Raw genomic sequence first — 57,671 nt, 5'->3', positions numbered from 1 at the left:
ATCCCTTTTGCCTTCTAGCTAACTCTTCATTTATATCATCCGCTACTAAAGGCAGTCCTGCTGGAATACCTTCTATAATCGTTGTAAGTTGTGGACCATGAGATTCACCAGCTGTAATATATCGCATACGTTATTCCTCTTTTCGTATATGTATTTATCTCGCTATATTAAGCAATGATATTATCTTTCATTACTCTAAAAATATGAAAGAAATTATATGATTGATCAGCCATTCGCTTATTCTCCGATAGGCCTTTTACTTTACATATCAATATATCATAACCGCTCTAACTTCGTAACTAATCCAAATAAAAAAAGTGCAAGAAGAATACCCCTATTCTTCTTGCACTTTTTACTATTATCACAGTGATTAAAGCGTTTACAAATTATTTCAAAATAATTAGTAAATCCATTCATTCATTAATTTTGAGTAGTCTACCAATTCTTCTTCTTTAAAGAAAATAGCAATCTCGCGCTCTGCGCTTTCTAAAGAATCAGAACCGTGGATAATGTTTTTCGCAACAGTTACACCGAAATCTCCACGAATTGTTCCAGGAGCCGCTTCATGTGGTCTTGTTTTACCCATCATATTACGAGCTGTATCTACTACACCTTCACCTTGCCATACCATTGCAAATACAGGTCCAGATGTAATAAAGTCTACTAATTCACCAAAGAAAGGTTTTTCCTTATGCTCACCGTAGTGTTGTCCAGCAATTTCCGGAGTGACTTGCATTAATTTTGCACCAACTAATTGAAAGCCCTTTTTCTCAAAACGAGCTACAATTTCCCCAATGAAGGCACGTTGTACACCGTCTGGTTTTACCATTAGAAATGTTTTTTCCATAAAAAATCTCTCCACTTCTGAATTATGTATGTAATTGTATATCCCCACACACATATTAACACCCTTATCACAATTGTGCAATAGTTTTGAAATAGAGAGATTATTTTATTTTTTAGAATAAACACTAAAATTTTCGTTTTCCAATATACTTTGCAACATTTTGTAATGCATACTTTGCTTGCCCACGTGGGAGTGGTTTTATTATTTCCAATGCTTTATGTAAATAACGTTCGCTAAACGCAAATGCTTGATCAATAGCTGTACTATTTTTTACAGCATCAATAATTTCTTTCATTTCACTTGCTGTTGTATTTTCATGTACAGAAGTGATTTTCTTGCGGAGTATTGGATCTTCCATCGCATATAAAGCAGGCAGCGTAATATTTCCTTGTAGTAAGTCACCACCAGCAGGTTTTCCAAGTTTCTCTTCTGTTGAAACGAAATCTAAAATGTCATCAATAATTTGATAAGACATTCCTACGAAATACCCATACCAAAACAAACGATTTACCGTATCACGATTAGCACCAGCAGCAATCGCCCCTAGCTGACAACTCGCAGCAATTAATAATGCTGTTTTTCGCTTTATCCTTCTTAAATACGTTCGTAAATTTTGGTCATAGTTATATTTATCTTTAATTTGTTCAATTTCACCTTTACATACTTCTAAAATTGTATGCGACAGTGCCTGATGCGCCTCTGGAATTTCGATATTTGTTACACATTCAAGAGACTTAGCAAACAGATAGTCTCCTGTATACATTGCAATACGATCTCCCCATTTCGCATTCACAGTCGCACTACCGCGTCGTAAAAACGCTGCATCAATAACGTCATCGTGAACGAGAGAAGCCATATGAATAAGTTCCAACGCAACAGCGACGTGCTTAATTGCGTCTAACTTATAATCCCCGAATTTCCCTGCAAGCAACACGAATACAGGACGAATTCGCTTCCCACCAGCTTCAATGAGTTGTAATGCCGCCTCTTCTACTAATGGCTGTTCAGAAGCAACTGTCTTTTTTAATTCTTTTTCTATTACATTAATATCCGATCGTAAAAAAGAGTACATAAGTTGTAACTTCATATTGTTCACCTTAACCTAAAACTTCTTTTTTCTATTTTGATTCTGGTTTCATACCTAAATGCATCGCTGCTACTCCAAAAGTAAATGGTTTCACTTGTACACGTTCAAGTCCAGCTTCCTCAAACATTTGAGCCAATTCTTTCATCCCTGGGAATGTACTAGCGGATTCTTGAAGCCATGAATATTCTTTATAGCTTTTCGCAAACATCTTTCCAAATAACGGCATGATATATTTAAAGTATAAAATATACCCTTGTCGAAAACCAATCATTGTTGGTTGCGATGTTTCTAGGCAGATTACTTTACCACCTGGTTTTACTACACGTGTCATTTCTTTTAATACGTGTAAATAATCTGGTACGTTACGTAAACCAAATCCAATCGTTACATAATCAAATGTATGATCTTCAAATGGAAGTTCCATTGCATTTCCATGTAGAAGTTCTACTTGTTTTAATTGTAACGCCTCTACCTTTTGTTTACCGACAGATAACATGTTTTCACTGAAGTCTAGGCCAACAACCTTCCCCTGCTCACCTACAGCTCCTGCTAGCGCAATTGTCCAATCCGCTGTCCCGCAGCACACATCAAGCGCTTTACTGCCAGGTTTTACATCCATAATACGCATCGTCTCTTTACGCCATGCTTTATGTCTTTGAAAACTAATTACAGAATTCATCACATCGTATTTATCTGAAATTTTCTCAAATACATCATGTACTCTTTCTTCTTTTGATTGTTGCATGCTCGTACCTTCTTCCAATGTAAAATTGCTTATGTCTTCGATTTATCTCTTAACACAGAATTTATTTCACTTATGTCTGTGTGATCTTCTAAAAATTGATCTTCTTTCTTTCGTAATTCCATCATCCATTCATTAATAACTGTTTCTGCATCAGCTTTATCCCCTAAAGCCTCTTGCACTGCTTGAAAAACAGGTGAATGTTGTTTATCAGCATACAGTTGACATTCTTTTTGGAGACGATTTTTCCCTAATACATACGTTATAAATGGTTTCCAATGTGATAAATGGAAATGATCACATGTTTTTTGAAGGAGCGCAGATTCAATCGTTACTACACTCTCCATTATGTTATCCATCTTGTCATGCGCTTTTTGGTATAGCATAATTTTATGTTCATTAATCTCTTTAATTCCTTCAGCAAGCGCGCGAATTAAAACAATATCACGATTCATAGACAATAAGTAATAATATAGCCCACTATAGTAATCACCTGCAAGTACTGTTAACTGGCGGCGTTTATGCGATTCAATCGCTTCTTCCCCCGCTTTGTTTGATACTCTTTCATGTGTATCAAGCGCAATTTGCACAAGCATAATCGTTACTACATAATGCTCAATTTGTTCTATATGTAAATTTTCACTTTTTAAAGCTCCATATAACAATGCTATTTTCTCTTCATCAATACATGGTTCTTCAATATAGTTTATAAAATAAGGATGGCGTAATTTCTCCATCAATTTCTCTTTTATACCCGCATACCCTCCGTAGATGTCACACACAAAAAATCACCCTTGTTTTCTAATTCATAAAACTTATTATAACACATACATTCTATTTTCTATAACCAAAACTTGGCTACACCTTCCATTGATGTAAGCAATCTTTCTATTCTCACTCTGCCCAACTAACACTATATCATTTATTTACTTGTAAAAAAAAGAAAAGCAGTTTCCCGCTTTTCTTTACTTCGTTTTAATAAAAGATAAAATTTCACTACGCGCTGCAGCATCATTTTCAAGCACACCACGTACTGCCGTCGTTATCGTTTTCGCACCTGGTTTTTTCACACCACGCATCGTCATACACATATGTTCTGCTTCTACTACTACCATTACACCATGCGGCTCTAGTACTTCCATGATAGAATTAGCCACTGTTGATGTAATACGTTCTTGTAGTTGTGGACGACGTGCAATTGTATCTACAGTACGAGCTAATTTACTTAACCCCGTCACCTTTCCGCCTTGCGGAATATATGCAACGTGAGCAACTCCATAGAATGGAACTAGATGATGCTCACACATCGAATAAAATGGTATATCTTTTACTAGTACAAGCTCTTCGTGATCTTCTCCGAATACTTTATGCAAATGCTCTTTTGGATCTTCATGCATCCCCGAGAACACTTCTGCGTACATTTTTGCAACGCGCTTCGGTGTATCAAGTACTCCCTCACGATTTGGGTCATCTCCGATTGCCTCTAAAATAAGGCGTACTGCGTGTTCAATTTGTTCTAAATTAACTTTTGCCATCCGCTAGCCCTCCCGAAAACCTAAAAGTGATACGAACACATTCTAGCATATTTATGTTTTTAAAAGCAAAAAGAAGAGTTCCCAAAAAGGAAACTCTTCTTCCCTGTTAATATGTAAGGATTATTTAACCGCATCTTTTAACGCTTTACCAGGTTTGAATGCAGGTACTTTACTTGCAGCGATTTCAATCTCCTCACCTGTTTGTGGGTTACGACCTTTACGAGCCGCACGCTCACGAACTTCGAAGTTACCGAATCCGATCAATTGTACTTTATCACCTTGTTTTAAAGCTTCTAAGATAGAATCAAAAACAGCGTCTACTGCTTTTGTTGCGTCCTTTTTAGAAAGGGAACTTGCTTCTGCAACAGCATTGATTAAATCTGTCTTGTTCATGCCATTCACCTCCTCCCAAAGATAAGACTGTATAATGATCATAAAATGAGTCTTACTTTCATTTGTAGGCAATTTTTACAAATTCTATACTACAAAGATGTAGATAAATCATTATCAACGCCTATATTATACGATTCTCCTTTATAATTCAATATTTTTAAGGAAATTGTTACTCTTAAAATGTGAAAATCTGATGAAACTTGACAATTTACAACAATGTATTAGATAATGACTGTTTATTTTTCTATTCGATACGTAAAGAATAAAAAAATCCCTCTACAATGAGAGGGATTTTTTCTTATAATATAATCGCAATTAATCCGCCAGATCCTTCATTAATAATTCTTTCTAGTGTTTCTTTTAATTTATATCTAGCATTTTCTGGCATTAAAGATAGTTTTGCTTGAATTCCTTCTCGAACAATAGAGCTAAGCGAACGTCCGAATATATCGGAATTCCAAATTGATAATGGATCATCTTCAAAATCTTGCATTAAATAACGAACTAATTCTTCACTTTGCTTTTCAGTACCAATAATCGGCTCAAACGTCGATTCAACATCTACTTTAATCATATGAATAGATGGAGCTACCGCTTTTAATTTCACACCAAACCTTGAACCGTGACGTATGATTTCCGGCTCATCTAAGCTCATATCAGCTAGTGCAGGTGCTGCTACACCATATCCTGTTTGCTTTACCATACGCAGGGCATCCGCCACTTGATCATATTCTATTTTCGCATGAGATAAGTCGAGCATAAGCTTCAGTAAATGATCTTTCCCTCGAATTTCTACCCCTACTACTTCTTTTAAAATTTGATCGTACAATTCATCTGGCGCATATAAATCAATCTCTGCCACACCTTGCCCCATATCAATGCCAGCTAGACTTGCCCGATCAATAAATTCATATTGACTAAACTGCCAAACGACACGGTCCACATCACGAAGACGTTTTATATCCTTCACAGTCTCTTGAACTGCTTCTTGATAACTTTTGCGTAACCAATGCCCTTCATTTAGCACCATTACCCAACTAGGAAGGTTTACATTCACCTCTAATACTGGGAACTCAAATAACGCTTCTCGAAGTACATTATATACATCTGTTTCTCTTAAACTCTCTACACTCATCGCAATTACTGGTATATCATATTCTTCAGATAAACTTTGGCGTAATTGCTCTGTATCCGGATGATACGGCTGTACAGTATTGATAATCATAATGAAAGGCTTTCCAACTTCTTTTAACTCATTTACAACGCGTTCTTCTGCCTCTATATAATCTCTTCTTGGTATTTCGCCAATCGTTCCATCCGTTGTAATTACAACACCAATTGTTGAATGTTCTTGAATTACTTTGCGCGTGCCGATTTCTGCAGCTTCATGGAATGGAATAGGCTCTTCATACCAAGGAGTATTAATCATACGCGGGCCATTCTCATCTTCATAGCCTTTTGCTCCTGGAACCGTATATCCAACACAATCTACTAATCGAATATTTACTTCAAGTCCTTCATCTACTTCGATAGAAACCGCTTGGTTTGGAACAAACTTCGGTTCCGTCGTCATGATTGTACGACCAGCAGCACTTTGAGGCAGTTCATCCTGCGCTCTTTGGCGATCAGATTCATTCTCAATGTTCGGAATAACAACAAGTTCCATAAATTTTTTAATGAATGTTGATTTCCCTGTTCGAACAGCTCCTACAACTCCAAAATAAATATCACCGCCTGTGCGTTCCGCAATATCTTTAAAAATATCTACCTTTTCCAAGTGATTCCCTCCCTCAAAATTTTTGGGAATAATTCCGCGTATATAGTCAACTAATACCTTCTCTAACGTTGCCTATAATATCTGATATAATATAATGGTATTCTAGAAGTTCGGACAATATATCAAATAATTTTGTCCAATTTCATATGACTATTTAAAAAATACTTTTTGTTTGCATCACAAGTTGTATAACATAAAAAACCTTTCTTCTAGAACTTATTCGCTAAAAGAAAGGTTCATGACTTATGATTTAAAAAAAATTGGTTCTCCGTCCTTCACCGTATACGGTAAAGAATATGCGGGAACAAATGGCGAGTCTTTCAATAGTATATTTCGAATATCTTCTCCTTCCTTAAATTGCCCTTCATTTTTTTTCAACACTTCATATAAGTCGATTCTGTAGTCAACAAATACTTCTCCTTTTTCATTGATTACAAAAGGAAGTCCTTTACCAGAATACGGACTTGTCACTTGCGGTACATCTTTATATCCTAGTTTTTTGTAATCCAATTCATATACCCCGTCTGAAATTACTTTTTTAAACGGTGGATATCTATGTTCATCACGGTACATCCTTAGTTTTAATGATAATTCCTGAATTTGTTCAACCATCCTTATATCAATTAACTTTACGGTCGGATTTGTTTCAACATCTATTAATACGTATTGGTATACCCCTCCACTTTCATACGCATTCCCTGGTGCTTCTTGTATGTAGCGCGGAGCAATTTTTTGAAAATCGATTGGATACTTTTGATAAATAGGTGTACTCATATCACGCGTTTTAATTGGCAATATCCCACCATTTTGTTCCTTATATGTCGTAATAGCTTTTTGAACAACTTGTAACTGATCTTCATAAGGAACAGCATTTTGTTTCATATTTTCTTTCGGATACATACACCCTGTTAAAACGCTGATGCAACAAAATATTAAAATAATATGGATTTTTTTCACTAACAATCACCTTTTCACGCTAGTATAACTTACTCCTTATGTAACATTTTGAGATAGACTCCTCTTACTGCTCCACAGGTCCACTAAATACAACAAGAAAAATAACAATACCCGACACAATCATGAGGGTGTACGCTACTAACGCTGTAATCCCTTTCAGAAATTTATTTTTCATTTTATGCCTACTTAATAAAATAAAAACTACTGCAACAAACATAAATCCCATTGCCCCTAAGGAAAACCACATTTTTATAAGCCCTTCTGACATATATACACCCCTTTACTTTTAATCTATTTTTATACTATTTTAACAAATTAAAATCTTTAAACAAATACAATTCATCATTTTAATGCAAATAAACAAAATTTATGTACAAAAATAAAACCGAAGCGCATTATTTTGCGCTTCGGTTGACCAAATATGCCCTTACCAGCTCTATTCCCATTCTTTCATGGCTATCATAAATCTACAATCTCTTTGTTTCTCATAATTTATTTTTTAAACATTTTGCTTAACGAGCCAAAATCTGCTGGCATATTATTGTTAATAATCGCTTTTACAATTTGATCCTCTTGCTCTTTCGGCACCTCACGTCCTGCCATAAGAGCTACTTGATGAATCAATTGACGAAGCACAGTTTCATCACGTAAATTCGCATTTTGTACAGATGACGCTAATTTAAAAATATCCTCTTTGTTCACTTTCGCTTCCTTCTCAATATTATTAAAAATGTTATTATCCATTCTTTTCACCCTCTCCTCAAGTTACACTTCATCCTATGCAAAAATAAAAAAATGGTGAAAAGACCCAATCAAAAAATAAAAAAGCGACAGGAGTACAAATTGTACTTCTGTCGCTTTTATTTAAAGTAAATCAGGTATAGCTTCCACTTCATGTTTTCGAACGCGTCCCATCAATGAGCCTACTGCATCCTTTACATTATTCCCATTGAACAACACGTCATATAAAGCAGCTGTAATCGGCATTTCAACTTCCATCTTCTCTGCCAATTCATGAGCAGCTTTCGTTGTTCTTACGCCTTCTACAACCATCCCCATACTTTCTAACACTTCTTCTAAAGAGTGCCCTTTTCCGAGCATATTTCCAGCGCGCCAATTTCGGCTATGAACACTTGTACAAGTTACTATCAAGTCTCCCATACCAGTTAGACCAGCGAACGTTAAAGGATTTCCGCCCATTTTTCTTCCTAAACGAGCAATTTCCGTTAAACCACGTGTCATTAATGCCGCTTTCGCATTATCACCTAATCCAAGACCATCCGTTATCCCTGCAGCTAATGCGATAATATTTTTTAACGCACCACCAAGCTCAACTCCAACAATATCAGGATTTGTGTATACACGGAAGTAGCTATTCATAAACAAATCTTGTACTTCCTCAGCCGCTTCCATACGCTTCGCTGCCGATGTAACAGTTGTCGCTTGACGTAAGCCGACTTCTTCAGCATGACTCGGTCCAGACAGTACAACAACATCTTTAATCAAGTTCTCTGGAATTTCTTCCTCAATCACTTCCGAAATACGTTTTGACGTACCTGGTTCGATCCCTTTACTTGCATGAATCCACGTAACTGGTTCTGTAACAATTTCTTTCATCTCTTGTAATACATCTCTGTACGCTTTCGTCGGTACTACTAACAGTACTGTATTTACATCTACTAATGCTTCTTCTAAAGAAGAGTAGGCTACGATTGTGCTTGGCAATGTAATTCCTGGAAGATATCGACTATTCTCATGTTTCGCATTAATCTCATCCATAAGTTCAGAACGATTTCCCCAAATACGTACATCATGTCCATTGTCAGCTAATACCATCGCTAACGCTGTTCCCCAGCTACCTGCTCCTATTACTGTGATTTTTGTCATAAAATCACATCCTCTCCATTAGTCTCTTGCTCTAGCGATAATGTGAATCGGTGTTCCTACAAAACCGAACGCTTCACGTAAACGATTCTTTAAGAAGCGCTCATATGAAAAGTGCATTAATTCTGTATCGTTTACAAACACAACAAATGTCGGTGGTTTTACCGCAACCTGTGTCGCATAGAAGATCTTCAGACGGCTACCATTATGAGTCGGCGTTGGATTCATCGCTACAGCATCCATAATTACATCATTTAATACATTCGTTTGTACACGGATACTATGACTTTCATTTACTTCATTAATAACTGGTAACAATGTTTGTGTACGTTTTTTCGTTTTCGCAGATAAGAATACAATCGGTGCATAGTCCAAGAATTGGAAATGAGCACGAATATTTTCTTCAAATGCTTTCATTGTTTTCTCATCTTTTTTCACTGCATCCCATTTGTTTACAACGATAATAACAGCTCGTCCTGAATCATGAGCATATCCAGCAATTTTTTTATCCTGTTCAATAATTCCTTCTTCTCCGTCTAAAACGACTAAAACAACGTCAGAACGTTCAATCGCTCTAAGCGCACGAAGTACACTATATTTTTCTGTGCTTTCGTATACTTTCCCTTTTTTACGCATACCAGCTGTATCGATAATTACATAATCTTGACCATCTTTGCTATATGGTGTATCAACAGCATCACGTGTCGTTCCTGCTATATTACTTACAATTACACGTTCTTGACCAAGAAGTGCATTTACAAGTGATGATTTCCCTACGTTTGGACGTCCAATTAAAGAGAAACGGATTGTTTCATCGTCATACGCTTCTTCTTCAATCTTCGGAAAATGATTTGCAGCTTCATCTAACAAATCACCAAGTCCTAAACCGTGTGTACCTGAAATCGGGAATGGCTCACCGAATCCTAATGCATAGAAATCATAAATGTCACTACGCATTTCTGGATTATCAACCTTATTTACCGCAAGTACAATAGGTTTTTTAGAACGATATAAAATTTTAGCAACTTCTTCATCTGCTGCAGTTACACCATCGCGACCATTCGTCATAAAAATGATAACATCTGCTTCATCAATCGCTACTTCCGCCTGTTGACGAATTTGTGTCAAGAACGGCTCGTCTCCAATATCAATTCCACCTGTATCAATAATGTTAAACTCATGATTTAACCATTCTCCCGCACTATAAATACGGTCTCGCGTTATACCTGGTATATCTTCTACGATTGAAACTCTTTCTCCAACAATTCTATTGAAAATAGTAGATTTTCCTACGTTCGGGCGGCCTACTATTGCTATTACTGGTTTCGGCATATACTTTCATCCTTTCAACTTGCTTCTGTTTATTATGTAAAAAACCCTTCTTTGTGCAAGAAGGGATTTGCATTCCAGAATATTTCTCAACGTATCAAAACACCTCATATTATAACACACGTTGCTAATGTTTCACAATAATATATACATTCTCTTGTAAGCGATGCGCAATACCATCTAATATCGCCTCTAAATTATTTGCAACAAATTCTAGTTCCTCTTTCGTCTCACAAGTAAATAAGGGAGCTCCGCCTGCAAACTTTTCCGGTGTCGTTGTAATTACTGCGAGAATAACACTTTCTAACATCATCTTTTATCTCCCCTTCCTTTCGGGGCTTCCGATGACATATGAACGGCACTTTCTAGCGTTGGCACATTCCCTATGACACCTATCGCTTTCTCAGCATCTTGGTCTTGCGGCAAGACAAAGATGCCAACTCTTCCATCTTCTAAATCACGCTTTGCTAACGGTACAAGTGCTGGTGTACCTGAATCCCTATATATCCCTAGAGCAACAGAGACATCATGTAAAATAGCTTGCCGTTGTCCTAAATTTGCAATTGTAACCATCGCATCAATTGATTTCGGTTTTAAAATAAAACCCATTCCATATTTCATAATTTCTTCTTGCCTTGCCGGCAATCCAATATTCATAATATAAATATTATCAATATAAAGCCCCGCTCCTTCAAAGCGAAGCGGTACATGCTCGATATCAACAAGATCATGTAACCTTTTGCCTGACATTAATTTTTTCGCAATAAAAAATGCTATTATAGCCATAATTACTCCAGCAATCCATGAATGGAACCCTATATACGCAAACGTCGTTGCAAACGACGTTAACATCGCCAAATAGTTGCGACTTTCAAAAACTAATGCAATTCCTTCAATGTATGTATTTCCACGCGGTACGAGCTCATATCCATCTAATTGTTGAAGCGTATTTCTTTCCATATTACGCACATCACGAAATTGCGTCGCTGCTAACGTAAGAAATGTAATGGCAGAAAAATCTTTTTTCAAAATAGACGGGATTGCAATCGCTCCTAAAGCTGCGGCAATTAACCCCATCGCAATATGAATAATTTTCCCATGAAGCCTCGTTGGATATTGCCGCGTATCCGTGCGAAGCATTAACACTCTCGTTACCGTCCCTGCTATTACGCCACATAAAATGGCTGGTGTATATTCAGTCATGTATTACCCTCGCCTTTCTTTTACGTGTTTTCCGCTTAAACTGTTCCATGTATACTGATACTTTTGCAATCCAAAATAAAATTGTCATAAACAATGTAGAAACGGCGATGATATCAAAAAACGCTAAACTACCGTAATCATAAGGGAAGTTTAGTTTTCGAAAAATAAGTATCACTAACAACTCTCCTTGCAACATCCCTATATATAAAGAACATAATCGCAGGAAACGATCTCCATGCAATAAAACTGATGCATACACAAGGGCACCACTTAACAGAAACAACCTATCCACCACAATCCAAATCGGGTCATATACTTCTAACAAATGAAAACTTGTATATAACATTGCAATAATAAGCGCCGAAAGTAAGGTATATATTTTTTTCCAAATAGAATATAGCGTAATCCCTATAAAAGAAATAATACAAAGTAAAAGAGCATTTATTGATACCGCGAATGAAGCAATCGTTACATGTAACGGAGAGCAAATTATAAAAATCAATATACAAGCACTTAACTTCCATCGAATAGATTCCTTTTTCATAAAGAAAGTTACGATAACCCACCCTATCCAAGCTACAAAATAAAAAGTACTCCCATCCATCATTTCACCTCCTATGTTTTCCATTATGGGAACTTTTTATGAAAGTTAATCCCCCTTTCTTTACGCATAGTTTTTTCATATAACAGCAACACTTTTAATAAGGAGGTGCTATTCACAATGGGTAAAGATCGCCAAGAACGAAAACTAAGAGAATCACGCCGCGTTGAATCGGATCGCGACCAATCACTTCAATATCCTGGTGCAACAAGTCTTGATACACCAGAGCAAGCTCGCAAGCAAAATCAGCACTAAACATACAAAAAGACGGTTTCGATATTGTCCGAAACCGTCTTTTTTCATAATTATTTTAATGATTTTTATTTATATTGAAATAATATTTTATATACTAATCTTCCCATGACTTAATTTCACCTTCACCTATTTCCCATAGGAAATTTAAGCTCTCTCTAATAATTCAGCATCACCTCTTCTATATTTTTTCATTTTTGCAACCTCTTTTTCAATTGCAAATTCCGCCGAATAATATTTTTATATACAATTAATTTTATTAAACGTCTGTTTTTTATAGAATACTAATTCCGTTCCCTACTTTATATTACAAAAAAGAATAAAAAACAAAAAACCAACCGTTCGGTTGGTTTTTTATCTCCTACTATAATGCGTTGTATCAATACCACGCTGCATTAACCAATGATACGTTTCGCCCTTTACAACAAGAGGTACAGATTGCAACTCTTCTATCGTCTTCGCACCAAGAGCTGTCATAATAAATTTTAAATCTGTATGTAAAAGATCAATTTCATCCACTAACTTCTCGATACCATCTTGCATTAAAATACGTAAAAAGTATCCAGCAAATGCGGTTGTATTCGCCCCTAATGCGATTGCCTTCGCCACGTCAAGCGCTGTTTGTATGCCCCCAGATGCAATAAAAGAGAGGTTGTTATTTGTAGAGGTTGCTTCAATAATCGAGGTAGTTGTTTGTATGCCCCAGTTATTAAAATAAGAAAGCATTCGCTGTCTTCTTTCATTTTCAACAGCAGCAAAATTTGTACCACCTTGTCCACCAATATCAATTGCCGTTACACCTATACTCACTAACTGTTGCACTGTTTCCTTACTCATCCCAAATCCAACTTCTTTTACAATGACAGGAATTTTACTCTTTAAAACAATTTGTTCAATCCGCTGAAGTACCCCCGTAAAATCACGATCTCCTTCAGGCATCGTTAACTCTTGTATAACATTTAAATGAATTTGTAGTGCGTTTGCTTCAATCATATCAACGGCACGCTCTGCCTGTTCGACAGTTGCCTCACTACCTAAATTCGCAAAGAAAATCCCATTTGGATTTATCTTTCTAACGACCTTATAAGAAGCCGCCTCACGCTCATCTTTTAACGCTGCCATTTGCGAACCTACAGCCATAGCGAGATTATGATGTTTCGCTACATATGCTAGTTGCTCATTAATATGTAACGTTTGCTCTCCTCCACCACCAGTCATCGCATTGATAAAAATCGGCGAACTTAGTGAAAGTTCGCCGATTTTTGTTTCACATGTTATAGTATCATAACTTGAATTTGGCAAGCTTTGATGCACAAAATCAATATCATGAAAGCCATGCGTACGAGACTGACCAGTAGAAAGAGCATATTCAATATGATCTAATTTACGTTTTGCCCTTACCACTCGTACCCCTCTTTATTTCTTTAATTTTTTCAGTTGTTCACCAATAATATCACTTAATTGGAAAGTAGCAGAATCAGCATTTGGCTCATATTTGCTATAATCTTCTGTTACATTATTTTCTTCAAGTGCTTCTTTTATACTTAAAGAAATACGTTTTTCCGCTACATGTACTTCAAGTACTTTCACTTTTACTTCTTGTCCCATTTCCAATACTTCATTTGGATTTTTCACGTGACGATTTGCAATTTGAGATACGTGCACAAGCCCTTCAACGCCAGGTAAAATTTCAACGAAAGCACCGAATGTAACTAGACGTTTTACTACTCCCTCACGAATATCACCAGCTTTTATTTCACCAGCAACATTTTCCCAAGGTCCCGGCTGAGCTGCTTTAATTGATAAAGAGATACGTTGCGTATCAGCATCAACAGATAGCACCTTTACCTTTACCTTTTGACCTTGCTCTAGCACTTCAGATGGTTGCTCCACACGTTCGTGTGAAATTTGCGAAATGTGAACTAAACCGTCCACACCACCAACGTTAACGAAAGCACCAAAATCCGTTAATCGTTGTACTGTTCCTTCAACAATATCCCCTTCTTTTAACGAAGAGATTGCTTCTTTTTTCTTAGAATCTAGTTCTAATTCTACTACCGCTTTATGCGAAAGGATTACACGATTTTTTTCGCGGTCTAATTCAACAATTTTTACCGCTAATGTTTTTCCTTTATAGTCAGAAAAGTCTTCTACATAATGTACTTCTACAAGTGAAGCTGGGATAAAACCACGAACGCCTAGGTCCACAACTAATCCACCATTCACGATATCTTTTACAGTAACATCAAATACATGACCAGAAGTAAATTTCTCTTGTAATTCTACCCATGCTTTTTCTGCATCAACAGCACGTTTAGATAAAACAAGATCATCTTCTTCTAATTTAATAATTTTCAATTCTAGTGTTTGATCTAATTCTACAACATCGCTTGCTTTTTCAATATGAACGTTAGCTAATTCACTAATTGGAATTACGCCATCTGTTTTGTATCCAACATTTACAAGCACTTGTTTTTCTTCAACCTTCGTTACAGAACCTGTAACAACGTCACCAACTTGTAATTCTTTTGAATCCATAACTTCTTCATTCATTTTCTCTACCATGGAAATACCTCCCTACAGAATTGACAAAGCATTTTTATGTATATACGAAATGAAAACAAATGTTTTCATTTGCATGTTTAAGAATTTATCATCACATACTCTTTTTCAATAGCATTCATAAGAAAATATATTAATCCTATATAAATAGTATACAGCAAAATCATCTTGAAGAAAGTATGTTTTGAAATATAATAGCGAATATATTCTGACAGTTTTGTTCCTCTTTAACTAACTTCTTATAAATCGGCTCATTTGTCAAGGAAAGAGACTCACAATTCACGTATCCTTTACATTTCTATACAAACAAAAAAAGAAAGAGGATAATCCCCTTTCTTTATTTCGCAAATACTCCTGAAACAATACCCATAATTTTTTGGACAACTTCTTCAATTGATAAAGAAGTTGTATCTAATTCCAATGCATCATCAGCCTTTTTTAGAGGAGAAACTTCGCGTTCTGAATCCAATTTATCACGCTGAGCAATTTCTTCTTGTAACTGCTCTAAATTAGAATCGAAACCTTTATTTATATTTTCTAAATGTCTTCTTTCCGCTCTTTCTTCTACAGAAGCAAGCATAAAGATTTTCACTTCAGCATCTGGTAACACATGTGTACCAATATCACGGCCATCCATTACAACGCCGCCTTTTTCCGCTAATTCTTGTTGACGACGAACCATTTCTTCACGAACAAGACGATGCTTTGCCACAATAGATACTCGATTCGTCACATCAGGCGTACGAATAACTTCCGAAACATCTTGTCCATTTAAAAATACAAGTTGTGTATTTTCTCCTTGTTGAAATTCAATATTCACATTTTTTACAACTTCCATTAGCTTTTCTTCATTTTCAATATCCACTTTTTGTTCAAGGGCTGCATATGTAATAGCACGGTACATTGCGCCTGTATCAATATAAACGTAAGAAAGCTTCTTTGCCACAACTTTTGCAACTGTACTTTTCCCAGCAGCTGCTGGACCATCTATAGCAATTGAAATTCGTTTATCCATTGTAACACCTCATTTTTTCACTTATAAAACAAAACGAAAAGCAGGTATTCATCCCTGCTTCTTCTCATTTGCTTCACGTCATTAAATCCTCAATTATTGTAGCATAATCCTCCCTAGAAGAAAATGAAAACTACCTACTCACCTGTAAGATTTTTTCTTTATTTTTCGCGACGACACCTTCATAATAAACAATTTTAGATAGATATTTTATTGATGACTTATGTATAAATAACAATTGCACAACACAAAGACAAATAAATTGAATTATTAATATACGAATGATAATTTTCTCCACCTTCTTCAAGATATCCACTCCTTCCCACCATATACTTACACATTACATTTCATGATTTTATACAACGTACATAGCGCAATTAAATTTATTGTCATATTCCAAGCATGCTTTTATACATTTTCATTGTCGAATTTACTCAAAACATGTTATGTTCTAAATGTATTTTTCAACTTGAAAGGGGTATAAGCATTGAAAAGAATCCTAGTTTTACACACAGGTGGAACAATTGCAATGGAGGAAGATAAAGAAACTGGGGTCGTACAACCAGGAGAAAAAAATCCTCTTTTAAAATTTATTCCTGATTTAGAAGGCGATGTTGATTTAATCGTTGAAGATGTGTTCCATCTACCATCTCCTCATATGACACCAAGCGAGATGTTACAATTACAAGTCATCATTGATGAAAGAGTAAAACAAGACAACATTCATGGCGTAGTCATTACGCATGGTACGGATACATTAGAAGAAACCGCATATTTCCTAGATTTAACAGTCAAAGCAACTATTCCAATCGTAGTAACAGGCGCAATGCGTTCTAGTAATGAATTAGGTGCTGATGGTCTATATAACTTCTTATCAGCTGTAAAAGTAGCTAGCAGTAATGAAGCTGCAGAAAAAGGTGTTCTAGTCGTATTAAACGACGAAATTCATTGTGCTACAAATGTAACGAAAACACATACAAGTAATGTTGCAACATTCCAAAGTCCACAATATGGACCAATTGGAATGGTAACAAAACGTGGTGTTGTCTTCCATCACGCTTTAGTACATCATGAAACGTATACAGTGAATAACATCTCTAAAAACGTAGTTGTTCTAAAAGCATATGCTGGTATGGATGATACATTATTAGCAGCAATTGAAAACCTTCCAGTTGACGGAATTGTCATTGAAGCGCTTGGACAAGGTAATTTGCCTCCACGTACACTCCCTAGTTTAGAACGATTAATAAGCAAAGGAATTCCAGTCGTATTAGTTTCACGTTGCTTCAATGGTATCGTTCAAGACGTATATTCATATGAAGGTGGCGGCAAACAATTAAAAGATATGGGCGTTATATTCACATACGGCTTAAACGCTCAAAAAGCACGTATTAAATTACTAGTCGCATTAGAGAATACAAAATCACATGAAACAATCCAAAATATGTTTATGCACGAATAAAAAAAGCTGTCGAATTTTTCGACAGCTTCTTTTTATTTTTCTCTCGACGCAATGGTTTGCGCAATCGCATCTCCATGAAATCTACCGTTCTCGATAAATATTTCATTTGCATTATTCCCAGCGGCAATTACACCTGCAATGAAAATATTTTCAGTATTTGTTTCCATTCTGTCCTCTGTATAAATCGGACGCCCAGTTTCTTCATCAATTCGAACGCCCATCTCCGTTAAGAAACTATGATCAGGATGGTAACCCGTCATCGCAAATACAAAATCATTTTGGATTGTAAATGCCCCGTCATCAACGGTATACGTTAATGTATGTTCAGTAATTTCTTTCACATGAGCCCCAAAATGCATTTGAATTGTACCGTTTCGTACTAACGCCTCAAATTCCGGTAAAATCCACGGCTTAATGCTCGGCGAGTACTCACTTCCACGATACAGTACCGTTACACGCGCTCCTGCTTTAACAAGTTCCAACGCAGCGTCTATACTTGAGTTTTTTCCACCTATAACTACTACATCTCGATCAAAATAAGGATGTCCTTCTTTAAAATAGTGAGCTACTTTCTTCAGTTCCTCACCTGGAACATTCATATAATTTGGATTGTCATAATATCCAGTGGCTACAACAATATATTTCGCTATATATATTTCTTTATGTCCGTCACGTTTCGTCGTCTCAACCTTAAAAACTTCTCCATCTTTTTGAACTTTCTCTACTCGTTCGAAAGCATTTATGCGTACAGATTTACGCTTTACTACTTCGCGATAATACGCAAGTGCTTGATTTCGAACTGGCTTACGGTTTTCGGTAATAAAAGCTACTTCACCAATTTCTAATTTTTCACTAGAGGAGAAAAATGTTTGATGAGTTGGATAATTATAAATCGCATTTACAATGTTTCCTTTTTCAATTACTAACGGATTAATCCCTACCTTTTGCAACGAAATTGCTGCTGCTAATCCGCACGGACCGCCTCCAATTATGATAGCTGTTTCTTTCTGCATACTCGGTTCACTCCTAGTCTTCTACCTCTGCACTATTTATAAAAACAAGAAAAAACCTACTTACAACAGTAGGCACCTATCTTTATTGTATTCATTTTTCATACGTTTGTCATCTAAACGAAACGTACATCCGATAGACATCTGCTAAAAACTGTTGAAATTTAATACCTTGTTTCCCTAATACATTTTCAGGATCAATCTTTCTAGCTGGATCAAGTGTTTTATGTGATACGATATCTTTTTTCGGATTCAAGCCAAAGTTTTGACATAAATAAGCATGATACCATGTAAAACGCGTATACGCTTCCCAAAAGTTAACATCACCGCCATAACAAAGTTCCACACCAATGGCAGCCTTATTCGCATCATAACCATATAAGTCATTATCCGTCGACACACCATATCGAACATGATACGCAACTTCATTTATAGGAACAATTTCCAATATTGTTTTGTCATCTATAAATGTATGCGCCGAAGCTTTCGGTTGTATTTCATTAAAGTAATCCCGATTTCCTATTGCATTGCTACCAGGATTCCCTGTATCATGACTTACAATAAACCTTACTTTAGAAAGAGGAATTCCCGGTCGTGAACTTCCATATCCAATATAGTTACGCTCTATAGGAAACATCGCCATTACTACCAACTCCCGCTTTAGAAAATTACCTTACTTCCTTATATATGTATTCGGTAGCAATGTCCTTATCGCATATTTCTTACACGAAGAGAAAATCGAAAATATTTGATGTGAACACCATAAATAACAAAATACTTACAGCGACTCCATAAAAACCGTAAAACCAAACACAATCTTCTTTCGTATCTAAGCCGAAAAATTCATTTACTGATTGTAATAATGTGCCACGCTTACTTTGTTTGTTTCGTAATACTTCCACTCGTTCTACAACATCTGCTGGCATCATAAATCTTTGGTCTACTGTCATTTTCATCATTTATCTCTCCTTAAAATCATTTCCGTTTTGTTTATCTAAGGAGAGTATAGCACGTTTGTTCGTATAGAACAAGCGTTCTTTTATTTTTTTATTTTATTTTTCAACAAGCCAAGTAATAATCGTCAATATAACAGCGATAATCGGCCCTACTACAACCACACCAAATATTAAAAACAATAAGCCTTCTCCGAACATCCGAACGACACTTGTTTTTCGGGCTTTCATCGTTCTTGAGAGTTCTCCCTCTAACCTCTTAACCTTTTCTTCTAATTGTTCTACTCGTTCCATCATTTCATTTTCCATATACAACACCTCACACTAATACTCCAACAAAAAAAACGTGATTCCCTCGAAAGGAATCACGTTTTTTCACGATATAATATTATACCCAACCTCTGAAGCGACTTGCTTCAGCCATTTTACGAACACCAACCATATAAGCTGCTAAGCGCATGTTCACTTTACGAACTTGTGCTGTTTCATAAATAGAATCAAATGATCTTACCATTACTTTTTCTAAGCGTTGTTCTACTTCTTCTTCTGTCCAGTAGTAACCTTGGTTATTTTGTACCCACTCAAAGTAAGATACTGTAACTCCACCAGCACTTGCTAATACGTCTGGAACAAGTAAAATTCCGCGATCTGTTAAAATTTTAGTTGCTTCTAAAGTTGTTGGACCATTTGCAGCTTCAACAACAATTTTTGCTTTAATATTATTAGCATTTTCTTCTGTAATTTGGTTCTCAATTGCAGCTGGAACTAAAATATCGCAATCAAGTTCTAACAATTCTTTGTTTGAAATTGTATTATTAAATAGTTTTGTTACTGTACCGAAGCTATCACGACGGTCTAATAAATAATCAATATCTAATCCATTTGGATCATGTAATGCACCGTAAGCATCTGAAATTGCAATTACTTTCGCACCTGCATCATGCATAAATTTAGCTAAGAAGCTACCCGCATTACCGAACCCTTGAACAACAACACGCGCACCTTTAATATCAATGTCGCGTTTTTTTGCAGCTTCGCGAATACAAATTGTTACACCTTTCGCTGTTGCTGTTTCACGTCCGTGTGATCCACCTAATACAAGTGGCTTACCTGTAATAAATCCTGGTGAATTAAATTCATCAATACGGCTATACTCATCCATCATCCATGCCATAATTTGAGAGTTTGTAAATACGTCTGGAGCCGGAATATCTTTTGTAGGACCAACGATTTGGCTAATTGCTCGTACATAACCGCGGCTTAGTCTTTCTAATTCACGGAATGACATTTCACGTGGGTCACAGATAATTCCACCTTTACCTCCACCATACGGTAAATCAACAATACCACATTTTAAACTCATCCAGATCGAAAGTGCTTTCACTTCATTTTCTGTTACATTCGGATGGAAGCGAATTCCACCTTTCGTTGGACCAACAGCATCATTATGTTGCGCACGATATCCTGTAAATATTTTAACAGTCCCGTCATCCATACGAACTGGTATTTTCACTGTCATCATACGAATTGGTTCTTTTAATAATTCATATACTTCGTTTGGATAACCCAATTTTTCTAATGCTTCACTAATAACAATTTGTGTCGAATTCAATAGTTCAAAATGTTGTTCCCTTTGTTGTTGTGTTTTTGTTTGAGTTCCCTTTTCGGCTACCATAGTAAGTAAACCCCCTGTAATTTCACTTGTTTAGTAAACCTTCATTGCCTAGTATACACCGTTAAATTTGGAATGCAATAGAAAACGCTAACAAATATATACAACTTATTTCGTATTGCAAGCGTTTTCACTATTATTATAGTCCTTTTATTGCTTTTAGAAAAGTAAAATACTTAAATATTTAAATATTTTTTATCTCACTCGAATACAGCGTCGCGAAACGGTATATTTAATTAAGAAAACGTTTGTTTAAATATTTATAATTGACCCTAGCCTTACTCCTCTTATCCAAATAAAATACAAAACCCCAGCTATGTTATATTAGCTGAGGTTTTGCTTTTTCACAAAGTAATTGTATACTTGTTCAATTGCTTGAGAAGCCATTAATTCTTTACCATACTCCATTACACGGTAAATGGTTGCCGTAGACGGATTACCGTATTCTGCTAAAATAGCTATAAAATCCGCCTTCAATAATTGTATTTGCTCTTCTTCTTCCATCCAAAGATAGAAACGACCATCCCACGTATATAACTTTCCGCCAGTTACACCAAGGTTATATAAGCGATTCGACAGGTTAATTACGTCGTCTAGTGTAGCAAACTCATAAAGTATGTGCTCGCTCTCATCTAGAGTCACTTGCATTTCAATAAACTCGTCACGGAACTCATCATCTGTATCCACTTCTTGATTTTCCTTCGTTACTATTACAACCATGCCTTGTGCTTGTAGAGAAAATACTTCAACTGCAATCGGACCATCTGCTTCAAATCCTAATTCTTTATTTGCTTCTTGCATCATATCACGAAATAGTTGCTGTACTTTCGGTGCATTTCTCCATAAATCCTCTTTCGTTAATCCTCGTTCAGATAAATCATCAAATGTTAGGAAAATTTTTATCTTATTATAATTTAATCGTTCCAGCCTCATCTCATACCCTCCCTACGTAACCATTGAATCTAATTTTTATTATATGAAATAGAAAATAGATGGTTCTTTCCGAACAACTATTCTAACATTTTTAACCATTCATCCCATTCTTCTTTCGTATCGCCGATTAGGATTGTTTGAATGTTCAACTGATCTCGAGCGCTTATTTCCCCTATAACCCCAACAGAAAGGTTCTCATTTTTTTCTTGCAATAAATCCCCAACATTCATCGCCCTTTTCAGTTCTAGGCCATTTTCAAAAGAGACAAATAAATATTTTGGCTGTATTTGCTCAACCGCTAATAACATGCCATCTCCCTCTAAACTTGTCCTAATATGTATCGCCTCATATCCTTTTAAACGTAAATACATTGAGAAAATAAATCCTTTCAATGTATTATTTTCTAACACAATTACTTTGTGTATGGAAGAAAACGTTGAAGCATTATGATACACCATTCCTAGACGAGTTTGTAAAAATGATACGGCATATTGGAATTGCGTCATTGCAATCTCATTGTTATTTTTTAGTGTCAACAATTTGTTTGTCACTTGAAGAATAATACCGGTGATAACTTTTTCTGTTGAATAAATACTAAAAGCCTCATTTATTAATGCAGAAGTTGTAATTTCATCAAATTCTAACAAAGCTTGTAGTAAATCGTCCACTAAAACAACTTCTTTATCGTAATGTATTTCTTTTTGGGCATTACTCTGCAAACGATTCCCTTCTAATAACTGCACTGCTTGTCCAATCATCATACCGGAAGAAACCTTCTCCATTAACCATTTCAAAATTCGAATATGCTCTTCTGTATATAATCGATGCCCAGCTTGATTCCGCTTTGGGGCAATAATCTGATATCGCCTTTCCCATGCACGAAGCGTACTCGGTTGAACTCCAATAATATTCGAAACAGCTTTTATATTATATTTTCCATTTAGAGTTGGCATCATTTCCCTCCACATAACGTAATAATATGTGTTTGAGCAGGTGCTCGAAAACGAAGTGGAATCAATGTTGTTCCGTATCCATTACTAACAAAGAGAGTCGTATTTGAATGATTATATACGCCACCTTTTAAATATTTTTCAGATGGGAATAATCGAATCTGTCCTCCATGTGTATGTCCACTTAACACAAGTGAAATTTGTTCTTTTCCAGACATTTTTTTTATTATATCAGGGTTGTGACTAATTAAAATACGAAATCCCTCTTCTTTACAATCAGCCAATGCTAAGTCTAAACGATCACGTTCCAATCCAACATCATCTACACCGAGTAAGCAAATTTTCTCTCCTAACTCAGATTCAAATACAACTCTTGTATTATCTAAAACTTTCACATTATTTTCTAATAGCAACGCATCTAATTCATGGTATTCAATCTCATAGTCATTATTTCCCCATACAAAATATACAGGAGCTATCGCTCTTAACTTTTGAATGTTTGCAGAGATTTTTGATAAAGGTACGCCCTTTTCCGCTAAATCACCACCAATAATAACGAGATCTACTTTTCCCTTTATTCGCTCAATTAACGAATCTGAAACGACTCTTCTATGAATATCAGAAATAAAAAACATATTCATCTGTTGAAAACTTTGCGGAAATTCTTTAAATTCTAAAGTATGTTCCAATACCGTATTACGCATCGCTTCTTTATACATTACAAGAAGAAATATTATACCTATACATATGAGAGTACTTAATATTGTAATCCATATCATATTTTTACTCCCCTACTCATAAAGATAATCCTCAGTTTTTATAACAAGCTACGAATTGCTTAATTTACTAGCTCTCTTGTTTTACGGACTTATCTTTTATCGGAATTTTTAATTCTTGACCTGCACTCACTTCATCTTCTTCTAAGTTATTATACTTTTTAATAACTTCAATCCCACTTTCATCTGAAAAATATTGCTTCGCTATACTTTCTAAAGTTTCTCCCTTTTTCACAGTATGCGTTACCACCTTCTCAGATTGTTTCTGAGTTTCAGATTTGGCTGAATCAAAAAAAATTACTTCAAACGCACTTTTACCAGCATTACTACTATCACTTTTCACCTGAATATATTTATCCGTATACCATAAAATACTAATTGGTAGTAATATGAATAGACACGTTAATACTCGGACAAAAATGTGATTCATTTTAAACTTTTGCTTTTTCTCTTTATTTCTATGAAGTTCACTTCGCGGCGGTAAACTTTCATCTTCTTCCACTTGCTCAACTTCTAATTCCTCTTCAAAATCAGGAATTCGTTTCCTCATGTTGTTCACCACCACCTTCCATTTATTTTCTTAGTTGGAGTCCCATTATAAAATCAACAAGAAAGTGTGCAAAGATTGTTATAAATAAATTCCCTGTCCATTCAAATACATAACCAAAGACAAAACTAATAAAACAGACGAAACAAAACAAAAATGGCTTTGTTATATACCGAATATGTAACACTGCAAATACTAAACTTGCTATTATAATTCCGAAGTGAGTCTGCATTACACCTCTAAATAAAAATTCTTCTGCAAAGCCAATAACGAACGTAATAACGAGTAAATGCATAACTGACATTCCTTGAAACATCTTATCGTTAATACCACCATCATCAAACCAAGACTCTGGAAATACTCGCATTGCAACATAATCTAATAACACAATACCAATCGCTAATAAACTACCTACTATAAGTATTCGTACAGGTTCCCACTTCCAAAGACTAAAAACTTCTTTTGTATCTCGAAATAATATATATGCTAGCAAACAACCAATACCAATAATAATTAGCTGTGTTATATACAGATTCAGCCTTATTTCTTTCGGACTCATATCTTCAACATTATGCCTTTGAATGTTCATCATTCCTCCATCTTTTCTAGGCCGAAAAGCTTTTGTAACTCTGTTTCCCAATTATAGTCGAAATCGGATTGTTGCGCTCGTCTTTTTTTATACTCCGTTTTTGTAATACCACAATAATCGCAGCAATTTTTCAACTCTGTCTCTTTTCTATAACCGAACTGTTGAAGTACATATTCACGCCTACATCCTTTAACTTGTATCCATGACTTCATGTTTTCTAGCTCACTATATTTATTACGCAATCTTATTTCTACTTCAGCTATTAATCTGTTCATGATTTCATCTGACAAGCTCTTTAATATTAGTTTTCGCCGTTGTATGATCCCAAGCCGTTCGAGATGATAGCGGATGAAACGCCAATATTGTTCATTAAATCTTGCTGCATTATAACAAATTTCTTCTACATCTTCTATTGGTAATTCTTTCGTTTGAAACATTCTTTCTTGTAGTAAAGAAAATAAAAATTGTATTTGCGACTTACTTGGCAATTCATCTTCAATAATTGAAATTGGCAAATCGTGATCCAACGGACTACATAATAAAAAGGCTATACTCGGTTCGCCATCTCTTCCAGCTCTTCCGATTTCTTGTAAGTAGGAAGCTATATTAGTCGGATAATGGAAATGAATAATATATCTCGTATTCGACTTATTTACTCCCATACCAAAAGCACTTGTGCATATTACAATTTGCAATTGGTCATTCATAAATTGCTGCTGAATTAACATACGCTCTTCATGTTCCATACCACCATGATAAAAAGCCACACCAGTACAGCCTTTTCCTCTTAAATATTCCGTTAAACGTTCTGTCCATGCTCTACTTGAACAATATACAATCCCTGGCCCCTGTAAATACATCACATGTTCCAAAAGTGCTTCTTTCTTCTCTTCTATCGTCTCTACAAATTGCACTTCCATTGCAATATTTGGACGATCAATAGAGTATGCATGCTGCGAGACATTCTTTAAACTTAAACTCTCTGCTATATCTTGCAGTACATCCTTTGTCGCTGTCGCTGTTAATGCTAGTACCGTAGGAGATCCAATGTTCTCGATTACTACGTTTAATTTTTTATAATCCGGTCTAAAATCATACCCCCACTGCGAAATACAATGGGCCTCATCCACAACAAACATTGAAATATGAATTTTCTTCAATTCTCTTATTAATAAATCCGATTGCAACATTTCTGGAGACACAAAAATAAATTTATAAAAAGCCAATTTTTTCATCGCTTCTCTTTTTTCACTTAATGTCCGAAAACTATTAAATGCAATCACTCGATTTTTCACAACATACTTTAATTGTGTAACTTGATCTTCCATTAAAGATAATAGTGGTGATACAACAAGCACTGTTCCTTCTTGCATTAGCCCTGGGAGTTGATAGCACATAGATTTCCCTCTTCCAGTCGGAAGCATCGCTATAACATCTTTTCCTTCTAATAAGTCTGTAATAACTTCTTTTTGTCCTTGACGAAATTCAGAATATCCAAACCACTTATATAAATATTCCTCAAGTTTCATTTATACCCTCCATCCGTGCCAATACAAGACGGACTTCAAAATAAGATATCTCTTCCCCAACCGCTTGTTTCAAGACACGTAACTTACGTGTTTGTAATGTCTCAATTACTTCTTTTACTTTATCTATTTTGTCTTTCTCCATAAACATCTCAATTGAAAATTCTTTTTCTCGTAAAGCGATTTCTACAAAATGATCTTCTATCGTTGCAACCTTCAAATTCCGAATTGTTGCTATTTCTTCCAGAAAGCGTCCTTGTCTCCAAAGATTATATGTTTTTTTCGTAGATATGCTAAATAAATCAGCCTTCTCATTTGGATAAGATATAATTTCAGCTAATAACGGAAACTCACTTTCTTTATTACGAACTTCTTGAATAATGAAATGAATTGTACCCCAAAATAAAAAATACACTCGAAATACATCTTGTTTCGTAATTTCCGCTAATTGTTGCAACGTACAACCGATGCGTTTATAGCCCGTTAAGCGATATGTTACGATTGTCGCCTCTAATGGTTTATTTTTTTGTAAAAGAGTATATATCTCCTTCCACAACCTTTTAGCCAATTCACTTCTCATATATGGTATTCCAGTGAGAAAACGTTTCACCCACATCATTATTTCTGTATCTTGCTGAATTGGAATAAATTTCGTATTCACCTGTTGTAAATTCGAAATGGTTTGAACGATTAATGATAATCTCTTCCAAAACGTTTCACCTATTTCACCATAGTGTAAACCATGTAAACACGTCGGAAAAGCAAAGTCATCTTTCCATTTGTTTAATTGCATGTTACCAGCAGTCGTTACTACGTATGTATTTTCATGTATAGATTGAACTAAATCCGTTTGTACCAACTTTGCAACTTCTTGATCATAATCAGCTCTATTCAATGATTTATAAATCCCAAACAAAAAAGAAATTTGAAACATATTCCCATCTTGTAATGTTTGCGATGACCTCTTTCCTTTTAATAAATAATAAATAGAAGAAACGGTCCTTTCGCCATTCAATTGTTTTAAACAATACAATAAAGTATATTGTAGTTGCATTACCGCTTCCCCTTTCCAATTTAACTTAATTCTTTTTCAATATGATTACAACGTCTACTGTTACTCATTAACCTTATCATATCGGTACCATATGCTTGTACATACTCTATTGTACCAAACGAAATAACATTTACGTATTTTGAAAATCTTATGACATAATTCAAAAATAAGTTGACACTCTAATTGATAAGCATTATCATTATAATTTTATGTTGAAAAGTTTTACAAACCGTTTTACAATAAGGTTATAATTTTTATGGCGAGCTTTTCACATACATATTATCAGGAGGGAAAAAAGATGGCAAAATATACAATCGTTGATAAAGATACTTGTATCGCATGTGGTGCTTGCGGCGCTGCTGCACCAGACATTTATGACTATGATGATGAAGGTATTGCATTTGTAACATTAGATGATAACCAAGGTATCGTTGAAATTCCAGATGTATTAATTGAAGATATGATGGACGCATTCGAAGGTTGTCCAACTGACTCAATTAAAGTTGCTGACGAATCATTTGACGGCGACGCTTTAAAATTCGAATAGTCTTTTATTAACTTCAAAAAATGCCCCTCATATTGATGAGGGGCATTTTTTGTTCCCTATTTTCATTCTACTTAACAAAAAACCATTAGTAGTTTCACACTACTAATGGTTTTATTTTATATGTTATGCATTTTTCATTTTTGCAAACACCCATACTTTCAGGCGTGAGAATAATGCTACAAATACAATTGTTACTACAATTCCTTTAATTAAATTAAACGGTAAGATCGCTGTTACAACAGTCGTTCTTATAGCCTCACTAGACATAGCAGGTGCATTTAAAAACCAAGTGTAAGCTGGGAATATGATGATATAGTTTAATACACTCATAATTAGCGCCATTGTAATTGTCCCTAACATTAGTCCTGTCGTTAAGCTCTTTACAGTACGATACTTTCTAAATAAGAAAGCTGCTGGTCCAATAAATAAACATCCTGCAATAAAGTTTGCAATTTCTCCAACTGGCACTCCTATTAAACTTCCTTGAATCCCGTAATGTAAAATATTCTTTATTCCCTCTACAATTATCCCCGCAATTGGTCCAAAAATAATTGCAGCAATTAGAGCTGGCACATCACTAAAATCAATTTTTAAAAATGGCGGAAGCCCTGGGAACGGGAAATCCAACATCATTAGTAAATATGCAATACTACTTAGCATTGCTACACTCACCATCTTTACTACACTGTTTTTTTGTTTCATCGTTCTCTCTCCTTTTCCATCGATCATCTCATGGAAAGTGGAAAGGTTCTGCTATGCCTATTTTTTCATAGAATGAAAAAACCCTTTGTGTTTTACACAAAGGGAGAATTTAAGGCACATCAAACAGACGTTCAAATTCCTATCTTTTTTGAACGCTTGAACCTCCATCTTCTCCCATCCAGACTATACTGTCGGCTTTGGAATCACACCAAATCCTGCCTTAACGGCTCGCGGGCTTAGAACGAAATCATAAATAGTTCATCACCGCCGGTCGGGATTTTCACCCTGCCCCGAAGATAGACCGATATTCTATTTTCCCCTTCATTATACAACAACCTAATAACATTGTGAACTAAAAAATTGTAACTTATTTAAAATTAGTTGTTTATTTTTTATAACCTATTAATAATTGCAAAATATTTTACAATACACCCCATATTTTTTATTATTAGGCATTTCTCTTTTGAATTCCCTAGTCATATATAATGAAAAGTGATAAGATGTTGAATTGTTAAGATAAGAACATTTTCTGAGTTATGGAGGAAATGTCATGAAGAAAGATAAAAGACACTCTATTCGAGAAGCAATGAAAAAAAACTTAAGAAAAGAATACTTTTACTTAAAAAAAGAATTACTTTTCTACTGTCCAATTGATTTAGGCACATTCTCAAGCGAGACATACTATGCTGCTTTCGATGAAGATGGCATCAGTATTTATCAGTATGATAAAAAAACAGAAAGTAAATTAAAATTGTGCGAGCGTCATCCATGGAAGAGTTGGAATAAAGTGAAGGTTGATCACTATTTGACAACTTCTCAATTTATTTTTCAAGGTGAGCGTAACTGGATATTATCCCTTTTCCAAAAAGGAAAAGAAGCTCAAAAAATTATCGAAGAGCATACATCTTTACAAACAGAAGTTGTTTCTCGCTCTTTCTTAAAAAAACTTCCTGGTTTTCGTTCTAATACACCGTTGAATAAATACATCGGCAGCATTTGTTACACTGCACTTATTGCATTTTTATTAAAATGGATGATTCCATTTCAAGCACCACAAATCGCCCTGTACTCTCTTTCGATTGGTTGTATGCTTCTTGGCTTACTTTGTTTGACAATCGGTTTAATTGAACCGACTATTGTACTGTTTCGAACAAAAGAAAAAACAAGAACAAAAGTTTTTTACTTATATAGCTACTTAGCTATTTCTGGATTTATATGTGTCTTTATTTTTTGGTAAAAGAAGAGCTAGTTAAACTAGCTCTTCTTTACTTTACGTATAATTGTTGATTTGGATAAATTTGCTCTTGCTGCAATCCATTTTTTGCTTTTATTTCCTTAAGTGTCATACTAAATTTCCGTGCAATATTAACTAAAGTATCCCCTTTTTGTACGACATATAATGAGGAAGAAACAACTTCATTTCTTTGTTCATTTAAAACAAGTAATGGATTCATCGCATTCTTTTTCGCCATCGTCCATCTTCCTTGATGAAGTTCTAAATGTAAATGTGCACCTCGTGATTCTCCTGTGTTTCCTACTTCTCCAATTATTTCTCCTTTTGAAATATAATCCCCTTGAACTACGTTTCTCTTATTTAAATGTGCATACACAGCCTCATATTCTCCATGTTTAATAAATACAACGTTCCCATAACTATTTGAATAATAAGACTTTGTCACCTTACCATCTTGAATAGCTGCCACAGGTGCTCCGATCGGTGCAGCTATATCAATACCGTAGTGTTTTCCATGCCTTGTCCCAAAATAATCACTTATCTGTCCTTCCACAGGCCATGTCCATCGATTTTCTTCTGCGTAAACATGTAATTGAGATAAAAACAGTACAGTCAATAACATGACGCTACATTTTAACACTTTCATATACATCCTCCGTTTTCTAATTACCACCATACCTTCTCTATTTTGGTATATTACAGAAAAAAGTATACAAAAAAAGAAAGTGAATTACTCCACTTCCTTCTCTTTCTTATCACGAAAAACTAATGCGCTACGGTTATACTCCACATCTTTTACTTGTAATCGAGTATTTATTACTCTAGCTACTGCAAACAAATAATCAGATAATCTATTTACATACTTTAGAACAACTTCATTTGTTTCCACTTCTTTTTTCAACGATACGATAGAGCGCTCTGCTCTTCTCACAACAGTACGTGCAATATGAATGGTAGCTGATGCCTCGCTACCACCTGGTAAAATAAAGCGTTCTAATGGTGGCGCTTCTTCTATATACAAATCAATCCTTCTTTCTAAGCTTTCGACCATTTCGATCGTTACTTTATAAGGGATTTTCTCCTCCACTATCGCCAAATCTCCCCCGCAATCAAATAGTTCATGTTGAATATTTTCAAGTTCATTGTAAATATCTCCAAATGCCCCGCCTTGTAGCTTAGTCATCGCATATCCAATATGAGAATTCGCCTCATCTATCGTGCCATATGCTTCTACACGAATATTATCTTTATCCACCCTGCCACCTATTACACTTGTTTTCCCTTTATCTCCTGTTTTCGTATATAATTTCATTTCTTCACAGCACCTCTCTCGTTATTCTTAATTCGACTAAGATAGAAAAAAGTTCTACTATAATTTATTTAATTGATTTTACAAAAAAATAAAAAACAGTAGAACTTTATTTATTATTAACTTTAAAAACATATATCTAAATTATACGATTCGGCAAATATACAGAGAATATAGTTCCTTCTCCAACAACACTTGAGACAGAAATTTTCCCATCATGGCCTTGAACAATATTTTTAGCAATCGCAAGCCCGAGTCCTGTTCCACCCTTTTTCCCGCGTGTTCTTGCTTTATCAGCTTTGTAAAAACGATCAAACAAGAATGGAATATCTTCTTCTGGAATACCAACACCTGAATCTTGCACTTCGAAAGTAAGACCATTATTTTCCGTATGAATTACAAGTGCAACATGTCCACCTGCATTCGTATGACGAATTGCATTATCAATTAAATTCGTCAACACCTGTTCCATACGGTCTGCATCAAACGGATATTGTTCAATTGGACTTTGGAAATCTACTGTTAGTTCAACTTCTTTATCCTTTGCAATCCCTTGGAATTTACGGCCAATCTTTTCGACAAATGGATGAATATCTACTTCACCAATATGTAACTCTACGTGGCCACTTTCCATACGAGCTAAATCTAATAATTCATTTACAAGTTTACCTAAACGAACGGATTCATCATAAATGATTTGAACAAACTCATTAATTTCCTCTTTCGTTTGCACAATATCATCTAAAATCGCTTCACTATACCCTTGAAGCATGACCATTGGTGTACGAAGTTCATGTGATACATTGGCAATAAAGTCTTGACGCATCTTCTCAAGACGGCGTTCTTCCGTCATATCACGCAACACTGCTACAGCCCCACGAATTTTCGTTTGATTGTAAAGCGGCGTCATAAGAACTACGTAGTTACCTTTTTGCAAATTAATTTCAACAACTTGTTGTTGCTCACTTTCTACAACGCGATGGAATAGTTCCACAAGTTCAGAAGGTAGTTTTTTACTTAGCTCTATCTCTTTTTCTTCTTGCCAAACTTGTAAGAAATTTTCAGCCGGTGGATTAATAACTACGACTTCACCTTCTTGATTTAACGTAATAACTCCATCTGCCATACTACTCAAAATACTAGCTAACTGTTCTTTTTCTTGCTGCAAAGCATTCATATTAAACTTCAACTGTTTACCCATTTGATTTAAGGCCGTTGCAAGCTCACCAATTTCATCCTGAGATACCATAGGAGCCTTTGCATCAAACTTCCCACGTGCCACCTCAAAAGCAACCTCACGCATTTTACGAAGCGGTGCGGTAATTCGAGTAGATAAGAAGAACGCAAAGAAGGTTGTTAATATAATCGCAATCCCAGCCGATAAGAAAATAAAATCAGTCGTTCTCTCCATACCTTGTATTGGTACTTGTAAAGATTCATATACGAACACTGCACTTTGATTTTTTGATTGCACCGGTTTTCCGACAATCATAATATCATTTTCAGTATTTTTATTCTTCCTACTATTAGAAGCTTTTCTTATGTTGTTTTTAATTTCTTTTTTATCTTTAAAAACAGCAGCTAATTCTTTATCTTCTTTTAAATCATCTATTGTTAGCGTAACTAATCCTTCTTGTTTCGGAGAAGATGAAATCTCCTTACCATCTTCTACAATAATGATTCTTGAAAGTGGGTCAGAGAATTTATACGCGATATTCTCAATCGTTTTTACATCCGCACCTTCTTCAATTAACTCTGAAACACTTGTTGCAACTTTCTGAAGCCTAGCTTCACTCATATCAACATAATACGTTCTAAAAAACTGTGAAAGTAAAATCGCAACAAATCCAAGAACAAACGAAACGAGAAGTAATATGGTCATCCATAACTTCCCTACTACACTTCTCCAAAGCATCAGTCGTTCACAACCTCAAACTTGTAACCTACGCCCCAAACGGTAACAATCATCTTCGCAGCATCTGGTGATTTTTTACTTAATTTCTCACGTAAACGCTTTACATGCGTATCCACTGTACGTAAATCTCCGAAGAATTCATATTGCCATACTTCTTTCAACAATTGCTCTCGATCGAATACCTTATCAGGAGCTTTCGCTAAGAATAATAGTAATTCATATTCTTTCGGCGTTAAGTTCACTTCATTACCATCTGCAGTAACACGATGTGCATCGTTATCAATTGTTAAGTGCGGGAACACAGTAACATCTTTCGTCGTTGTATCTTGTGTAAAGAATGTTGTTGGTACAGCACGACGTAACACCGCTTTCACACGAAGCACTACTTCACGTGGGCTAAATGGTTTTACAATATAATCATCCGTTCCAACTTCAAATCCTTGTACCCGATTTACTTCTTCACCTTTTGCCGTCAACATAATAATTGGTGTCGCTTTTTTCTCACGAACCCCTTTGCACACTTCGATACCATCTTTACCAGGCATCATAAGATCTAATAAGATTAAATCATAATCATTTTGCAACGCCATTTCTAAAGCTGTATCACCATTATCTGCTTCCTCAATAGTGTATTGCTCTCTTTCTAAGTACATTTTCAACAAACGACGAATGCGATCCTCATCGTCTACAATTAAAATTCTAAATTCATTTTCCATTTCTACCCGCTGCATATTTTCACATCAGCGGTTCACACCTACCCTTCTACACTATTATGTTGCGCTATTCTCGGTTATTTAAGCACTCCTCTAAATGTTTCACTTCCCACTATTATGCTTCACAAGAATAATAAAGTTTGTTCAATTTTTTTCCAAAACTATGTATTTTATTTGAACAGTATATTATGTCCTCGACATCATTTTACAAAATCAACCGCTACTTTGTCATGTTTTTCTCAAAAAAGAAGAAAATTTGACAAAAATAAAATAGGAAAGTGACATACACTCTCCTATTTTATTTCTCTATGCGTATGAATGTAAACCCGCAATGATTAAGTTCACTACAATAAAGTTAAACATAATGATCGCAAAACCAATTACTGCAAGCCACGCTGATTTTTCCCCATGCCACCCTTTAGATAATCGTAAATGTAATACTGCCGCATAAAAGAGCCACGTTATAAGTGCCCAAACCTCTTTCGGATCCCACCCCCAAAAACGCGTCCATGCTATTTGAGCCCAAATCATCGCAAAAATTAGCGCACCTAATGTGAAAACTGGGAATCCAATTGCAATAGATCGATATCCAATTTCATCTAATAAATCACTATTCGTATTCTTTACTAGTGGCTGAAGTGCCGCTGATACTCGTTTACGTAAAACAAGTCTTAATACAACATAAAGTAGTGTTCCAACTATTACTGACCAAATAACAGTATTTAATTTTTTCGCATTTACAATCGCTGGAACTTCGACTGTCGGTTCTAATTTATTTTCTGTCAGTAACTTCCCTTCATGTGGTCCAACTAAAGCTGGGAGATTATACTTCATCTCGACTTGTTGTTCATTTTTATCAATCCATTGAAACTTAGCTTCATATTTCATACTGGAGAATACTGTCGTTACCGCAATAAATCCAACTGTACAAACAAGTGTGAACACTACCGTTTCTAACCAAAATGTACGTTTACTTCTCGTTGATTGATCTACATTTTTCAATAAATACATAACGCCCGTAATAAAACTAATTGCTAAAATTGCTTGTCCTGCTGCTGCAGTCGTCACGTGAATGTGTAACCAGTTACTTTTTAAAGATGGGATAAGCGGGGATATTTCCCTCGGGAACATACTTGCATAGGCAATTAATAAAAGAGCAACTGGTAATGCAAATAGTCCAATTATACTTACGCGGTACATAAAATACATTACAATAAATGCTCCGACAAGCATCATACCGAAAAACGTACCGAATTCGAAAAAGTTACTAACTGGCGCATGACCTGATGCAATCCACCTTGTAACAAAATATACTGTTTGTGCTATAAATCCTAAAATTGTAATCGTTATTCCTACATTTGCCCATTTATGACCCTTTTCTTTAATTGCTCCCCCAAAAAATAGAGTTGCTATTAAATATAAAATAAATGCGGTAAAGAGAAAGTTACTACTTATTTGCACCATATCGTTTCCCCACCTTAACTAATTTTTTTATCAATTACTTTATCATTTGGCTGTGGAATTGCTGTACCTTCTAGTATTCTTTCAATATCTTTCTTTAAACCGAACCAATTTTTATTCGTATGTCCTGCAATCCACCATTCATCATTAACACGTTGTATCCAAATACGGCGATGATTCCAATACATACCTTGAATGACACCAACCATAAATATAAATCCTCCAATACCAAGAATCCAAAGCGTTAAATCTTTCCTAACCGTTAGAGCTGTCGCATTTTGCATTTCAACACCTGCAAATGACATTTTATATTTGTTGTTTCCATCTGCTTCTATATTTTGCTGAATACCAACGAAACTCACTTCACCATCTGGCGTCTCAGGCGTAAACATTTTAAATACGAATGCAGGGTTGTTTGGTAATTTTGTTTTTGTATTCGGTTTTCCATTCTCATCAAAATAAAAATCTGGAAAATAGCTTAATAGTTCTAAAGAATAACCATTTCCTAAATCGTATTTTTCTGTAGGATTCGCTAAATCTACTTTAATTGGTCCCCACTTTTGATTATTTTCTTTGTTTTGCAAGTGGAAGGACATACTTTTAAATTCACTTTCTTTATAATCCACTTGATACACTGCAAATTGATCAAATTTCAATGGCTCATTCACGCGAATTTCCGCTTCTTTTACTTTTTCTAATTTCGGTTTTTGCCCTGCTATATTTTCGCCTACCGCTTTATATAATACTGCATTCGTTTGGAAGTTTTTCGCAATCATTTTATCCCCAACACGGTCTATCGCTTCATCAAAAACTTCCTTATCCTTACTTTTATCATAAACTTCTTTTATAAACTTCTCATTTTTTAAATAGTATTGACCATCCGTCCCTGGTACTTCTTTCGTTTCACCATCACGTAACCAAAGAGCTTCGTCTACGTACATACTCGGTAAAAAACGAAGCATCGCACCGAATAAAAAGATAATAAGACCGATATGATTTACATATGGACCCCAACGTGAGAAACGTCCCTTTTCCGCTAAAACGTTTCCGTCTTCCACTTTCACGTTATAGTTTCTTTTCTTTAAATTCTTTTGCACTCTTTCCAAGTCACCATCTTGCGGAGTACCAGTCCCGTATAATCTTTGTCTCTTTAAAAAGCTAGGATGTCTTTTTACCCCTTGTTTTTTTAAAGCTTTATAAAGGGGAATAACACGGTCTAAACTACATATCACAAGTGAAGTACCGATAGAAGCAATTAAAATCATGTACCACCATGAACCGTATAAATTATTAAATCCTAATTGATAGTATAATTGCCCTAAAAATCCGTATTCCTGTTTATAATATTCAGCTGGTGCAATTCCTGGCGTTATGTACATTTCTTGCGGAAAAATTGTTCCTATCGCTGATGCAGCTAAAGTTATTACGATTAGCCATACACCTACTTTTACAGAAGAGAAAAAGCTCCAAATTTTATCGACTATCGTTTTTGTTTGCGTGAGAGATCTCCGCGCACTCCCCTCATAGCGCATATCCAATAGTTTTACATTTTCATTGCTTTCAAATGGTTTCCCACAAGCTTCACAAAAAATGGTTCCTATCGGATTAACATGTCCACACTCACATTTAATTTCTTTCAACACTCTCACCGCCCCTGTATCTATATGTACTATTGTATATTCTAACCTCAAGTTACCGCAATACTCAGAATTTTTAAATCAGAGGCGCTATAGACATGCACCTCTTATGTAAAGGCTTTCTTTATTACGGAGTAATTTTCTTTAAATAGCCTTCTAACTGTTCTTTCGTTTGTTCACCTATAATTTGCTCCACTACTTTTCCATCTTTATCAATCAAAAAGCTTGTCGGTAATGGACCTACTCCATATGTGCCTATGATTTTTGTTCCTTTATCAATGGCAACTGGGAATTTCAAATCATATTGTTTCACAAAGTTCTTAACTGCAATATCTGTTTCATCTGCATCTAACGCAATAATTTCAACGCCTTTTTCTTTATACTTTGGATATAATTCATTCATATAAGGCATTTCTTTTTCACAAGGTTTACACCAAGTTCCCCAAAAGTTTAAAAATACACCTTTACCCTTTAAGTCCTTTAATTCAATTTTCTTTCCTTCCAAATCCGTCACAACAAAATTAGGTGCTTCTTTCCCAATTTGCATTTTCTCTTTATCAGTGAAAAACCCTTGATAAAGGGTAAATCCTACAGCACCGCTTAAAATGAGCAGGATGATAACACGAAATAATAAGCGATTTTTCTTCATCTTGTCTCCCCTCTCCTCGGTAAATGGTATGTATTCTTTTCTGTAAATGTTATATTGAATAAATCACCAGCAGAGTACTCCACTGGTGAAATTTTAACTCTATAGCTTATCTTGGCTTTGTAGAAGCAAGCGCGCGTAATTGTTTTACCTCATGTGGTGTCAATTCTCTTGCATCACCAGGTCGCAAACTACCCACTTCTAAAAAGGCATAACGTTCACGTTTTAATTTCACTACTTTACAGTCTAACGCTTCAAACATACGACGTACTTGACGGTTACGGCCTTCGTGAATTGTTAATTGTACAATCGCCATCTCTTTACGCTTGTCCCAAGAAATAATTTTCACATTTGCTGGTGCTGTCTTCCCGTCTTCTAATGTAACACCTCGTTCTAACATGCGAATTTTCTCACCTGTTAATGGCCCTTTTATTTTTGCAACATATGTTTTTTCAACTTTATATCTCGGGTGCATTAATACATTAGCGAAGTCCCCATCGTTTGTCATTAATAATACGCCAGACGTATCATAATCTAAGCGTCCGATTGGGAATAAACGTTGTGTAATTTCAGGGAAAAAGTCTGTTACAACATTTCTTCCTTTATCATCTGATACACTTGAAATTACGCCAGTTGGTTTATATAGTAAAAAATAAACAGGTTCTTCTTTTTCAAGAGGGATGTTATTTACTTCTACTTTATCTTGAGGAGTTACTTTTGTTCCTAACTCCTTCACTATTTTTCCATTAACTTTCACTTTTCCTTGCTGAATTAATTCCTCAGCCTTTCTTCTCGATGCAATACCTGCTTGTGCAATCACTTTTTGTAATCGTTCCATTTCTTTTTTTCACCTCGAATTTATCTTACCTTACATTAGAAAGACTTGGCAACCGCATACGCTTTACGACTGTTCGCCTCGTCTCACTTAAACAACATAGCGATGATATTAAACATATAAAGGGCAAATCATGTTTTTATCCTTTATTATTGTCCATATTTTTCATATTTCTCACAATAAAAGTTCATCATTTTGTCAAAAATACTGCATAAAAAAACCACTATTAAGCTACACCTTAATAGTGGTCGTATACGTATTATAAGCGAAATAGCCTAAAAAATGAATAGTATTACTGAAACAATAAAGAAACAAACACAATTGAGCAAATAATCCCGATTAAATCTGCAAAAAGTCCTACTTTTAATGCATCCCCCATTTTTCTAATCCCAACAGCTCCGAAGTATACTGTTAAAATATAAAAAGTCGTATCTGTACTCCCTTGCATCGTAGAAGCTAATCTCCCAATAAACGAATCTGGTCCATATGTTGCAATTAAATCAGTCGTAATACTTAAACCAGCAGAACCCGAAATTGGACGTATAAGCGCAAGTGGAACGATTTCTGCTGGGACATGAATTAAATCTAACATCGGCTTCATTACAGATATCATCGCATCTAAAGCACCTGATGCCCGAAAAATAGAAATGGATACAAGCATTCCAACCATAAACGGTAAAATGGAAACTGCAATTTGAATCCCTTCTTTTCCTCCCTCAACGAACGATTCATACGTTGGGACTTTCTTTATCGTGCCATATAAAAGGATAAAACCAATTACACAAGGGATTACCCATAATGAAATTGTATTTACAATACTCATTTTTTCCGCCCCTTTCTACTCCTTCTTCGGTAAAAATAGCGGTCAATCCAAATTGCCCCAATCATAGAGAGCACTTGTGCAATGAATGTTACCCCAACAATTTCAGTAGGATTTGCTGATTCATAAGTCATTCGAATCGAAATGACGGTAGTAGGAATTAAAGTAATAGCTGATGTATTTAATGCTAGAAACGTCACCATAGAGCGACTGGCCGAATCCTTCCCTCCATTTAATTCTTTCAGTTGTTCCATCGCTTTAATACCAAGAGGGGTTGCTGCATTACCTAGTCCAAAAAAGTTCGCCATCATATTCGATAGAATAAATCCCATTGACGGATGATCCTTCGGTATTTCTGGAAACAACCTTTTTACTATCGGCATAAAAAGTGTAACTAACTTTTTTAACAACCCTGCTTCCTCTGCAATTTTCATTAAGCCAAGCCAAAATACTAAAACGCTAATAAGTCCTATGCAAATCGTTACCGCATCTTTTGACCCGTCAAATACAGCTTTCGTTACTTCTTCCATCGTTCCGTTTATCATGGCATACACAATCCCTATGACCGCCATCGCTGCCCAGACGAGATTAACCATCGTTCCCAACACCTATCATGTAAGAAAAAATTTCTTTCACATTGTTCCAGTACATACCCGTTGCAGCTACTAACTTCCGTTTACTATAAAATAAATTCCGTTCTCCGACTTTTTCATTACCAACATAAATGTCTGTCTTCCCAACCTTTACTCCATCCGTAAGTTTTGCACTTTTATCGAGTTCAACTTTTAATACTACGTTCTTTTTTTCTTCTTCAGTTAACGGTACCGAAAAACTATTTTTCGTATAAACATGATTGGCATATTTCTTTTCATGTATTTCAGCAAGCGCTCCTTGTCCTAAAACTTTTGTTTGCTTAAAACGTTCAAACCCTTTGTCAAATAGATTCATATGATCATCCCAATCACTAGAAGCACTCAAAGTTACGACAATTAAATCTAGTCCATCTTTTGATGCCGTTGTAACAAGCGTTCGTCCTGCTTTTTTCGTAAAACCTGTTTTCCCACCTGTTGCAAATTCATAATAGGATGTCACAAGCTTATGTTTATTTTTCCACGGATAATCCCATGAATTTGATTTATACGTTTTTGTGCCAAAAATTTTCTTAAAGGTCTCGTTCCCCATTGCATATTTCGTTAACAGTGCCATATCATAAGCCGAAGAATAATGAGAGCCATCTCCATCCAAACCATGAGGATTTGAGAAGTGAGTATCTTTCATTCCAATTTGTTTCGCCTTTTCATTCATTAAATATACGAACCCCTCTATACTCCCTCCTACATTTTCAGCAATTACTTGCGCTGCGTCATTACCTGATCTAAGCATAAGTCCGTATACTAAATCCTCTAGCTTCACTTTCTGTCCAGGTTTTAAATAAATCGCCGATCCTTCCACCCTGACTGCTTCATTACTAACTGATACCATTTCTTTCATTTTTCCTGATTCAGCAGCTAACAAGGCTGTCATAATTTTTGTTATACTAGCAATTTTTTGTGGCTCATGTTCTGCTTTTCCGTATAATACACGACCAGAACTTTGCTCCATTAATACAGCATTTCGAGCGCTAACATTACTGTTCATCTTTGCATATGTAGGAATCGGCATAACGCTTGCGTACATAATAAGAAGCGTAATGATTACACAAATTCGTCTCATATTTCCCCCCACGTCCTTTTGGCACTTTTTGTACAAGTGTATGCTTGGCCTTTTAAAATATGAACGAAATCTTCCTTCTGCTCCCATTAAAAAAGACGCAAGGAATTTGCGTCTAATATGGTGTCCATTCAATTTGTTTCGCAGTTTCAAATCTTTTTTCTACATCAGGCCAATTCACAACATTCCACCAGTTTTTAATATATTCATCTTTTCGATTTTGGTATTGTAAATAATACGCATGTTCCCATACATCTAGTACAAGGAGAGGTATCGTATCCCATTGTGTAAACAATTGATGAAGTGTACTCTGCAAAATTTCTAACCTTCCAGATCGGGGGACCCAAACGAGAATCGCCCAGCCTGAACCTTCTACTTTAGAGGCTGCTTCCGTAAAATGTTTTTGAAAACGTAAAAAGCTCCCAAAATCTTGTTCAATTTGTTGTGAAAAAGCCCCTCTTGGACTTCCACCACCATCTTTTTTCATGTTATTCCAAAATATCGTGTGTAAATAATGTCCTGATCCATGAAAAGCCGCTTCTCGTTCCCAATGCTTAATTAAATCAAATTGATTGGTTTTTCTCGCTTCCTCCATCATCTTCTCTGCTTTATTTAACCCTTCTACATAACTACGATGATGTTTATCATGGTGTAACATCATAATTTCTCTAGAAATATACGGCTCTAACGCGTTATATGGATAAGGTAATGGCGGGAGTGTATGCCCTCCAATTGGAACAGCTCGTTCACTATCCCCTCTTTCATATAGTTCATATTCCTCTTCTTGCATAAATACTTCCTGCAGATGATGTTGAATATGTTCTACATCATCGCTTATTTCATACATAAACTCCGCATCCGTTTCGTACTCATGCTCTTTCATACGCTCTAATAATGTCTGAATTTTATAAGCAAGCATATGGACATCATACACTTCCATTGCGCGGCTATCTAATACGTGAAGAACACTTTCACACCAACTTTCTACTTCATGAAAGTAATCTGTAAATACACCTTGCTGACTCATGTTACACCTCCTTATTGCTATCCACTTAAATATATTCAATGAAAATCCCTTATATAACTGTACAAAAGGAAAAGAAGCTAAGTCTCCTTAGCTTCTTTTCCTTAATTAGTATTTGTGTAACATCTTCGTTTGGTAATCTGTCTCATAATATTCTAGTTCTTCACGCATCAATTGAAATTTACCTTCTAAATTCTTCATCACTTGCTCTATAGATGAAGGTGGTGTTTGTTGAAAAACGATAGAATTTTTTCCTGTATATGCAGATCGACTATTTTCATACCAATGATCACTCTTCGGGGAAAAAAACTCTGCAATTACTTGATGATATATCTTATATAAAATTTTTTCAGCTGCTGTTTTTCGAAATGGCTGGCTATTCAGCAAAACAAAACATGCATCATGTCCTTCTTCGCAAAAAACGAGAAGACGTCTCATTGATGCTAATAACCCTTTATAATATTGCTCGTTCCCAGCTGGTGTCTCTTCTAATAAAAAAGGCAACGTATGATAATTTACATAATTGGTTATCAAAGTAATCGCATCTTCTAAAAATATAGAAACTTGTTCTGTTTGATTTTCAACCATCAAATTAGACATTTCTTCCCTCTCCCTTTCCATTTCACGCTATTTCTATTCTTTTATTTTTATGTAATTCAGCCAATATTTCTTGTACTTTCAACACTGTTCTCTCATCAAAATATTGTTGAAATTCTTCTATATTATTTAAATATAAACGTTTTTGCGCACGGAGCTCCTTATCTTTCACTAAACAACATATCGCTACAATATCCCGTAAATATATGTCTTGTTCTTCTACTTTACACACTGGATTTCCTTCAAAAGGAGTAATTTCTTGTATAACTTCTTCAAAATAGCGAACGTATAAAACTGAAAAAGTTTTCTCTTTATCATTTAATATATATGTCACTTCAGATCTGTTAAAAAAATCTTCTGATGTATTAGGTTTTGCTTTCTCTAACTCATGCCCTGCATAACCTATTATAATCATATACTTCCCCTCTCTTCCTTCTTTCACTCCATTTTAACTTAACTTTCTGATAAACGAAATATTCTTTTAAATATACCTATATAAAAAATAGCTTACCTATACAGGAATTTACCTTTTTATTTTTCTTGAAGTTTGTCATAATAATATTATTGTCTCAGTTTTCTTATACAAGGAGAGTTGTATTTATGTCGTTTTCATGGAAACGTTTCTTACAAATCGGGAAAATTATCTTCCCATTTGTTGTATTAACAGTTGTATTCTTTCAAGCAAAAAAAGAATTAGCGGGCATTTCTTTTTTAGAAGCGATTGATACAATTAAAAACATTCCAACTGGAGGAGTCTTTTTAGCAATTACACTTGGTGCATTCGCTGTATCAACGATGTTCTTTTATGATTATGTTATGCTTCGTTACTTAAAAGCTGATATACCTGTCCAAAAGATTTTCCGTATCTCATGGATTGCGAATACTTTAAATGGTTTTATTGGATTTGGTGGCCTCGTTGGAGCTGGTGTACGAACAATGCTTTATCGTCCATACATAAAAGAAAATGGCAAGCTTATTAAAAGTATTGCCTGGATGACGACTGCCTTTATTAACGGATTAGCCATACTTTCATTCCTCGGTCTTATCGGAATATTAGACACAAGATTTATTTTGCATGAAAAACCGTGGTTATGGCCTGTCCTTATCTTCTTTGCCCTTTTCGTCCCTATATACATCGGCTTTTCTAAACTTAAAAATAGAAAAACAACGCAAACCGAAGGACAAGAAGAGGAAGAGAAAAATCCAACTGTTTTATACTCATTAGTTTCATTAGTCGAATGGGTATCTGCTGGTATCGTTATGTACGTCATTTTAATACTGTTTGGAATTGAAGTTGACTTTCAAAAGTTTTTAGGTGTATATGTAATTGCTGCCTTAGCTGGCGTCGTTAGTCTTGTCCCTGGTGGGCTTGGTTCATTTGACCTTGTCTTCTTAACTGGACTAGGACAATACGGCATTGATACAGGTGTTTTACTGCCTGCTATGTTACTATATCGTCTCGTCTATTACATTTTACCATTCTGCCTTGGTCTCATTTTTGCGGCTTTCGAAATGACAGGAGTGGCCATTAAAAAGTTTGAAGATAAACCTTTTATTGCGCCTGCATTAGAAACCACTGGCGTTATATGGACTTTGCAGCGTGACTTTCTAGGGAAATTAGGTTCATGGGCATCTGCTGCTTTAACAGTATTTGCTGGCTTAATGGTTATTTTATCGACTATTTTACCAACAAGTATAAACCGGGCACACGCCTTACATATTTTAGCTCCAAAGCATCTGATTCAGTTTTCTTTTAGCTTATCGCTAACATTCGGTATTCTCCTTCTAATCCTTTCAAGGGGAATATATTACGGAACAAAACGTTCTTATTATATGACAATTATTTCTTTAATTGGAGCCGCTATCTTTAATACGCTAAAAGGAATTGATATTGAAGAAACATTTATTTTATTAATCGTACTCGCTGTATTATATATGCTTCGTAAAAGATTCGTACGCGAGAAAATGGAGGTCTCACTTTCTGATATCGTAAAAGTTTTTATATTCTTACTTGTAACGTTATATTTATATAAAAACTTAGGTATTTTATTTGCAGGTGCAAAAGAAGCTTTTAAACCTGATTTCGTCGTTCGTAATATTACCCAAGTGAAACGAAGTGCATTAGCAGCTGCCTTTTTCGTTCCTACTTTTTTACTAATTGGCTCACTCATTGCCAATCGTTATCGAAATGAATTTCCCGGGCAACCAGCAAATGATAAAAGGTTACAAAACTTCTTAGATGAACACGGTGGAAATGTACTTAGTCATTTAGGTTATTTAGGAGATAAACAATTCTTCTTTAGCAGTGATGGGAAAGCGCTCCTTCTCTTCTCCATAACTGGAAAACGTCTTGTTGTATTAGGTGATCCAATTGGTGACCCTTCCTCCTATCGTAATGTGTTGCAAGAGTTTTTAGCTGAAGCTGATCGATTCGGATACATTTGTGTATTTTATCAAATCGAAAGTAAATGGATGAGTTTATATCATGATTTTGGTTATAACTTCTTTAAACTTGGTGAAGAAGCTGTCGTTGATTTAAATACATTTACAATAACAGGAAAGAAACGCGCTGGTATGCGAGCGACTTTCAATCGTTTTGAAAGAGAAGGCTATACATTCTCTATTCATCAGCCGCCATTCTCAGACGAATTATTCGAAGAGTTACGGAAAGTTTCTGATGCATGGCTCGGTGGAAAAAAAGAGAAAGGTTTTTCACTCGGATACTTCGATCGTGAATATATTAGCCGTGCTCCTATCGCTACATTATCTGATGCGGATGGAAAGATTATCGCATTCACAACCTTTATGCCCGTATATCAAAACGGATCATTGTCTGTTGATTTAATGCGCTATTATCCAGATGCACCTAGTGGAATTATGGACGCAATTTTCATCCACTTATTCCAATGGGCAAAAGAAAATGAATATCACTCCTTTAATATTGGTATGGCGCCACTTTCCAATGTTGGGTTATCAACACAATCATTTTGGTCTGAAAGAGTTGCTGCTGCAATCTTTAATAACGTTCGTTATACGTATAGTTTCAGCGGATTACGACATTTTAAAGAGAAATACAAACCAGCATGGAGCGGTAAATATTTAGCATTTAGGAAGAATCATTCTTTACCAATTACGATGCTCTCTGTAACAAAACTAATAGGAAAAAGAAAAAACAGCTAAAAATTTAGCTGTTTTTTCTTTTTTGAACTTGTACGATAAAATCCTTCTCATATTTCTTACCATTTATATAAAAAGTTCCCCACAGTTTATACGTGCCTTGGGCAGGAAATGTAATACGATACTGTAATTGCTCATCCGTATCAACAGGCATAGCGTATAAAAAGTTTTCCCTCGTTTCATCTACGATATAAAGAGTTTCCTCTTCTCCTCTCTCTGAATGTAATTTCAATTTTTCACCCTTTTTTGCTTGAAACTGAAATGTTAACGTCACCGGCTCATTCGGATGTAATGCACCGAATAAAAGAGAAACTTCATGCTCTCCAATTTTTTTTGTAAGTACACTATCGACTGGCAGGTTCACCTTCTTCTTATTTTTTTCTTCTTTTTCTCTCCCAAAATCTGTCTTCGCGAATGATTCTACTGACTTATTTTTGTCTTCATATAAAAATATTGTATACGCTTCATCTTTCGCTATTTTGGAAGATAACTTATATGATCCATTCCCTGCAAATGTAGGTTTAATCTGTTGTATATGTTTTAACTGTTCATCTACAATAACTGCCCGAATTTGATCATTTACACCACGAACCTCATTATTCTTTTTATTTAGTAATTGAAACAAAATATCTACTTTATCATTTCCTTTTCCATTTGATACATCCCATTTTACTTCTTGAACATCTCCTACCGTCTCTACGGTTTCCTGATATTTTTTTATGTAAAATCCTCCCGCCACAATAAGTACCAAAGCTACAAGTCCAATGACAAGATTTTTCAAAAAATCACCTACCATTTTTATTGTCTCTGTTTATACAAAACTTCTTTCATATATATTCTAGATTATGATTTATGAAATCCTCCTCTTTTGCACATATTACAAATAATTAAAAAGATTTTAATTGAATGGATTCGTAGTGTATAATGCAAATGATATTGATTTCTATCAATACATTATAAGGAGGACTTTTCATGAGTGTACATATTGAAGCAAAACAAGGCGAAATCGCTGAATCTATTCTATTACCTGGTGATCCATTACGCGCAAAATATATCGCTGAAACATTTCTAGAGGACGTTACTTGCTATAATAACGTGCGTGGTATGTTAGGTTTCACTGGAACTTATAAAGGAAAACGTGTATCTGTTCAAGGTACAGGTATGGGTGTTCCTTCTATTTCTATTTATGTAAACGAACTAATCCAAAGCTACGGAGTTAAAAATTTAATTCGTGTTGGGACTTGCGGTGCAATTCAAAAGGACGTAAAAGTACGTGACGTTATTATTGCAATGACAGCTTGTACTGATTCGAATATGAACCGTTTAACATTCCCAGGTTTTGATTTTGCACCAGCTGCAAACTTTGACCTTTTAAAGAAAGCTTACGATGCAGGAACTGAAAAAGGATTACACGTTCGTGTTGGTAACGTTTTAACAGCAGATGTTTTTTATCGTGAAAGCATGGACATGGTTAAAAAACTTGCAGATTACGGTGTATTAGCAGTAGAGATGGAAACAACTGCTCTTTACACATTAGCAGCGAAATATGGTGTAAATGCATTATCTGTATTAACAGTAAGCGATCACATCTTCACTGGTGAAGAAACAACATCTGAAGAACGTCAAACTACATTTAACGAGATGATTGAAATCGCTTTAGATGCAGCAATTCAACAATAATACATTAAAGAACTCGTCATACGTCTGTCGAGTTCTTTTTATGTGACTTTTTATAAAAAACTACTTTAGAAAGAGACAGATTTCTCCCTCTACTTTCTTGTCACGTTTGTTATAATAAAGTGAAATCATTTACAGTATTTCTCATAAGAGGTGAAGCAGTGAAAAACAGAAGTATCGTCTTTAAACTATTTTTATTAACATCAACATTATTTACAATCATATTCCTCCTCTTTTTCCTAGGACAGTCTCTATTTTTAGAGAAATTTTATATTAATAAAAAAGTAAAAACCGTTCAAACTGCCTTTGAAAAATTCGTAGATAATTACGAAAAAAGCGGCAAAAGTTATGAGGAAATTAGAAAACTAAAACAAGAATTTCATGATAAAACAAATGCTGAAATGCAATTTTTAGATTCTAATGGCATTATTAAAAGTGACACCAATTACTACATTGATGTAATTGGTCCTAACGATACAACGTATTCCATTCCACTCAACAATATTTTAACACCTGAAGAATATAATAAATTTGAAAATTTAGGTTTAAAAAAAGATGGAATAATATCCGTCTTTGGGTTCTTACACGGTAATATAATTACACCAATTTCATTAAAAACAAATTATAATCAGTGGAGCAATGGAAATATTACTTCCGATATGCAATTAATTGGTGAAAATCCATCTAAAAACAGACTTACAAACCGATATAAACAACAAGGATTTACTACGGTGGACTTTGAGGGTGTAATATCTAAATTACAGCTTCCTTCCAAGGCTGAGGTCCGTCTTGCAAATGATTTTGAAACATTACAAGCTGTTCAATCCTTTGCAAACACTATTAGACAAGGGATTTTCAATTCAAATCAACTAATCATATATCCCATAGATGCTGGCGAAAACTTAAAAAATCGTATCTTTGTAAAACCTATTATTGAAAACGGAAAAATTACAGAGTACGCCTTTGCGATAGTATCTTTGCAACCTGTTAATGAAGCGATGCTCGTTTTAAAAGATTATTATGTCTATGCCTTAATCATTGTGTTTCTCGTGATTATTTTATTATCCTTCTACTATTCAAAAATTATTGTGAAACCATTAATTAAGATTAATCGCGTTACAAAGAAAATGGCTAATTTTGATTTTAGCGAGAAACTACCTGTTACAGCAGACGATGAAATTGGCGGACTTTCCGGCAGTATCAATACATTATCTGTAAACTTAAAAGACAGAATTGATCGATTAAATGTTGCCAATACAAAATTACAACAAGATATTGAACGTGAACGTCAATTAGAGAAGACGAGGAAAGAATTCATTTCTGGTGTATCCCACGAATTAAAAACACCACTTAGTGTAATTAGAAGTTTCGCAGAAGGGATTCAAGATGGTGTTAGTAAAGATACAACGTATTATACAGATGTTATTTTAGAAGAAACAGAAAATATGAACAGACTTATTGTTGAAATGTTAGAATTAGCAAAACTAGAATCGGGTACGTACAAACTAGAAATGACAACATTCTCAATCGGTGAATTAATTCAGCAAATCCATACAAAGTTATTATTTAGTATGGAGGAAAAGCAGTTACAAGTGGACGTCGATGCAGACACTTCTATATTTGTTAAAGCGAATCGTAGTCGTATTGAGCAAGTAGTTGTGAACTTACTTAGCAATGCAATTCGCTATACGCCCGATGGAGAAAGAATAAAAGTCTCTGTTATAGAAACCGAAGATACAGTAAAAGTCGAAATCGAGAATACAGGAAATCCTATCCCAGAAGAAAGTCTTGAAAAAATTTGGGATCGCTTCTATCGTTTAGATGCATCACGTAGTCGTCATACTGGTGGTACCGGTCTCGGGTTATCTATTGTAAAAAACATTTTAGATCTCCATCATGCCAAGTACGGTGTATATAATACGAATAATAGCGTTGTATTCTATTTTAATTTACCAAATGTAAAAGAAGTCAAATAATTTGTCTTAATTTCACTAGGAGTTCACATGAAATTCACACTCTCCCTTTATAGTAAGAAACAAGTTAATCCTTTCCTTTACACATATAAAAGAGGAGAGTGCGTGAAATGAAACAAGCAGGACAACCTATTCAAAGTGAAAAACAATTAGAAACTATCAAAAATATACTTTTACAATCTTCGAAACGTGATGGCTTATTATTCGTATTAGCCGTAAATTCTGGCTTAAAAGTAAGCGAAATCTTACAATTAAAAGTTAGCGATGTCATCGATGAAAACGAAAATGTTCGCCATTCCATTTTATTTTACAATGAAAAAGTAAAGAAACATAAATGGTTTGCTGTAAATGAAGACTTACAGCACGCAATCGAAGACTACATGAAAGAACGTAAAACTTGGAAACGCAATGAGCCATTATTAAAGTCTCAAAAAGGAACAAAATCTATTACGAGACAACATGCATGGTACATTTTAAACAAAGCTGCAAAAGAAGTTGGATTAGAAGGGATTAGCTCACATACACTTCGAAAAACTTGGGGCTATTGTGCATACAAATCAGGTGTTGACATTGCATTTTTACAACACTTCTTTGATCATAGTACTCCATCAAAAACTTTAAAGTATATCGGTATCGCTTAATACCTCTTATACATAAAAAAGGTTACCATTTAAAAAATGGTAACCTTTTTTATGTTTCATATTCTCTTTTCTTTTCTTGTCTCTCTTATATTGTAGTGGTACTCTAATAATAAGGGGGAGAAATTATGAACACACTTACAATTGAATTACCGCAAGAAACGGCTGAAAAACTCGATTTATTAAAACAAGCTTATGAAAAGAAAACAGGTGCTAGCATTTCTGAGAGCACTCTCGTTCAAACACTTATCTCAAAAGAATTTATCCAAGCGATAACTCCTTTTGATTTACAACAATTTATTAACGGAAAAGAACAGCATTAATGCTGTTCTTTTTTTATTGCTATTTAAAATACAAAAAAATTTTACTTATTTTCCGAAAAACCATTGACAATGATAATGATAACCATTATCATTTATTACGAAGCCAACAATTGATGAATCAACCAAACGCTCAGTAACATTGTTACCCCTCTTTTTCATATAGAAAGGCACTGTACATTCCCCCTGTTTGTACAGTGCCTTTCTTGTTTTATCATCGTTCAAATAAATTTAATTGCTCAGGCTTTGGCTCACCATATGTAATGTTCATCATTTTCATAAGTTGTTTCGCATTATCCGCTGCATCCCCGCCCGAATTATTATTAAATAATACGTATATGTCCTTTGTCTTCTTTTTTAGTTGCTCTAGTCGTTCTACCCATTCTTCCAATTCTTTATTGTTGTAGCGATATAAACAGCGAACCGCCCTCCAATTTTCCCCTTTATCCAGCCAGCCATGAACGTTTCGACCATGAAAGCGGATTAATGTTATATCCGAATCCGTCGCCTCTAATACGAGTGGAACCGAACCAATTCCCGCTTGCGGTTCATCACAAATTGTATGAATCCATTTTTCTTTCTCTAAAAATTGTAGCGTTTTATCTCTCATTTCTGGATAAAACCATGTTTGATTTCGAAACTCTATCGCACACGGTAAACCTTCCATTTTCTCTTTCGTATATCGAAGGAAATCTACATTTTTCTTTTTGCAATCAAACCATGGTGGATATTGAAATAAAATTATTTTTAATTTATTCGCTTCTATTAAAGGAAGAATCGATTGTTTATACACATCAAACATCTCATCAAACGTAGAAAAAGGAGTTTCTCCTTTCATATGCCCTGTCATTCCTTGATACGCTTTTACGACAAAAGAAAAGTCTGTCGGTGTTTCCATCGCCCATTTCGTATAATTTCGTGCCGGTTGCATCGCATAAAATGAACTATCCACTTCGACAATAGGAAAATGTTCACTGTATGTTCGTAATTTATTTTTATTTTCATAGGGATCTATATATAAAGAATCATGATCTCCCCACCCTGTCACTCCAATGAAAAACAATCATATTCCTCCCTTTCAGTTTTCATCTTATATTCATTCTACTGATTTCCCAATCATCTTGGACAATCAAATTCATTAAGTAACTCTTTCTTTAAGAGTATCCGTATAAAAATATGATATACTAAATGGAAGAATTTTTAAATTGAGGGGTTATTTATTTATGCTTCCAACCGATGATATTTTATCTCATGAAAAACGAATAGAAGAACTAGAAAATAAAGTACGTTTTTATGAAGAACTTGTGAATCAATTGCCGCATCATTTCACATATAAAAATCCACATATTGGTTTGCAAATAAAGAAAACAAGAACAAATCATTCCATTCAAAACATACGAAAAGAGAATAAAGAAGCTGATTTTCAACTTACTTGCGATTCATTATTTTTATTTGAACAACTTGAAAAACACTTTGTTCATATTTTTGATGCTTTTTCACATCATGTAACCTTTATTGATAATAAAGGGAATATTACATTATGTAATCAAGCTGCTGCAGATGATTTTGGTGTAATACGAAACGAAATAATTGGAAAGCCAATTCAACAATTACTTAACTTACCTGAAGAAAAAATTAAAGCTATTGAAACCTTAAAAACAGGAACCGAAATATATAATGAAGAGGTTTTAGACAAAAACTATGGCATTATTAATAATCGAATTATTCGCGATTATAATGGAGAGATTTTTAGAGTTATTAGCGTTTTTCATTATTTAAACACAGAACGTGATGCAGAGAAATTTTCATTAGCAGGACGAATTGCCGCCGGGATTGCACATGAAGTACGCAACCCACTTACAACAGTACGGGGATACTTACAGTTTTTACAAGAGAGTGTATCTCCATCCAATAAAGAATTATTTAAACACTTACTTATTCCTGAATTAGATCGTGCAAATAGTATTATTACACAATTTTTATCTATATCGAAAACACGCGAATTTAAAAGAGAACCGTTTCCCATTAATACATTTTTACGTGAATATATTCAACAGCTACTAGCAAGTGAGGTCTTTTTGCATAACATTTCAATTGATTATAATTTTTCTAATGAATTAGATGATATTTTAGTCCATATTGATCGCCATGAACTTGTTCAAGTGTTTTTAAACCTATTTCAAAACGCCGTTGATGCTCAAGGTGAAAAACCTCTTTCTATTCAAATCACTAGTTATCGCCTAGATAACTTCGTTCGGATTACTTTCACAGATAATGGAACTGGTATTCCTCCAGCTATTCAAGAATATATCTTTGATCCATTCTTCTCAACAAAAGATTCAGGAACAGGACTGGGCCTATCAGTAACAAAGAAAATTATTCAAAATCATAACGGTACATTAAAAATGACTAGTAATCAAGCCGGTACAACTTTCACTATTTCAATTCCAATTTTACCCAAAACAACCCTTGAAAGGTTGAATGAATACAAATGAGGTATTCCTCCACAAACCGCATGCCAATTGTTAGATACTCTCAACAATTGACATGCTTTTTTATGTTGAACTAATCTTCTTTAATTTCTATAAATCTTTCTCCATAACTTAATTGTTTTTGCTCGGTAGGCAAACTTCTTATTTTTTTAGAAATAGTAGTTTGTCCATCACGAATTTAGTATAAATCTCATCTTAATATATAGTAACGACTATTGATTCTATGAAAGAAAGGAATGAAAATATAAACAATATAAATAAAGGAAAAGTATTTTATGGTAATGATTGTTGCGAAGTCAGAGCCTGTAGTCATATTAACATCTCTAAGTCCGAACTTACAGAATTCGTTAGACTTCTTTAAGCACTTGGTCAAGCTATTCAAGCTGTCTTTCAAACCCCTTCTCAAAATAATATAGATAATCTAATCGATGCCCTAAATAATCTACAAAAGTTCCTCAATTGCTTAGATTTATCTCCGGCACAAAAACAAATCGGAAATTCTATTATCGCTAATCTATTAACTATTTTAAGAACAACACCTTTCTCATGCGGAGCATTGTACGTTGAGCTACAAAGCTTGCTAAGTTATTTAAAGTAGATTGTTGTACGATCGACAAATTAGTTAAACTCATAACAGAGATCCAAACTATTCCTAGTTCAATACGGATCAGATTGCCTTGGAGGAGGTGCTAGTAGGACTCAATGGGCTTACTGGTGCCCAAGGACCGGCGGGCTCTCAAGGGCCAGCAGGCTCTCAAGGTGCTACTGGTGCGACAGGTCCAGCGGGTACTCCAATTCCTGTACCTATCGCGTCCACCGGAAACTCCAACGATACTGCAGATACTTTAACAGTTTTAGAAACAGGCGTATATGATATTAATTTCTCAGCGTCTACAACTTTCCCAGGCTCTTCACCGTTTGGATTCGGTATTTCCTTCAATGGTCAACCACCTACTCGTAATTTTTCAACTAACGTTATCGGTAGTGCTGTTTCTTTCTCTACAATCGTTACTTTACAAGCTGGTACAACAATCGCTGTACAACCTACAGCAAATACTATTTCTATTCCTAACACAGGTGATACAACAGCAACACTATCTGTTTTCCGAATTTACTAATTTTCACTAAAGAAGCGTATTTATAATAATATGCATCATTTGACTGTAAATTAAATTTCTCTTTTTATATAGAAAGGAGCACTTATTTGGGAGGATAAGTGCTCCTTCTTTACGTTTCTTTACCTCAAATTTACTCTATCTTAATCCTCATTTTGTATGATAAATAGTGAAGTCAAAGATATGAAAGAGGGATGAAAATGAGAGTTATGTCACTGATACGCATCTGGGTTACTCTTATGGTATGCATTATTTTATGTGTAGGATTTTTTTTAACTCTAAAATATTCCACTATATCAAAAGCAGAGAGAAAAACAGTTCCATACAAGCTTTTGTATACAAAACAAAGTAACATCCCTTATTCCAATGCAGCAAATAATGAAAAAAAGGTTATAAAAGGAATGCTTATTACGAAAGCTTCTAGTTACGAAACGCTACTTCAAATTGCTGAAACGATTAAAGATCAGTATATAAATAAAGAAATTGATGAAATCACGCTTTCTATCCATAATGAAAATAATGGTAGTTATGAAGAAGAATTACCTTACGAACCTATTAGTAAAGGCAAAATCATTATTACATATGATTCTCAATCCTCTGGCAGTACGAACATTATACTAAACGAGTAATATCATTTCCCAATTGGTATGGGCTAATCATTAGCGGTGAATAAACATCCCTTAATGATTGAAGTTTCACTTTATTTTTCATACGAAAAAGAGGCGGATTTCGTTATTCGCCTCTTTCTTCTTTTACCAAAGTGATGGAATCCACTCTTTCACTTTATCAAACCACTCTTGCTGCTCTTGTTTTCTTTGTTGTTCCTGTTCTTTCCTTCTCTTCTCTTCTTCTTTTCTTCGTTTTTCCTCTTCGATTGTTTGCAATTGTTTTTTGTAGTCAGCCTCTGGTATTAGCGATAACTGGAATGCTTTTTGAGCTGGATTTGCATTTGCTTTTTTCATGATATCCCGGAACATCGTCGTCGTAATTTGACTCCCTCCTGGAACATAATGCTCGCTATCTGTTTTATCATATCCTACCCAAATTGCACCTACTAAATCTGGCGTATATCCAACAAACCATGAATCCTTTGCACCATTGCTTGGACCATTTACAATTTGAGTAGTACCTGTCTTACCCGCTGTATCAACATTATTAACTTTCGCTTTTTCACCTGTTCCCTTTTCGACAACACCTTTTAATAAATATGTCATCTTTTGAGCAATTTTTTCACTCGTCACCCGCGTCTCTTTCTTATACCATTTCCCAATCGTTTCACCTTCAGCGTTTTGAATTTCTCTAATTGCATGAGCCTCCACTTGAACACCATCATTGGCAAATGTACTATATGCTTGGGCCATTACAAATGGAGATGTACCTACATGCATTCCGCCTAAAGCAATCGGATACGTACGATCTTCTGGCACTATTGGAATACCAAATCTCTCTAAAGATTTCAATCCTTTATCTAATCCTATTTGTTCTAACAGCCAAACTGCTGAAACATTATACGACTTTGCCACCGCTTCATACATTGTCACATTACCATGGAAGGTAAGATCACTATTTTTCGGTTCGTATTCTTTAATGCTAAATGGTTCATCTTTTAATATATCGTATACTTCATACCCTTGTTCTAACGCTGGTACATATACAGCAAGAGGCTTTAACGTTGAACCTGGTTGCCTTTTTAATTGAGTAGCATGGTTAAATTGTAAAAACTGATACGGCCCTCTGCCTCCAACTAAAGCTGGAACACCACCAGTTTTTGGATTCACAAGGACCACTCCTGTTTGCATGAGCTGATCTGAACCACTATCTTTAAAATAGTTATCATTATTCACAACATCTTCTACAGCCTGTTGTTTTTTCGAATCAAGCTCTGTATAAATACGATAACCACCTGCTAAAATCTCATTTTGTGTTAATTCGTACTTGTCCATTGCTTCTCTAACAATATAGTCTACATATTGAGAATATTTACCTTTGTATTTATCATCAACACCACGTTTTAATACAAGACCGGACTCTTTTTCTTTATTGTACTGTTCTTCAGAAATATACCCTTGCTCTTTCATTAAACTTAATACGACATTACGTCGTTCAATTGATTTATTAAAGTTTTTATAAGGCGAATACGCAGACGGCGCTTTAATCAAGCCCGCAATCGTTGCAGCTTCTGAAATTGATAAATCTTTTACATCTTTATCAAAATAAGATTTAGCTGCTCTTTTTATACCCCAAGCCCCTTCACCAAAATAAATTTGATTCATATACATTTCAATAATTTCATCTTTTGTATAAGTACGTTCTATTTTTTTAGTTAGAAAATATTCTTTTATTTTACGTGAGAACGTGCGGTCTTGTGTCAAAAATACATTTTTCGCAAGTTGTTGTGTAATTGTACTTCCCCCTGCTACAACTTCTCCTGCTGTAATATTTTTAAAAACCGCACTTATAATTCCACTATAGTAAATACCATGATGGTTAAAAAACTCCTTATCTTCTACTGCAACAATTGCCTGAACCATAATGTTAGGAATATCTTTCCTTTTTACGCCTTCTGTTTTGGAAGAAGCCAATTTAGTCGCAACTTCATTGTTTGCATCGTAAATTAAAGTCGGTTGCGGAACAGCTTGTTTTAATTCAGATATGTCTTGAATGGAAATTATTATATTTATAGCAATAAATAGAGTGACGAGTAAACTGCCCAATACAATTAATGAATTGCGTAGTTTCTTCCTCTTATTGAACCACTCAAGCGTTTTTTTAAAGTGAGTGTTCTTCAATTTCATTCGTTCACTTCCTTCGTTTGTTTACACTCTTCTTTTCAAAAGGAAGAATATACCTCCTTTTAAATTTATTATAATAACGTAGTCCTTCCTATAGTGTAAAGCTTTTCTTTCACATTCATACTTTTTGCAAGAAAAGGACATTCTACAAGTAAGATATTCAATATCGATTATTAATATTATTAATACAACAATGAGAGTTATGTTAAGTTTTTGTAAACTTTTCGATAAAATGTTTTAAAAAACGACAGTTTTTTGTTAGAATTGACTAGCCAATATATTTTACATATATTACTTTTGTGGGGGTAACTAATAATGGTCTTTAAATCAAAAAAAGATAAATTTTCTGAAATGTTAATGAATGTTTCTGAAAATTTAAAAGAAGGCGCGCAATTTTTCGTGGAGTATAAAATTAAAAATGCTAGCGATTTAAAAGAGTTTTCTATGCGCATGAAAGAATATGAGTCAAAAGGTGACTCATTTATTCACGAAATCATTATGGAGCTAAACAAAGCGTTTATTACTCCTATTGAACGTGAGGACATCCTACAACTTGCAATGAGTATGGATGATGTATTAGACGGATTAGATCACAGTGCTGGTCTGTTCGAAATGTATTCTATTACAGAAGCTGATGAATACATGATTAAATTCGTAGAAGCAATTAATCAATGTGCAATTGAA

The 57,671-nt window shown here is 35.0% G+C and carries 63 protein-coding genes, 1 pseudogene and 1 riboswitch (2 of these 65 cut by a window edge); of the genes and pseudogenes, 13 read left to right on the top strand and 51 right to left on the bottom strand.

The genetic code is table 11. The features are described 5' to 3' along the window. From aroC to ACS2MN_RS11535, 16 genes are all read right to left on the bottom strand, one after another. Positions 1–127: the 5' portion of a chorismate synthase gene (aroC, locus tag ACS2MN_RS11610; protein ID WP_001269352.1), read on the bottom strand. It extends 1,046 nt beyond the left edge of the window; only the first 127 of its 1,173 coding nucleotides appear in the window; its start codon is at positions 125–127; its stop codon lies beyond the left edge, outside the window. A 273-nt stretch (positions 128–400) separates the two neighbouring features. Continuing rightward, positions 401–847 carry a nucleoside-diphosphate kinase gene (ndk, locus tag ACS2MN_RS11605; RefSeq protein WP_000415890.1) on the bottom strand — a complete coding sequence of 149 codons (447 nt, stop codon included), beginning with the start codon at positions 845–847 and terminating at the stop codon, positions 401–403. Positions 848–971: 124 nt separating this feature from the next. Beyond that, positions 972–1,934 carry a heptaprenyl diphosphate synthase component II gene (hepT, locus tag ACS2MN_RS11600; protein WP_000776090.1) on the bottom strand — a complete coding sequence of 321 codons (963 nt, stop codon included), beginning with the start codon at positions 1,932–1,934 and terminating at the stop codon, positions 972–974. A gap of 31 nt (positions 1,935–1,965) precedes the next feature. Continuing rightward, entirely contained in the window at positions 1,966–2,679 is a 714-nt protein-coding gene (menG, locus tag ACS2MN_RS11595; protein WP_001187664.1) for a 2-heptaprenyl-1,4-naphthoquinone methyltransferase, read from the bottom strand. A 29-nt stretch (positions 2,680–2,708) separates the two neighbouring features. Then, positions 2,709–3,458, bottom strand: coding sequence for a heptaprenyl diphosphate synthase component 1 (locus ACS2MN_RS11590; protein WP_000332836.1), 750 nt, complete (start codon positions 3,456–3,458; stop codon positions 2,709–2,711). Between the two features lie 183 nt (positions 3,459–3,641). Next, entirely contained in the window at positions 3,642–4,211 is a 570-nt protein-coding gene (gene folE, locus ACS2MN_RS11585) for a GTP cyclohydrolase I FolE (RefSeq protein ID WP_001151479.1), read from the bottom strand. A 120-nt stretch (positions 4,212–4,331) separates the two neighbouring features. After that, on the bottom strand, positions 4,332–4,604 hold the full coding sequence (locus ACS2MN_RS11580; protein WP_001043860.1) for an HU family DNA-binding protein: 273 nt from the start codon (positions 4,602–4,604) through the stop codon (positions 4,332–4,334). A 298-nt stretch (positions 4,605–4,902) separates the two neighbouring features. Next, entirely contained in the window at positions 4,903–6,381 is a 1,479-nt protein-coding gene (spoIVA, locus tag ACS2MN_RS11575; protein WP_000416518.1) for a stage IV sporulation protein A, read from the bottom strand. 243 nt (positions 6,382–6,624) lie between these two features. Further along, the gene (locus tag ACS2MN_RS11570) at positions 6,625–7,338 is read right to left on the bottom strand and encodes a hypothetical protein (RefSeq protein WP_198129861.1); all 714 of its coding nucleotides are present in this window, start codon (positions 7,336–7,338) and stop codon (positions 6,625–6,627) included. A gap of 64 nt (positions 7,339–7,402) precedes the next feature. Continuing rightward, positions 7,403–7,606, bottom strand: a complete 204-nt coding sequence (locus tag ACS2MN_RS11565) for a DUF2768 domain-containing protein (RefSeq protein ID WP_001289001.1) — start codon at positions 7,604–7,606, stop codon at positions 7,403–7,405. Between the two features lie 224 nt (positions 7,607–7,830). Continuing rightward, positions 7,831–8,082, bottom strand: a complete 252-nt coding sequence (locus ACS2MN_RS11560; RefSeq protein ID WP_000369753.1) for a stage VI sporulation protein F — start codon at positions 8,080–8,082, stop codon at positions 7,831–7,833. Positions 8,083–8,202: 120 nt separating this feature from the next. Next, positions 8,203–9,225 carry an NAD(P)H-dependent glycerol-3-phosphate dehydrogenase gene (locus tag ACS2MN_RS11555; RefSeq protein ID WP_000161759.1) on the bottom strand — a complete coding sequence of 341 codons (1,023 nt, stop codon included), beginning with the start codon at positions 9,223–9,225 and terminating at the stop codon, positions 8,203–8,205. Between the two features lie 18 nt (positions 9,226–9,243). Beyond that, positions 9,244–10,554 (bottom strand): ribosome biogenesis GTPase Der, encoded by a 1,311-nt coding sequence (der, locus tag ACS2MN_RS11550; protein ID WP_001125887.1) that lies wholly within the window; start codon positions 10,552–10,554, stop codon positions 9,244–9,246. Positions 10,555–10,678: 124 nt separating this feature from the next. Then, entirely contained in the window at positions 10,679–10,864 is a 186-nt protein-coding gene (locus tag ACS2MN_RS11545; RefSeq protein WP_000979055.1) for a capping complex subunit for YIEGIA, read from the bottom strand. Further along, the gene (locus ACS2MN_RS11540; RefSeq protein WP_000141591.1) at positions 10,861–11,754 is read right to left on the bottom strand and encodes a YIEGIA family protein; all 894 of its coding nucleotides are present in this window, start codon (positions 11,752–11,754) and stop codon (positions 10,861–10,863) included. The genes ACS2MN_RS11545 and ACS2MN_RS11540 overlap by 4 nt, the downstream gene beginning before the upstream one ends. Further along, positions 11,747–12,358 (bottom strand): YphA family membrane protein, encoded by a 612-nt coding sequence (locus ACS2MN_RS11535; RefSeq protein ID WP_088055417.1) that lies wholly within the window; start codon positions 12,356–12,358, stop codon positions 11,747–11,749. Before ACS2MN_RS11535 ends, ACS2MN_RS11540 begins: the two co-directional genes overlap by 8 nt. Positions 12,359–12,475: 117 nt before the next feature. Here ACS2MN_RS11535 and ACS2MN_RS11530 point away from each other — a divergent pair, with 117 nt between their 5' ends. Further along, entirely contained in the window at positions 12,476–12,610 is a 135-nt protein-coding gene (locus ACS2MN_RS11530) for a YpzI family protein (RefSeq protein ID WP_000513901.1), read from the top strand. A gap of 351 nt (positions 12,611–12,961) precedes the next feature. On the opposite strand, the gene ACS2MN_RS11525 is transcribed toward ACS2MN_RS11530, so the two are convergent. The 4 genes from ACS2MN_RS11525 to ACS2MN_RS11510 all read right to left on the bottom strand — a co-directional run bounded on the left by ACS2MN_RS11525 (position 12,962) and on the right by ACS2MN_RS11510 (position 16,488). Next, positions 12,962–14,011, bottom strand: a complete 1,050-nt coding sequence (locus ACS2MN_RS11525) for a type 2 isopentenyl-diphosphate Delta-isomerase (protein ID WP_000251049.1) — start codon at positions 14,009–14,011, stop codon at positions 12,962–12,964. A gap of 12 nt (positions 14,012–14,023) precedes the next feature. Beyond that, complete coding sequence (rpsA, locus tag ACS2MN_RS11520) at positions 14,024–15,172, bottom strand: 30S ribosomal protein S1 (RefSeq protein WP_000229553.1); 1,149 nt, start codon at positions 15,170–15,172, stop codon at positions 14,024–14,026. 334 nt (positions 15,173–15,506) lie between these two features. Further along, on the bottom strand, positions 15,507–16,184 hold the full coding sequence (cmk, locus tag ACS2MN_RS11515) for a (d)CMP kinase (RefSeq protein WP_000361259.1): 678 nt from the start codon (positions 16,182–16,184) through the stop codon (positions 15,507–15,509). A gap of 130 nt (positions 16,185–16,314) precedes the next feature. Then, a complete protein-coding gene (locus tag ACS2MN_RS11510) occupies positions 16,315–16,488 on the bottom strand; it encodes a DUF5359 family protein (protein WP_000754952.1) in 174 nt (57 codons plus the stop codon). Positions 16,489–16,668: 180 nt separating this feature from the next. On the opposite strand from ACS2MN_RS11510, the gene ansA reads away from it, so the two are divergent. Beyond that, complete coding sequence (ansA, locus tag ACS2MN_RS11505) at positions 16,669–17,643, top strand: asparaginase (RefSeq protein WP_000822002.1); 975 nt, start codon at positions 16,669–16,671, stop codon at positions 17,641–17,643. Positions 17,644–17,675: 32 nt separating this feature from the next. On the opposite strand, the gene ACS2MN_RS11500 is transcribed toward ansA, so the two are convergent. From ACS2MN_RS11500 to ACS2MN_RS11445, 12 genes are all read right to left on the bottom strand, one after another. Continuing rightward, positions 17,676–18,656 (bottom strand): YpdA family putative bacillithiol disulfide reductase, encoded by a 981-nt coding sequence (locus tag ACS2MN_RS11500; RefSeq protein WP_001168501.1) that lies wholly within the window; start codon positions 18,654–18,656, stop codon positions 17,676–17,678. Positions 18,657–18,765: 109 nt separating this feature from the next. Then, entirely contained in the window at positions 18,766–19,296 is a 531-nt protein-coding gene (locus ACS2MN_RS11495; RefSeq protein WP_001240651.1) for a peptidoglycan recognition protein family protein, read from the bottom strand. 79 nt (positions 19,297–19,375) lie between these two features. Further along, positions 19,376–19,612: a DUF3961 domain-containing protein gene (locus ACS2MN_RS11490; RefSeq protein WP_015000291.1), complete on the bottom strand. Its 237-nt coding sequence runs from the start codon at positions 19,610–19,612 to the stop codon at positions 19,376–19,378. A gap of 93 nt (positions 19,613–19,705) precedes the next feature. Next, a complete protein-coding gene (locus ACS2MN_RS11485) occupies positions 19,706–19,915 on the bottom strand; it encodes a hypothetical protein (RefSeq protein WP_088055418.1) in 210 nt (69 codons plus the stop codon). A 79-nt stretch (positions 19,916–19,994) separates the two neighbouring features. Then, a complete protein-coding gene (gene gudB, locus ACS2MN_RS11480) occupies positions 19,995–21,281 on the bottom strand; it encodes an NAD-specific glutamate dehydrogenase (RefSeq protein WP_000225171.1) in 1,287 nt (428 codons plus the stop codon). Between the two features lie 321 nt (positions 21,282–21,602). Further along, complete coding sequence (locus ACS2MN_RS11475) at positions 21,603–22,211, bottom strand: genetic competence negative regulator (protein ID WP_001235404.1); 609 nt, start codon at positions 22,209–22,211, stop codon at positions 21,603–21,605. 77 nt (positions 22,212–22,288) lie between these two features. Next, on the bottom strand, positions 22,289–23,164 hold the full coding sequence (locus tag ACS2MN_RS11470; RefSeq protein WP_001142656.1) for a MerR family transcriptional regulator: 876 nt from the start codon (positions 23,162–23,164) through the stop codon (positions 22,289–22,291). After that, positions 23,164–23,940 carry a metallophosphoesterase gene (locus tag ACS2MN_RS11465; RefSeq protein ID WP_000637912.1) on the bottom strand — a complete coding sequence of 259 codons (777 nt, stop codon included), beginning with the start codon at positions 23,938–23,940 and terminating at the stop codon, positions 23,164–23,166. Before ACS2MN_RS11465 ends, ACS2MN_RS11470 begins: the two co-directional genes overlap by 1 nt. Before the next feature lie 67 nt (positions 23,941–24,007). Then, positions 24,008–24,487 carry a LysM peptidoglycan-binding domain-containing protein gene (locus tag ACS2MN_RS11460; RefSeq protein ID WP_001231536.1) on the bottom strand — a complete coding sequence of 160 codons (480 nt, stop codon included), beginning with the start codon at positions 24,485–24,487 and terminating at the stop codon, positions 24,008–24,010. Between the two features lie 22 nt (positions 24,488–24,509). After that, positions 24,510–25,073, bottom strand: a complete 564-nt coding sequence (locus ACS2MN_RS11455; protein ID WP_001025774.1) for a CPBP family intramembrane glutamic endopeptidase — start codon at positions 25,071–25,073, stop codon at positions 24,510–24,512. After that, positions 25,073–26,602, bottom strand: a complete 1,530-nt coding sequence (locus tag ACS2MN_RS11450) for a RecQ family ATP-dependent DNA helicase (RefSeq protein ID WP_346994117.1) — start codon at positions 26,600–26,602, stop codon at positions 25,073–25,075. The genes ACS2MN_RS11455 and ACS2MN_RS11450 overlap by 1 nt, the downstream gene beginning before the upstream one ends. Continuing rightward, complete coding sequence (locus ACS2MN_RS11445) at positions 26,592–27,653, bottom strand: helix-turn-helix domain-containing protein (RefSeq protein WP_088055419.1); 1,062 nt, start codon at positions 27,651–27,653, stop codon at positions 26,592–26,594. The genes ACS2MN_RS11450 and ACS2MN_RS11445 overlap by 11 nt, the downstream gene beginning before the upstream one ends. Positions 27,654–27,951: 298 nt before the next feature. Between ACS2MN_RS11445 and ACS2MN_RS11440 the strand changes: the two genes are divergently transcribed. Next, positions 27,952–28,200, top strand: coding sequence for a ferredoxin (locus tag ACS2MN_RS11440; RefSeq protein WP_001151993.1), 249 nt, complete (start codon positions 27,952–27,954; stop codon positions 28,198–28,200). A gap of 123 nt (positions 28,201–28,323) precedes the next feature. Here the strand turns inward: ACS2MN_RS11440 and ACS2MN_RS11435 are convergent, their stop codons facing one another. Then, positions 28,324–28,902, bottom strand: a complete 579-nt coding sequence (locus ACS2MN_RS11435; protein WP_000810842.1) for an ECF transporter S component — start codon at positions 28,900–28,902, stop codon at positions 28,324–28,326. Between the two features lie 162 nt (positions 28,903–29,064). After that, positions 29,065–29,204, bottom strand: a riboswitch (FMN riboswitch). A gap of 248 nt (positions 29,205–29,452) precedes the next feature. Here ACS2MN_RS11435 and ACS2MN_RS11430 point away from each other — a divergent pair. After that, positions 29,453–30,139 (top strand): hypothetical protein, encoded by a 687-nt coding sequence (locus ACS2MN_RS11430; RefSeq protein ID WP_000710843.1) that lies wholly within the window; start codon positions 29,453–29,455, stop codon positions 30,137–30,139. A gap of 28 nt (positions 30,140–30,167) precedes the next feature. Here ACS2MN_RS11430 and ACS2MN_RS11425 read toward each other — a convergent pair whose 3' ends face one another. The 14 genes from ACS2MN_RS11425 to ACS2MN_RS11360 form a co-directional block, all read right to left on the bottom strand. Further along, entirely contained in the window at positions 30,168–30,782 is a 615-nt protein-coding gene (locus tag ACS2MN_RS11425) for a peptidoglycan DD-metalloendopeptidase family protein (RefSeq protein ID WP_000866134.1), read from the bottom strand. A gap of 84 nt (positions 30,783–30,866) precedes the next feature. Then, complete coding sequence (locus tag ACS2MN_RS11420) at positions 30,867–31,448, bottom strand: cob(I)yrinic acid a,c-diamide adenosyltransferase (RefSeq protein WP_000781256.1); 582 nt, start codon at positions 31,446–31,448, stop codon at positions 30,867–30,869. Positions 31,449–31,584: 136 nt separating this feature from the next. Continuing rightward, positions 31,585–33,360, bottom strand: a complete 1,776-nt coding sequence (gene resE, locus ACS2MN_RS11415) for a sensor histidine kinase ResE (protein WP_000964660.1) — start codon at positions 33,358–33,360, stop codon at positions 31,585–31,587. Further along, the gene (gene resD, locus ACS2MN_RS11410; RefSeq protein WP_000426665.1) at positions 33,360–34,076 is read right to left on the bottom strand and encodes a DNA-binding response regulator ResD; all 717 of its coding nucleotides are present in this window, start codon (positions 34,074–34,076) and stop codon (positions 33,360–33,362) included. The genes resE and resD overlap by 1 nt, the downstream gene beginning before the upstream one ends. A gap of 303 nt (positions 34,077–34,379) precedes the next feature. Then, complete coding sequence (gene resC, locus ACS2MN_RS11405; protein ID WP_000250078.1) at positions 34,380–35,537, bottom strand: cytochrome c biogenesis protein ResC; 1,158 nt, start codon at positions 35,535–35,537, stop codon at positions 34,380–34,382. A gap of 14 nt (positions 35,538–35,551) precedes the next feature. After that, complete coding sequence (gene resB / locus ACS2MN_RS11400) at positions 35,552–37,177, bottom strand: cytochrome c biogenesis protein ResB (RefSeq protein ID WP_000910514.1); 1,626 nt, start codon at positions 37,175–37,177, stop codon at positions 35,552–35,554. Positions 37,178–37,298: 121 nt separating this feature from the next. Continuing rightward, a complete protein-coding gene (gene resA, locus ACS2MN_RS11395) occupies positions 37,299–37,820 on the bottom strand; it encodes a thiol-disulfide oxidoreductase ResA (protein WP_000742208.1) in 522 nt (173 codons plus the stop codon). Positions 37,821–37,926: 106 nt separating this feature from the next. Continuing rightward, positions 37,927–38,655, bottom strand: a complete 729-nt coding sequence (rluB, locus tag ACS2MN_RS11390) for a 23S rRNA pseudouridine(2605) synthase RluB (RefSeq protein WP_000440550.1) — start codon at positions 38,653–38,655, stop codon at positions 37,927–37,929. Positions 38,656–38,944: 289 nt separating this feature from the next. After that, entirely contained in the window at positions 38,945–39,475 is a 531-nt protein-coding gene (spmB, locus tag ACS2MN_RS11385; RefSeq protein ID WP_000029515.1) for a spore maturation protein SpmB, read from the bottom strand. Continuing rightward, positions 39,472–40,068 carry a spore maturation protein SpmA gene (gene spmA / locus ACS2MN_RS11380; RefSeq protein ID WP_000247802.1) on the bottom strand — a complete coding sequence of 199 codons (597 nt, stop codon included), beginning with the start codon at positions 40,066–40,068 and terminating at the stop codon, positions 39,472–39,474. Before spmA ends, spmB begins: the two co-directional genes overlap by 4 nt. Continuing rightward, positions 40,061–41,185 (bottom strand): D-alanyl-D-alanine carboxypeptidase DacB, encoded by a 1,125-nt coding sequence (gene dacB, locus ACS2MN_RS11375; protein WP_001252632.1) that lies wholly within the window; start codon positions 41,183–41,185, stop codon positions 40,061–40,063. Before dacB ends, spmA begins: the two co-directional genes overlap by 8 nt. 112 nt (positions 41,186–41,297) lie before the next feature. Continuing rightward, positions 41,298–42,209 carry a superoxide dismutase gene (locus ACS2MN_RS11370; protein WP_000082676.1) on the bottom strand — a complete coding sequence of 304 codons (912 nt, stop codon included), beginning with the start codon at positions 42,207–42,209 and terminating at the stop codon, positions 41,298–41,300. A 105-nt stretch (positions 42,210–42,314) separates the two neighbouring features. Beyond that, a complete protein-coding gene (locus ACS2MN_RS11365) occupies positions 42,315–42,806 on the bottom strand; it encodes a YpuI family protein (RefSeq protein WP_000067560.1) in 492 nt (163 codons plus the stop codon). Positions 42,807–42,828: 22 nt separating this feature from the next. Then, on the bottom strand, positions 42,829–43,218 hold the full coding sequence (locus tag ACS2MN_RS11360) for a hypothetical protein (RefSeq protein ID WP_000583780.1): 390 nt from the start codon (positions 43,216–43,218) through the stop codon (positions 42,829–42,831). Positions 43,219–43,403: 185 nt separating this feature from the next. On the opposite strand from ACS2MN_RS11360, the gene mprF reads away from it, so the two are divergent. Beyond that, positions 43,404–45,983: a bifunctional lysylphosphatidylglycerol flippase/synthetase MprF gene (gene mprF, locus ACS2MN_RS11355; protein WP_000010881.1), complete on the top strand. Its 2,580-nt coding sequence runs from the start codon at positions 43,404–43,406 to the stop codon at positions 45,981–45,983. 4 nt (positions 45,984–45,987) lie between these two features. Here the strand turns inward: mprF and ACS2MN_RS11350 are convergent, their stop codons facing one another. Further along, positions 45,988–46,776 (bottom strand): hypothetical protein, encoded by a 789-nt coding sequence (locus ACS2MN_RS11350; protein WP_000232579.1) that lies wholly within the window; start codon positions 46,774–46,776, stop codon positions 45,988–45,990. Positions 46,777–46,952: 176 nt separating this feature from the next. Between ACS2MN_RS11350 and deoD the strand changes: the two genes are divergently transcribed. The 4 genes from deoD (at position 46,953) to ACS2MN_RS11330 (ending at position 50,591) form a co-directional block, all read left to right on the top strand. Next, positions 46,953–47,660: a purine-nucleoside phosphorylase gene (gene deoD / locus ACS2MN_RS11345; protein ID WP_000110704.1), complete on the top strand. Its 708-nt coding sequence runs from the start codon at positions 46,953–46,955 to the stop codon at positions 47,658–47,660. A 158-nt stretch (positions 47,661–47,818) separates the two neighbouring features. Beyond that, positions 47,819–49,633 carry a sensor histidine kinase gene (locus ACS2MN_RS11340; protein WP_000797526.1) on the top strand — a complete coding sequence of 605 codons (1,815 nt, stop codon included), beginning with the start codon at positions 47,819–47,821 and terminating at the stop codon, positions 49,631–49,633. A gap of 107 nt (positions 49,634–49,740) precedes the next feature. Next, positions 49,741–50,271, top strand: a complete 531-nt coding sequence (locus ACS2MN_RS11335; RefSeq protein WP_000806240.1) for a tyrosine-type recombinase/integrase — start codon at positions 49,741–49,743, stop codon at positions 50,269–50,271. 125 nt (positions 50,272–50,396) lie between these two features. Then, the gene (locus ACS2MN_RS11330) at positions 50,397–50,591 is read left to right on the top strand and encodes a DUF3924 domain-containing protein (protein WP_001094863.1); all 195 of its coding nucleotides are present in this window, start codon (positions 50,397–50,399) and stop codon (positions 50,589–50,591) included. 45 nt (positions 50,592–50,636) lie between these two features. Here the strand turns inward: ACS2MN_RS11330 and ACS2MN_RS11325 are convergent, their stop codons facing one another. Beyond that, positions 50,637–50,762, bottom strand: a complete 126-nt coding sequence (locus ACS2MN_RS11325) for a hypothetical protein (RefSeq protein WP_001117482.1) — start codon at positions 50,760–50,762, stop codon at positions 50,637–50,639. Positions 50,763–50,802: 40 nt separating this feature from the next. Then, on the bottom strand, positions 50,803–51,651 hold the full coding sequence (locus tag ACS2MN_RS11320; RefSeq protein WP_000465099.1) for a DUF72 domain-containing protein: 849 nt from the start codon (positions 51,649–51,651) through the stop codon (positions 50,803–50,805). Positions 51,652–51,811: 160 nt separating this feature from the next. On the opposite strand from ACS2MN_RS11320, the gene ACS2MN_RS11315 reads away from it, so the two are divergent. From ACS2MN_RS11315 to ACS2MN_RS11305, 3 genes and pseudogenes are all read left to right on the top strand, one after another. Then, entirely contained in the window at positions 51,812–53,083 is a 1,272-nt protein-coding gene (locus tag ACS2MN_RS11315) for a PAS domain-containing sensor histidine kinase (protein WP_000938018.1), read from the top strand. A gap of 220 nt (positions 53,084–53,303) precedes the next feature. Further along, a pseudogene (locus ACS2MN_RS11310) lies at positions 53,304–54,198 on the top strand (Gly-Xaa-Xaa repeat protein). Positions 54,199–54,395: 197 nt separating this feature from the next. Then, positions 54,396–54,824 carry a hypothetical protein gene (locus ACS2MN_RS11305; protein WP_001265583.1) on the top strand — a complete coding sequence of 143 codons (429 nt, stop codon included), beginning with the start codon at positions 54,396–54,398 and terminating at the stop codon, positions 54,822–54,824. A 123-nt stretch (positions 54,825–54,947) separates the two neighbouring features. Here the strand turns inward: ACS2MN_RS11305 and ACS2MN_RS11300 are convergent, their stop codons facing one another. After that, the gene (locus tag ACS2MN_RS11300; RefSeq protein WP_000769258.1) at positions 54,948–56,990 is read right to left on the bottom strand and encodes a transglycosylase domain-containing protein; all 2,043 of its coding nucleotides are present in this window, start codon (positions 56,988–56,990) and stop codon (positions 54,948–54,950) included. Positions 56,991–57,302: 312 nt separating this feature from the next. Between ACS2MN_RS11300 and ACS2MN_RS11295 the strand changes: the two genes are divergently transcribed. Beyond that, a protein-coding gene (locus tag ACS2MN_RS11295; protein WP_000231446.1) for a DUF47 domain-containing protein crosses the window boundary here: on the top strand, positions 57,303–57,671 show its 5' portion. 252 nt of this gene lie beyond the right edge of the window; 369 of the gene's 621 nt are visible here — the first part of the coding sequence; its start codon is at positions 57,303–57,305; its stop codon lies off the right edge, out of view.

The organism is Bacillus cereus group sp. BceL062 (assembly GCF_051780025.1).
In the GTDB taxonomy this organism is placed as follows: Bacteria; Bacillota; Bacilli; order Bacillales; family Bacillaceae_G; genus Bacillus_A; species Bacillus_A toyonensis.
Note: the sequence above shows the minus strand (reverse complement) of the source record. Positions and strands in the feature narration are given on the sequence as shown.

Bases quoted from the DNA above. Each gene is read 5' to 3' on its own strand.
- ACS2MN_RS11460 (WP_001231536.1), bottom strand. From the start codon at position 24,487: ATGAGGAAACGAATTCCTGATTTTGAAGAGGAATTAGAAGTTGAGCAA.
- ACS2MN_RS11565 (WP_001289001.1), bottom strand. From the start codon at position 7,606: ATGTCAGAAGGGCTTATAAAAATGTGGTTTTCCTTAGGGGCAATGGGA.
- spmB (WP_000029515.1), bottom strand. From the start codon at position 39,475: ATGAGTATTGTAAATACAATTTCATTATGGGTAATCCCTTGTGTAATT.
- resE (WP_000964660.1), bottom strand. From the start codon at position 33,360: ATGCTTTGGAGAAGTGTAGTAGGGAAGTTATGGATGACCATATTACTT.
- ACS2MN_RS11560 (WP_000369753.1), bottom strand. From the start codon at position 8,082: ATGGATAATAACATTTTTAATAATATTGAGAAGGAAGCGAAAGTGAAC.
- ACS2MN_RS11495 (WP_001240651.1), bottom strand. From the start codon at position 19,296: ATGGCGATGTTTCCTATAGAGCGTAACTATATTGGATATGGAAGTTCA.
- rpsA (WP_000229553.1), bottom strand. From the start codon at position 15,172: ATGGTAGAGAAAATGAATGAAGAAGTTATGGATTCAAAAGAATTACAA.
- dacB (WP_001252632.1), bottom strand. From the start codon at position 41,185: ATGAGACGAATTTGTGTAATCATTACGCTTCTTATTATGTACGCAAGC.
- mprF (WP_000010881.1), top strand. From the start codon at position 43,404: ATGTCGTTTTCATGGAAACGTTTCTTACAAATCGGGAAAATTATCTTC.
- ACS2MN_RS11445 (WP_088055419.1), bottom strand. From the start codon at position 27,653: ATGCAACTACAATATACTTTATTGTATTGTTTAAAACAATTGAATGGC.
- ACS2MN_RS11535 (WP_088055417.1), bottom strand. From the start codon at position 12,358: ATGGATGGGAGTACTTTTTATTTTGTAGCTTGGATAGGGTGGGTTATC.
- ndk (WP_000415890.1), bottom strand. From the start codon at position 847: ATGGAAAAAACATTTCTAATGGTAAAACCAGACGGTGTACAACGTGCC.
- ACS2MN_RS11425 (WP_000866134.1), bottom strand. From the start codon at position 30,782: ATGAAAGTGTTAAAATGTAGCGTCATGTTATTGACTGTACTGTTTTTA.
- ACS2MN_RS11330 (WP_001094863.1), top strand. From the start codon at position 50,397: ATGAACACACTTACAATTGAATTACCGCAAGAAACGGCTGAAAAACTC.
- deoD (WP_000110704.1), top strand. From the start codon at position 46,953: ATGAGTGTACATATTGAAGCAAAACAAGGCGAAATCGCTGAATCTATT.
- ACS2MN_RS11485 (WP_088055418.1), bottom strand. From the start codon at position 19,915: ATGGAAAATGAAATGATGGAACGAGTAGAACAATTAGAAGAAAAGGTT.
- menG (WP_001187664.1), bottom strand. From the start codon at position 2,679: ATGCAACAATCAAAAGAAGAAAGAGTACATGATGTATTTGAGAAAATT.
- resD (WP_000426665.1), bottom strand. From the start codon at position 34,076: ATGGAAAATGAATTTAGAATTTTAATTGTAGACGATGAGGATCGCATT.
- ACS2MN_RS11305 (WP_001265583.1), top strand. From the start codon at position 54,396: ATGAGAGTTATGTCACTGATACGCATCTGGGTTACTCTTATGGTATGC.
- ACS2MN_RS11350 (WP_000232579.1), bottom strand. From the start codon at position 46,776: ATGGTAGGTGATTTTTTGAAAAATCTTGTCATTGGACTTGTAGCTTTG.
- ACS2MN_RS11435 (WP_000810842.1), bottom strand. From the start codon at position 28,902: ATGAAACAAAAAAACAGTGTAGTAAAGATGGTGAGTGTAGCAATGCTA.
- ACS2MN_RS11555 (WP_000161759.1), bottom strand. From the start codon at position 9,225: ATGACAAAAATCACAGTAATAGGAGCAGGTAGCTGGGGAACAGCGTTA.
- ACS2MN_RS11545 (WP_000979055.1), bottom strand. From the start codon at position 10,864: ATGATGTTAGAAAGTGTTATTCTCGCAGTAATTACAACGACACCGGAA.
- ACS2MN_RS11490 (WP_015000291.1), bottom strand. From the start codon at position 19,612: ATGATGAAAATGACAGTAGACCAAAGATTTATGATGCCAGCAGATGTT.
- ACS2MN_RS11540 (WP_000141591.1), bottom strand. From the start codon at position 11,754: ATGACTGAATATACACCAGCCATTTTATGTGGCGTAATAGCAGGGACG.
- ACS2MN_RS11300 (WP_000769258.1), bottom strand. From the start codon at position 56,990: ATGAAATTGAAGAACACTCACTTTAAAAAAACGCTTGAGTGGTTCAAT.
- folE (WP_001151479.1), bottom strand. From the start codon at position 4,211: ATGGCAAAAGTTAATTTAGAACAAATTGAACACGCAGTACGCCTTATT.
- spmA (WP_000247802.1), bottom strand. From the start codon at position 40,068: ATGGTTAATCTCGTCTGGGCAGCGATGGCGGTCATAGGGATTGTGTAT.
- resA (WP_000742208.1), bottom strand. From the start codon at position 37,820: ATGAAGAAAAATCGCTTATTATTTCGTGTTATCATCCTGCTCATTTTA.
- ACS2MN_RS11475 (WP_001235404.1), bottom strand. From the start codon at position 22,211: ATGAGGCTGGAACGATTAAATTATAATAAGATAAAAATTTTCCTAACA.
- ACS2MN_RS11360 (WP_000583780.1), bottom strand. From the start codon at position 43,218: ATGATTATAATAGGTTATGCAGGGCATGAGTTAGAGAAAGCAAAACCT.
- ACS2MN_RS11440 (WP_001151993.1), top strand. From the start codon at position 27,952: ATGGCAAAATATACAATCGTTGATAAAGATACTTGTATCGCATGTGGT.
- ACS2MN_RS11465 (WP_000637912.1), bottom strand. From the start codon at position 23,940: ATGATATGGATTACAATATTAAGTACTCTCATATGTATAGGTATAATA.
- ACS2MN_RS11580 (WP_001043860.1), bottom strand. From the start codon at position 4,604: ATGAACAAGACAGATTTAATCAATGCTGTTGCAGAAGCAAGTTCCCTT.
- ACS2MN_RS11450 (WP_346994117.1), bottom strand. From the start codon at position 26,602: ATGAAACTTGAGGAATATTTATATAAGTGGTTTGGATATTCTGAATTT.
- der (WP_001125887.1), bottom strand. From the start codon at position 10,554: ATGCCGAAACCAGTAATAGCAATAGTAGGCCGCCCGAACGTAGGAAAA.
- ACS2MN_RS11470 (WP_001142656.1), bottom strand. From the start codon at position 23,164: ATGCCAACTCTAAATGGAAAATATAATATAAAAGCTGTTTCGAATATT.
- ACS2MN_RS11530 (WP_000513901.1), top strand. From the start codon at position 12,476: ATGGGTAAAGATCGCCAAGAACGAAAACTAAGAGAATCACGCCGCGTT.
- ACS2MN_RS11335 (WP_000806240.1), top strand. From the start codon at position 49,741: ATGAAACAAGCAGGACAACCTATTCAAAGTGAAAAACAATTAGAAACT.
- resC (WP_000250078.1), bottom strand. From the start codon at position 35,537: ATGGTGCAAATAAGTAGTAACTTTCTCTTTACCGCATTTATTTTATAT.
- hepT (WP_000776090.1), bottom strand. From the start codon at position 1,934: ATGAAGTTACAACTTATGTACTCTTTTTTACGATCGGATATTAATGTA.
- ACS2MN_RS11370 (WP_000082676.1), bottom strand. From the start codon at position 42,209: ATGAGTCAGCAAGGTGTATTTACAGATTACTTTCATGAAGTAGAAAGT.
- ACS2MN_RS11455 (WP_001025774.1), bottom strand. From the start codon at position 25,073: ATGAACATTCAAAGGCATAATGTTGAAGATATGAGTCCGAAAGAAATA.
- ACS2MN_RS11500 (WP_001168501.1), bottom strand. From the start codon at position 18,656: ATGCAGAAAGAAACAGCTATCATAATTGGAGGCGGTCCGTGCGGATTA.
- ACS2MN_RS11430 (WP_000710843.1), top strand. From the start codon at position 29,453: ATGAAGAAAGATAAAAGACACTCTATTCGAGAAGCAATGAAAAAAAAC.
- rluB (WP_000440550.1), bottom strand. From the start codon at position 38,655: ATGGAACGATTACAAAAAGTGATTGCACAAGCAGGTATTGCATCGAGA.
- ACS2MN_RS11365 (WP_000067560.1), bottom strand. From the start codon at position 42,806: ATGTCTAATTTGATGGTTGAAAATCAAACAGAACAAGTTTCTATATTT.
- ACS2MN_RS11315 (WP_000938018.1), top strand. From the start codon at position 51,812: ATGCTTCCAACCGATGATATTTTATCTCATGAAAAACGAATAGAAGAA.
- gudB (WP_000225171.1), bottom strand. From the start codon at position 21,281: ATGGTAGCCGAAAAGGGAACTCAAACAAAAACACAACAACAAAGGGAA.
- ACS2MN_RS11420 (WP_000781256.1), bottom strand. From the start codon at position 31,448: ATGAAATTATATACGAAAACAGGAGATAAAGGGAAAACAAGTGTAATA.
- cmk (WP_000361259.1), bottom strand. From the start codon at position 16,184: ATGGATAAACGAATTTCAATTGCTATAGATGGTCCAGCAGCTGCTGGG.